Annotated in this window: 49 protein-coding genes and 1 tRNA gene; 16 read left to right on the top strand and 34 right to left on the bottom strand. The window is 64.5% G+C overall.

Features of this window, described 5'->3' with window-relative positions:
- Positions 1-60: 60 nt before the first annotated feature.
- The 4 genes from U5A65_RS37750 to U5A65_RS37735 form a co-directional block, all read right to left on the bottom strand.
- On the bottom strand, positions 61-3060 hold the full coding sequence (locus U5A65_RS37750) for a ribonucleoside-diphosphate reductase subunit alpha (RefSeq protein WP_321949418.1): 3000 nt from the start codon (positions 3058-3060) through the stop codon (positions 61-63).
- Positions 3061-3619: 559 nt separating this feature from the next.
- A complete protein-coding gene (gene ampD / locus U5A65_RS37745) occupies positions 3620-4258 on the bottom strand; it encodes a 1,6-anhydro-N-acetylmuramyl-L-alanine amidase AmpD (RefSeq protein ID WP_321949417.1) in 639 nt (212 codons plus the stop codon).
- Complete coding sequence (locus tag U5A65_RS37740; protein WP_321916750.1) at positions 4255-4581, bottom strand: PP0621 family protein; 327 nt, start codon at positions 4579-4581, stop codon at positions 4255-4257. The genes ampD and U5A65_RS37740 overlap by 4 nt, the downstream gene beginning before the upstream one ends.
- 22 nt (positions 4582-4603) lie before the next feature.
- Positions 4604-5545, bottom strand: coding sequence for an inner membrane protein YpjD (locus tag U5A65_RS37735; RefSeq protein WP_321916751.1), 942 nt, complete (start codon positions 5543-5545; stop codon positions 4604-4606).
- A gap of 116 nt (positions 5546-5661) precedes the next feature.
- Between U5A65_RS37735 and ffh the strand changes: the two genes are divergently transcribed.
- Positions 5662-7029: a signal recognition particle protein gene (gene ffh, locus U5A65_RS37730; RefSeq protein ID WP_321916752.1), complete on the top strand. Its 1368-nt coding sequence runs from the start codon at positions 5662-5664 to the stop codon at positions 7027-7029.
- A 146-nt stretch (positions 7030-7175) separates the two neighbouring features.
- Positions 7176-7727 carry a hypoxanthine-guanine phosphoribosyltransferase gene (locus U5A65_RS37725; protein WP_028207817.1) on the top strand — a complete coding sequence of 184 codons (552 nt, stop codon included), beginning with the start codon at positions 7176-7178 and terminating at the stop codon, positions 7725-7727.
- A gap of 88 nt (positions 7728-7815) precedes the next feature.
- Here U5A65_RS37725 and U5A65_RS37720 read toward each other — a convergent pair whose 3' ends face one another.
- Together U5A65_RS37720 and U5A65_RS37715 are read right to left on the bottom strand one after the other, a co-directional pair.
- A complete protein-coding gene (locus tag U5A65_RS37720; RefSeq protein WP_321916754.1) occupies positions 7816-8415 on the bottom strand; it encodes a MarC family protein in 600 nt (199 codons plus the stop codon).
- A 35-nt stretch (positions 8416-8450) separates the two neighbouring features.
- Positions 8451-10187, bottom strand: a complete 1737-nt coding sequence (locus tag U5A65_RS37715) for a proline--tRNA ligase (protein ID WP_321949416.1) — start codon at positions 10185-10187, stop codon at positions 8451-8453.
- A 251-nt stretch (positions 10188-10438) separates the two neighbouring features.
- On the opposite strand from U5A65_RS37715, the gene U5A65_RS37710 reads away from it, so the two are divergent.
- Together U5A65_RS37710 and U5A65_RS37705 are read left to right on the top strand one after the other, a co-directional pair.
- On the top strand, positions 10439-11119 hold the full coding sequence (locus U5A65_RS37710) for an RNA pyrophosphohydrolase (RefSeq protein WP_321939008.1): 681 nt from the start codon (positions 10439-10441) through the stop codon (positions 11117-11119).
- Positions 11120-11238: 119 nt separating this feature from the next.
- Entirely contained in the window at positions 11239-11808 is a 570-nt protein-coding gene (locus U5A65_RS37705; RefSeq protein WP_321916758.1) for a CNP1-like family protein, read from the top strand.
- A gap of 105 nt (positions 11809-11913) precedes the next feature.
- On the opposite strand, the gene proB is transcribed toward U5A65_RS37705, so the two are convergent.
- From proB to rplU, 4 genes are all read right to left on the bottom strand, one after another.
- Positions 11914-13032: a glutamate 5-kinase gene (proB, locus tag U5A65_RS37700; protein ID WP_321916760.1), complete on the bottom strand. Its 1119-nt coding sequence runs from the start codon at positions 13030-13032 to the stop codon at positions 11914-11916.
- 85 nt (positions 13033-13117) lie between these two features.
- Positions 13118-14221, bottom strand: a complete 1104-nt coding sequence (cgtA, locus tag U5A65_RS37695) for an Obg family GTPase CgtA (RefSeq protein ID WP_321916762.1) — start codon at positions 14219-14221, stop codon at positions 13118-13120.
- A gap of 201 nt (positions 14222-14422) precedes the next feature.
- Entirely contained in the window at positions 14423-14686 is a 264-nt protein-coding gene (gene rpmA / locus U5A65_RS37690; RefSeq protein WP_158758669.1) for a 50S ribosomal protein L27, read from the bottom strand.
- A 26-nt stretch (positions 14687-14712) separates the two neighbouring features.
- On the bottom strand, positions 14713-15024 hold the full coding sequence (gene rplU, locus U5A65_RS37685; protein WP_007180329.1) for a 50S ribosomal protein L21: 312 nt from the start codon (positions 15022-15024) through the stop codon (positions 14713-14715).
- A 291-nt stretch (positions 15025-15315) separates the two neighbouring features.
- Between rplU and U5A65_RS37680 the strand changes: the two genes are divergently transcribed.
- The 9 genes from U5A65_RS37680 to U5A65_RS37640 all read left to right on the top strand — a co-directional run bounded on the left by U5A65_RS37680 (position 15316) and on the right by U5A65_RS37640 (position 23306).
- On the top strand, positions 15316-16308 hold the full coding sequence (locus tag U5A65_RS37680; RefSeq protein ID WP_321916763.1) for a polyprenyl synthetase family protein: 993 nt from the start codon (positions 15316-15318) through the stop codon (positions 16306-16308).
- A 37-nt stretch (positions 16309-16345) separates the two neighbouring features.
- Positions 16346-16422, top strand: a tRNA-Pro gene (locus tag U5A65_RS37675).
- A gap of 175 nt (positions 16423-16597) precedes the next feature.
- Positions 16598-17917 carry an HlyC/CorC family transporter gene (locus U5A65_RS37670; RefSeq protein WP_321916765.1) on the top strand — a complete coding sequence of 440 codons (1320 nt, stop codon included), beginning with the start codon at positions 16598-16600 and terminating at the stop codon, positions 17915-17917.
- Between the two features lie 141 nt (positions 17918-18058).
- Positions 18059-19288 (top strand): GspE/PulE family protein, encoded by a 1230-nt coding sequence (locus tag U5A65_RS37665; protein ID WP_321939031.1) that lies wholly within the window; start codon positions 18059-18061, stop codon positions 19286-19288.
- Complete coding sequence (locus U5A65_RS37660; RefSeq protein WP_321949415.1) at positions 19285-20514, top strand: type II secretion system F family protein; 1230 nt, start codon at positions 19285-19287, stop codon at positions 20512-20514. Before U5A65_RS37665 ends, U5A65_RS37660 begins: the two co-directional genes overlap by 4 nt.
- 28 nt (positions 20515-20542) lie before the next feature.
- Entirely contained in the window at positions 20543-21460 is a 918-nt protein-coding gene (locus U5A65_RS37655) for an A24 family peptidase (RefSeq protein ID WP_321949414.1), read from the top strand.
- 4 nt (positions 21461-21464) lie between these two features.
- On the top strand, positions 21465-22085 hold the full coding sequence (gene coaE, locus U5A65_RS37650; RefSeq protein WP_321939014.1) for a dephospho-CoA kinase: 621 nt from the start codon (positions 21465-21467) through the stop codon (positions 22083-22085).
- Between the two features lie 185 nt (positions 22086-22270).
- Positions 22271-23026: a cell division protein ZapD gene (gene zapD / locus U5A65_RS37645; RefSeq protein ID WP_028207804.1), complete on the top strand. Its 756-nt coding sequence runs from the start codon at positions 22271-22273 to the stop codon at positions 23024-23026.
- 85 nt (positions 23027-23111) lie between these two features.
- Positions 23112-23306, top strand: a complete 195-nt coding sequence (locus U5A65_RS37640) for a DNA gyrase inhibitor YacG (RefSeq protein WP_028207803.1) — start codon at positions 23112-23114, stop codon at positions 23304-23306.
- Positions 23307-23389: 83 nt separating this feature from the next.
- Here the strand turns inward: U5A65_RS37640 and mutT are convergent, their stop codons facing one another.
- The 4 genes from mutT to secA all read right to left on the bottom strand — a co-directional run bounded on the left by mutT (position 23390) and on the right by secA (position 28909).
- Positions 23390-23821 carry an 8-oxo-dGTP diphosphatase MutT gene (gene mutT, locus U5A65_RS37635; RefSeq protein WP_158758674.1) on the bottom strand — a complete coding sequence of 144 codons (432 nt, stop codon included), beginning with the start codon at positions 23819-23821 and terminating at the stop codon, positions 23390-23392.
- A complete protein-coding gene (locus tag U5A65_RS37630) occupies positions 23818-24690 on the bottom strand; it encodes an ATP-binding protein (RefSeq protein WP_321916772.1) in 873 nt (290 codons plus the stop codon). Before U5A65_RS37630 ends, mutT begins: the two co-directional genes overlap by 4 nt.
- Before the next feature lie 55 nt (positions 24691-24745).
- Positions 24746-25987 (bottom strand): bifunctional glutamate N-acetyltransferase/amino-acid acetyltransferase ArgJ, encoded by a 1242-nt coding sequence (gene argJ / locus U5A65_RS37625; RefSeq protein WP_321916773.1) that lies wholly within the window; start codon positions 25985-25987, stop codon positions 24746-24748.
- Positions 25988-26104: 117 nt separating this feature from the next.
- Positions 26105-28909 carry a preprotein translocase subunit SecA gene (gene secA, locus U5A65_RS37620; RefSeq protein WP_321949413.1) on the bottom strand — a complete coding sequence of 935 codons (2805 nt, stop codon included), beginning with the start codon at positions 28907-28909 and terminating at the stop codon, positions 26105-26107.
- Between the two features lie 362 nt (positions 28910-29271).
- On the opposite strand from secA, the gene U5A65_RS37615 reads away from it, so the two are divergent.
- Entirely contained in the window at positions 29272-29745 is a 474-nt protein-coding gene (locus U5A65_RS37615; RefSeq protein WP_321916776.1) for a DciA family protein, read from the top strand.
- A gap of 114 nt (positions 29746-29859) precedes the next feature.
- Here U5A65_RS37615 and lpxC read toward each other — a convergent pair whose 3' ends face one another.
- The 18 genes from lpxC to coq7 all read right to left on the bottom strand — a co-directional run bounded on the left by lpxC (position 29860) and on the right by coq7 (position 50440).
- The gene (gene lpxC / locus U5A65_RS37610; RefSeq protein WP_028207797.1) at positions 29860-30777 is read right to left on the bottom strand and encodes a UDP-3-O-acyl-N-acetylglucosamine deacetylase; all 918 of its coding nucleotides are present in this window, start codon (positions 30775-30777) and stop codon (positions 29860-29862) included.
- A gap of 259 nt (positions 30778-31036) precedes the next feature.
- Positions 31037-31546, bottom strand: a complete 510-nt coding sequence (locus tag U5A65_RS37605) for a peroxiredoxin (RefSeq protein WP_321916778.1) — start codon at positions 31544-31546, stop codon at positions 31037-31039.
- 271 nt (positions 31547-31817) lie between these two features.
- Positions 31818-33020, bottom strand: a complete 1203-nt coding sequence (gene ftsZ / locus U5A65_RS37600; RefSeq protein WP_321916780.1) for a cell division protein FtsZ — start codon at positions 33018-33020, stop codon at positions 31818-31820.
- 139 nt (positions 33021-33159) lie between these two features.
- Positions 33160-34392 (bottom strand): cell division protein FtsA, encoded by a 1233-nt coding sequence (ftsA, locus tag U5A65_RS37595; RefSeq protein ID WP_042270315.1) that lies wholly within the window; start codon positions 34390-34392, stop codon positions 33160-33162.
- Positions 34393-34419: 27 nt separating this feature from the next.
- Positions 34420-35175 carry a cell division protein FtsQ/DivIB gene (locus tag U5A65_RS37590; RefSeq protein ID WP_321916781.1) on the bottom strand — a complete coding sequence of 252 codons (756 nt, stop codon included), beginning with the start codon at positions 35173-35175 and terminating at the stop codon, positions 34420-34422.
- Between the two features lie 60 nt (positions 35176-35235).
- Positions 35236-36189 carry a D-alanine--D-alanine ligase gene (locus U5A65_RS37585; protein ID WP_321916783.1) on the bottom strand — a complete coding sequence of 318 codons (954 nt, stop codon included), beginning with the start codon at positions 36187-36189 and terminating at the stop codon, positions 35236-35238.
- Positions 36190-36194: 5 nt separating this feature from the next.
- On the bottom strand, positions 36195-37589 hold the full coding sequence (gene murC, locus U5A65_RS37580) for a UDP-N-acetylmuramate--L-alanine ligase (protein WP_321916785.1): 1395 nt from the start codon (positions 37587-37589) through the stop codon (positions 36195-36197).
- Positions 37586-38689: an undecaprenyldiphospho-muramoylpentapeptide beta-N-acetylglucosaminyltransferase gene (gene murG / locus U5A65_RS37575; protein WP_321916786.1), complete on the bottom strand. Its 1104-nt coding sequence runs from the start codon at positions 38687-38689 to the stop codon at positions 37586-37588. Before murG ends, murC begins: the two co-directional genes overlap by 4 nt.
- Positions 38690-38783: 94 nt before the next feature.
- Positions 38784-40049, bottom strand: coding sequence for a putative lipid II flippase FtsW (gene ftsW, locus U5A65_RS37570; protein WP_233882959.1), 1266 nt, complete (start codon positions 40047-40049; stop codon positions 38784-38786).
- Positions 40046-41563: a UDP-N-acetylmuramoyl-L-alanine--D-glutamate ligase gene (gene murD / locus U5A65_RS37565; RefSeq protein WP_321916788.1), complete on the bottom strand. Its 1518-nt coding sequence runs from the start codon at positions 41561-41563 to the stop codon at positions 40046-40048. Before murD ends, ftsW begins: the two co-directional genes overlap by 4 nt.
- 28 nt (positions 41564-41591) lie before the next feature.
- Positions 41592-42761 (bottom strand): phospho-N-acetylmuramoyl-pentapeptide-transferase, encoded by a 1170-nt coding sequence (gene mraY / locus U5A65_RS37560; protein ID WP_028207787.1) that lies wholly within the window; start codon positions 42759-42761, stop codon positions 41592-41594.
- Positions 42762-42781: 20 nt separating this feature from the next.
- Positions 42782-44194: a UDP-N-acetylmuramoyl-tripeptide--D-alanyl-D-alanine ligase gene (locus U5A65_RS37555; RefSeq protein WP_321949412.1), complete on the bottom strand. Its 1413-nt coding sequence runs from the start codon at positions 44192-44194 to the stop codon at positions 42782-42784.
- On the bottom strand, positions 44191-45741 hold the full coding sequence (locus U5A65_RS37550; protein ID WP_321949411.1) for a UDP-N-acetylmuramoyl-L-alanyl-D-glutamate--2,6-diaminopimelate ligase: 1551 nt from the start codon (positions 45739-45741) through the stop codon (positions 44191-44193). Before U5A65_RS37550 ends, U5A65_RS37555 begins: the two co-directional genes overlap by 4 nt.
- Positions 45738-47630 (bottom strand): penicillin-binding protein 2, encoded by a 1893-nt coding sequence (locus U5A65_RS37545; protein ID WP_321916792.1) that lies wholly within the window; start codon positions 47628-47630, stop codon positions 45738-45740. Before U5A65_RS37545 ends, U5A65_RS37550 begins: the two co-directional genes overlap by 4 nt.
- Complete coding sequence (gene ftsL / locus U5A65_RS37540) at positions 47627-47983, bottom strand: cell division protein FtsL (RefSeq protein ID WP_158758689.1); 357 nt, start codon at positions 47981-47983, stop codon at positions 47627-47629. Before ftsL ends, U5A65_RS37545 begins: the two co-directional genes overlap by 4 nt.
- Complete coding sequence (gene rsmH / locus U5A65_RS37535) at positions 47980-48933, bottom strand: 16S rRNA (cytosine(1402)-N(4))-methyltransferase RsmH (protein WP_321916795.1); 954 nt, start codon at positions 48931-48933, stop codon at positions 47980-47982. The genes ftsL and rsmH overlap by 4 nt, the downstream gene beginning before the upstream one ends.
- Positions 48934-48949: 16 nt before the next feature.
- A complete protein-coding gene (mraZ, locus tag U5A65_RS37530) occupies positions 48950-49378 on the bottom strand; it encodes a division/cell wall cluster transcriptional repressor MraZ (RefSeq protein WP_028207782.1) in 429 nt (142 codons plus the stop codon).
- Positions 49379-49777: 399 nt separating this feature from the next.
- Positions 49778-50440: a 2-polyprenyl-3-methyl-6-methoxy-1,4-benzoquinone monooxygenase gene (coq7, locus tag U5A65_RS37525; RefSeq protein WP_321916796.1), complete on the bottom strand. Its 663-nt coding sequence runs from the start codon at positions 50438-50440 to the stop codon at positions 49778-49780.
- A 309-nt stretch (positions 50441-50749) separates the two neighbouring features.
- Between coq7 and U5A65_RS37520 the strand changes: the two genes are divergently transcribed.
- Entirely contained in the window at positions 50750-51934 is a 1185-nt protein-coding gene (locus tag U5A65_RS37520; RefSeq protein ID WP_321916797.1) for a porin, read from the top strand.
- Positions 51935-52097: 163 nt separating this feature from the next.
- On the opposite strand, the gene U5A65_RS37515 is transcribed toward U5A65_RS37520, so the two are convergent.
- Complete coding sequence (locus U5A65_RS37515; RefSeq protein ID WP_321939027.1) at positions 52098-53771, bottom strand: long-chain fatty acid--CoA ligase; 1674 nt, start codon at positions 53769-53771, stop codon at positions 52098-52100.
- A gap of 148 nt (positions 53772-53919) precedes the next feature.
- On the bottom strand, positions 53920-56010 hold the full coding sequence (locus U5A65_RS37510; RefSeq protein ID WP_321949410.1) for a molybdopterin oxidoreductase family protein: 2091 nt from the start codon (positions 56008-56010) through the stop codon (positions 53920-53922).
- 179 nt (positions 56011-56189) lie between these two features.
- On the opposite strand from U5A65_RS37510, the gene U5A65_RS37505 reads away from it, so the two are divergent.
- Complete coding sequence (locus tag U5A65_RS37505) at positions 56190-57383, top strand: M20 aminoacylase family protein (RefSeq protein WP_321949409.1); 1194 nt, start codon at positions 56190-56192, stop codon at positions 57381-57383.
- Positions 57384-57451: the final 68 nt, after the last annotated feature.

Below are 57451 nucleotides of genomic sequence, written 5' to 3'. Positions count from 1 at the left end.
CTCGCATGATGCGCGCGGCGTTGCACCGCACGCATCATGCGCAGCCAGCTCACCTCGTGGTTACTGGCAAGCCTCGCACTCTTCGAAGCCAGCATCGCCCGGACGCATCATGCACACCGGACCCTCTGCTTCCTGCGCGGCTTCGACAGCAGCTTCCGGTGCAGCCTGCATCGTGGTCGATCCTGCTGCACCGCCGAATGCGCCACCCGACGCACCGCCGAATGTGCCACCTGCGGCGCCGCCTGCATTGCCGCCGCCTTCGCCGCCCGTCGGCACGGCGTTGAGCGCGCCGTGCGCAACCGTCGACTTCTCGACGTGCGTGGCCGCCATCGTGCGCAGGTAGTACGTGGTCTTCAGGCCGCGCACCCAGGCGAGCTTGTAGATCTCGTCGAGCTTCTTGCCCGATGCGCCCGCCATGAAGATGTTCAGCGACTGCGCCTGGTCGATCCACTTCTGACGACGCGAAGCGGCTTCGACGAGCCACGTCGGATCGACTTCGAACGCCGTTGCATACACAGCGCGTAGATCGGCCGGCACGCGGTCGATGCGCGAGAGCATGCCGTCGAAGTACTTCAGGTCGGCGACCATGACTTCGTCCCACAGGCCGCGCGACTTCAGATCGCGAACGAGGTAGTCGTTCACCACCGTGAATTCGCCCGAGAGGTTCGACTTCACATAGAGGTTCTGGAACGTCGGCTCGATGCAAGGCGACACGCCGATGATGTTCGAGATGGTCGCGGTCGGTGCGATCGCGATGCAGTTCGAATTGCGCATGCCGTGCTGGGCGATGCGCTCGCGCAGCGACGTCCAGTCCATCGACTCGCTCGAGTCGACTTCCACATAGCCGCCGCGCGCTTCGGCGAGCAGCTTGAGCGTGTCTTGCGGGAGGATGCCGCGATCCCACAGCGAGCCGCGGTAGGTCGAGTAGCGGCCGCGCTCGGCTGCCAGCTCCGTCGACGCCCAGTACGCGTAGTAGCAGACGGCTTCCATCGAGCGGTCGGCGAACTCCACGGCTTCCTGCGAAGCAAACGGCGTGCGCAGAACGTGCAGGCAGTCCTGGAAGCCCATGATGCCCATGCCCACCGGACGGTGCTTCAGGTTCGAGTTGCGCGCCTTCGACACCGCGTAGTAGTTGATGTCGATGACGTTGTCGAGCATGCGCATCGCCACGCTGATGGTGCGCTTGAGCTTGTCGTGGTCGAGTGCGAACGTGCCGTCGGCCTGTTCGACCATGTGGGCAACCAGGTTCACCGAACCCAGGTTACACACGGCGATTTCGCTGTCGCTCGTGTTCAGCGTGATTTCCGTGCACAGGTTCGACGAGTGGACGACGCCCACGTGCTGCTGCGGCGAACGGATGTTGCACGGATCCTTGAACGTGATCCACGGGTGACCCGTTTCGAACAGCATGCCGAGCATCTTGCGCCACAGTTGCGCGGCCGGCAGCTTCTTGAACAGCTTGATCTCGCCGCGCGCGACCTTCTCTTCGTAAGCCGTGTAAGCCTGTTCGAATTCGGCGCCGAACTTGTCGTGCAGGTCCGGGCAGGTCGAGGGCGAGAAGAGCGTCCAGTCGCCGCCTTCCATCACGCGCTTCATGAACAGGTCGGGAATCCAGTTCGCCGTGTTCATGTCGTGGGTGCGGCGGCGGTCGTCGCCGGTGTTCTTGCGCAGCTCGAGGAATTCTTCGATGTCGAGGTGCCACGATTCCAGGTAGGCGCACACCGCGCCCTTGCGCTTGCCGCCCTGGTTCACGGCCACAGCCGTGTCGTTCACGACCTTCAGGAACGGCACCACGCCCTGCGACTTGCCGTTGGTGCCCTTGATGTGCGAACCGAGCGCGCGCACGCGCGTCCAGTCGTTACCCAGACCGCCTGCAAACTTCGACAGCAGTGCGTTGTCCTTCAGCGCTTCGTAGATGCCGTCGAGGTCGTCGGCAACCGTCGTGAGGTAGCACGACGAGAGCTGCGAGCGGTGCGTGCCCGAGTTGAACAGCGTGGGCGTGGACGACATGAAGTCGAACGACGAGAGCACGTTGTAGAACTCGATCGCGCGCGCTTCGCGGTCGATCTCGTTGAGCGAGAGGCCCATCGCGACACGCATGAAGAATGCCTGCGGCATTTCAATGCGCGTGCCATGCACGTGCAGGAAGTAGCGGTCGTACAGCGTCTGCAGGCCGAGGTAGCCGAACTGCAGGTCGCGGCTCGCGTCGAGCGCGTTGCCGAGGCGCTTCAGGTCGAACTGCTGGAGCTTGTCGTCGAGCAGGCCGGCTTCCACGCCGCGCTTGATGAACTGCGGGAAGTAGTCCGCGTAACGCACGGCCATTTCGGCTTGCGTCACTTCCTCTTCGAGAATTTCGCGACGGATCGTGTGCAGCAGGATGCGCGAGGTCACCTGGCTATACGCCGGGTCCTTTTCGATCATCGTGCGCGCAGCGAGGATGGCCGAGTCGTAGACCTGGGTCATCGGCACGCCGTCGTACAGATTCTTCACCGTTTCCGCGACGATCGGGTCAGCGTTGACCGCATCGCCGAGACCGCCGCACGACGACGCGATCAGCGCGCGCAGCGCTTGCATGTCGAGCGGGCGCGTCACGCCGTTGTCCGTGACGTTGATGCCAGGCGCTGCGGGCGCTGCCGTTTCCGGCGAATGCGCGCGTTCCTGGTTGCGCTTCTCGCGATACAGCACGTAGGCACGCGCGACGTTGTGCTCGCCGCCGCGCATCAGCGCGAGTTCGACCTGATCCTGGATGTCTTCGATATGGAACGTGCCGCCGTTCGGACGGCTGCGCACGAGTGCGCGCACGACGCTCTGCGTGAGCTGTTCGACCAGCTCGCGAATGCGCGCCGAAGCCGCGCCCTGGCCGCCGTTCACGGCGAGGAAAGCCTTCGTCATCGCGATCGCGACTTTCGAAGGTTCGAACGACACCACGCTACCGTTGCGGCGAATCACCTTGTGGTCGGCGAACTGCTGCGCGCTCGTCTGACCGTCCTGCGGCTGGCCACCCAGCGTGTGCGCGGGCGCGCCTTCATACCGGGTCGAGACGTTATCGGTCGTTTGCATGTGCAAAGCTCCTGGGTCCTGGAAAGGTGCGAAGAGAGTTCGCGGATTAGTACGGACGCCGACGCCGCGCCCCCGTGTGCGCGATCGATCGGGCAGAGAAAAAAGTCCAGCCTGGCGAGGCTGCCGGATGCGACAAGGCAGATGAATCACGGACTGCTTCGGTCTTCATCGTGGATGTCGCGATCATTGGCTGTACCTTCTCTCTCGATTACAGCCGGTGCGCCGGTTCTCTCGGCCGACGGCACCGTACAAAGTTTCTGTTTTTTCTATGCTGGTAACGCGCGCGGCGCCTTGCTCATGAAGCGGGGCGCCGCGGTACAACACAACATATGGTGTGAAGCCTTGTTTCGGGTACAAAGTATAGTGGAAGAAACAAGGCGATCAAATGGCTTTTTTTGCTGGTCCTATCTTGACAAGACCGCAAGCCAAGCAGCGCGGGCCTTACCGGCCAATGCGCTTTCGAGTGGTCTGCGAGGCGCGCGCCAAGACCCTGCGTTTGCGCGCGAGAGGTGCTTATTTCTTGTGCAGCCGAAGGGTGATTAGCCTGCGTTCGAACGTGTCATGACGCCGCGTTCTGCGCATCGTGCCCCTGGATATAGGGGAAGCTGGCATCGGCGAGCTGCGTATCGTGTTTGAGGCGTGCCCAGTCGAAGTGTGGGCCGGGATCGGTCTTGCGCCCAGGGGCGATGTCCGAATGGCCCGCCAGCGCCTCGATCGGATAGTGCGCAATGAGCGCCTTCACGAGCGCCGCGAGCGTGGCGTACTGCGCCGCCTCGAAGGCCGTCGTGTCGCTGCCTTCCAGTTCGATGCCGATCGCGAAATCGTTGCAGCGCTCGCGCCCGAAGAAGCTCGATGCGCCCGCGTGCCACGCGCGCTCGTCGCACGAGACGAACTGCTCGAGCGCGCCATCGCGATGAATGACGAAGTGCGCCGAGACGCGGACGCCGCGCAGGTTGGCGTCGAAGTACGGATGGGCGTCGCAGTCGAGGCGGTTGAGGAACAGTTCGGCGATCTCGGGGCCGCCGAACACGTTGGGCGGCAGGCTGATGTTGTGGACGACGATGAGCGTCGGCACGGCGCCTTGCGGGCGCGCCTCGAAGTTCGGCGAAGGCAGGTGGCGAGCGCCCGGCACCCAGCCTTGCGCATCGACTTCGTATGCGCGCGATCCCGGCAATTCCGGCGATGCAGCAGCGCTCATCGTGCGGGGCGATCCTGGGCGGTGGTGCGCGCATCGTAGGCGCGCGCATGCTCGGCGCTGCAGAACGAGCGCGCGCCGACATTCACCGATTCACTGCGCGGCGCATGCACGCCGCACTCGGCGCAGCGCACCATCGGCTCGGGCAGCGCGGCCTGGCCGCCCGCGCTCGTGCCGCCATTGGCATTGCGCGCGGCGCCTTGCCCCGGCTGCGCACCCTGCCCCGGCTGCGCACCGGGACGCGACTGTGTCTGCGCACGGCGCAGGGCCTTGACGAACCACTGTCCGATCACGAACAGCAGCACGAGGAGGAAAATCTGTCTCATCGGAACACGCGACTCAAACGACTCAAACCACAGGGCGGTGCAGCAGCACCTCGAAGACGAAACGGCTGCCCACATAAGCGAGCAGCAAGGCGATGAACGACGCGATCACCCAGCGCAGCGCGGCGCGTCCGCGCCAGCCGGAAATCTTGCGCGCGGTGAGCAGCGCACCGAACATCAGCCAGGACAAAATCGCGAAGACGGTCTTGTGATCGAGCGAGAGCGGCCGGTCGATCAACTGCTCGCTGAACACGATGCCGGAAACGAGCGTGGCCGTGAGCAGCACGAAGCCCGCGCCGATCAGGCGGAACAGCAGCTTCTCCATCGTGAGGAGCGGCGGCAACGTCTCGATCCAGTTCGACAGCCAGCCGCCGCCGCGATTGCTCGCGTTGCGCTGAAAGCCGGCGCCCTTGAGCGCATGCAGCCGGCGCTCGACAGCGAGCATCAGCACCGCGTGCAACGCGGCGATCGCGAAGAGCCCGTAGGCGACGTTCGCGATGACGAAGTGCAGCTTGAACATGGGCGCCGCCGCATAGGGCAGCACGCGCACACCGCCGAACACGAGCGGCAGGATCGACGCGACTGCGGCGAGCGGCAGCAACAACAGACGCAGACCGTCGAGCGCAAAGAAAAAGCTCTCGATCCAGTAGATGCCCGCGCCGAGCCAGAACATGGCCGACAACGCGAAGGCGAAGCCGAACACCATTTCGTTGGCGGGGAAGATCGTCGTGTGCAGCAGCAGGCCGTGCGCGGCGAGCGCGCCAAAGAGCAGCGTGCGCGAAAGCGGGCCGAAGGTCCGGGCGCGCAGGGCGTCGCCACCCAAGCCCGCGCCCGCGCCGACCGTCACCGGAACGGGCGGCACGCTGCCGAGCAGCGGCGCGGTGCCCGCGCGGCGCAGCGCGCGCCAGTCGGCGGCGCACAATCCGCCGTACAGGAGGACGGTGAGGGCATACAGTACAATATCCATGTTCGAAGTTTACTATAGGCCCCCTGGCCGCGCGGCAAACACACAGAAGCGCGACGAAACGCGGCGCTTTCCCGTTTAACGTGCGCGGGCCGGGCCGCACTGCTCACCGCCTCCCCATGCTCGACAATCTCACTCAACGGATGGCGCGCGTCGTCAAGACGCTGCGCGGCGAAGCCCGGCTGACCGAAGCCAACACGCAGGAAATGCTGCGCGAGGTGCGTCTCGCCCTGCTCGAAGCGGACGTGGCGCTGCCCGTCGTGCGCGAATTCATCGCCAAGGTGAAGGAGAAGGCGCTCGGCGAGGAAGTGATCGCCAGCCTCTCGCCTGGACAAGCGCTCGTCGGCGTGGTGCAGCGCGAGCTGACCGCCGTGATCGGCGGCGACTACGAAGGCAAGGCCGCCGAACTCGATCTCGCCGTCACACCGCCTGCCGTCATCCTCATGGCGGGTCTGCAGGGCGCGGGTAAAACCACCACCACCGGCAAGCTCGCCAAGCTCCTGCGCGAGAAGTACAAGAAGAAGGTCCTCACCGTTTCGTGCGACGTCTACCGCCCTGCCGCCATCGCGCAGCTGAAGACGGTGACGGAACAGGTCGGCGCCGACTTCTTCCCCTCGCAGCCGGACCAGAAGCCCGTCGAGATCGCCGCCGCCGCGGTCGACTGGGCCAAGCGCCATTATCACGACGTGCTGCTCGTCGACACGGCCGGCCGCCTCGGTATCGACGAGGCGATGATGAACGAGATCACGGCGCTGCACGCGTCGCTCAAGCCGGCTGAAACGCTGTTCGTCGTCGACGCGATGCTCGGTCAGGACGCGGTCAACACCGCGAAGGCGTTCAATGACGCCCTGCCGCTCACCGGCGTCGTGCTCACCAAGCTCGACGGCGACTCGCGCGGTGGCGCGGCGCTCTCCGTGCGCCACATCACGGGTAAGCCGATCAAGTTCGTCGGCGTCGCGGAAAAGCTCGACGGCCTCGAGGTGTTCCACCCGGACCGCATGGCCAACCGTATTCTCGGCATGGGCGACATTCTCGCGCTCGTCGAGGAAGCGCAACGCGGCGTGGACGTGCAGGCCGCGCAAAAGCTCGCCGACAAGGTCAAGAAAGGCGGCGACTTCGACCTCAACGACTTCCGCGCGCAGCTCTCGCAAATGAAGAATATGGGCGGCCTGTCGTCGCTCATGGACAAGCTGCCCGCCCAGTTCCAGCAGGCCGCCTCGGGTGCCGACATGGGCCAGGCCGAGAAGCAGATGCGCCGCATGGAAGGCATCATCAACTCGATGACGCCCGCCGAGCGCGCCAAGCCCGAACTCATCAAGGCCACGCGCAAGCGCCGCATCGCGGCGGGCGCGGGCGTGCAGGTCCAGGAAGTGAACCGCATGCTCAACCAGTACGAGCAGATGCGCACCATGATGAAGAAGCTGAAAGGCGGCAATCTGCAAAAGATGATGCGCGGCATGAAGGGCATGATGCCCGGCATGCGCTGATCCTGCGGGCCGCACGGCGCACATCGCGCGCACGGCGGCCCGACTCGACGCGGCGCGCGACGGAACAAATGCGCGGGTTTATGCTGTAGCGCGCGCCGCCGTTATTTTCCACACTTCATAGCTACAGCTACCTTCCCGCCAGAGTCATGAATCGCGAAGAAGCCCTGCACATTTTCCGCCACTCCGAAGAGATCGTTTCCGAGGGCGACGTCAATGCGTCGATCGGCCGGATGGCCGAAGCCATCCGCGCCGAGATCAGCGAGGACTTCCCGCTCGTGCTGTCGGTGATGGGCGGCGCCGCCGTGTTCACCGGCATGCTGCTGCCGCACCTCGACTTCCCGCTCGAGTTCGACTACATCCACCTCACGCGCTACCGCAACGCGATCAAGGGCAGCGCCGAGATGCAATGGCGCGTGGCGCCGCGCGAGTCGGTGAAAGACCGCGTGGTGCTCGTGCTCGACGACATCCTCGACGAAGGCGAGACCATGGCCGCGATTCGCGACCGCATCATGGATATGGGCGCGAAGCGCTTCCTCTCGGCCGTGCTGTGCGAGAAGACGCTCACGAAGGCCAAGCCGCTGCATCCCGACTACTGCGGCTTTTCGGTGCCGGACCGCTACGTGTTCGGCTGCGGCATGGACGCCAAAGGTTACTGGCGCAATCTGCCGACCATCCGTGCGCTGACCGAAGGCGCGTGAAGCGCGCGTCGACGAATCTGAAGCGCCATGAAAAAAAGCAGCCCGCGGGCTGCTTTTTTATTGCCTGCGACGCCCGCTGCATGCGGCGTCAGAGATGATGCACGAAGTTGGCGATACCCGCGAGGATCATCTCCACCGAAATCGCCACGAGCACGAGGCCCATCAGCCGCTCGAATGCCGTCACGACACGCTCGCCCAGCCACTGCTGGATGCGCTCCGCCAGCACCAGCACGATCGCGCAGATCACCATCGTCACGACGAGCGCCGCGACCCATTCATAGAGCTTGCCGGGCGCCTGCGAGGTGAGCAGCATGACCGTGGCGAGCGCCGAAGGCCCCGCGAGCGCGGGAATGGCGAGCGGCACGATGAGCGGCTCGCCGCCCTTGTCGCCGCCGCCGAACGGCCCGCCCGGATGCGGGAAGATCATGCGCAGCGCGATGAGGAACAGCACGATGCCGCCACCGATACGCAGCGACGTGTCCGTGAGCCCCATCATGCGCAGGAAGGCGTTGCCCGCCACCATGAAGATGAGCAGGATCACGAACGCAATCGCGACCTCGCGCAGGATCACGATCGCGCGGCGCTGCTGGGCAACGCCGCGCAGGCAGGTGATAAAGAGCGGAATGTTACCGAGCGGGTCGGTGATAAGGAGCAGCAGGACCGTAGCGGACAGAAAACTGTACTCCACGCTCAGAGCGCTCCTTTAACCGTGATGGATCGTCGTTAAACCGCAAGCGCCGCGCGGATCTTCTGCGCCACCGTCTGCGCAGCCTCATCGGCGGCGAGCAGCGTCGCTTCGGTGTCGCGGCGGCCCTGGTACTCGATCTTGCCGTCCTTCAGACCGCGCTCGCCGATGACGAGACGATGCGGCACGCCAATCAGCTCCCAGTCAGCGAACATCACGCCCGGGCGCTCGCCGCGGTCGTCGAGGATCACGTCCACGCCCGCTTCGACGAGTTCGCTGTACACGCGCTCGGCGTGCTCGCGCACGAGCTCGCTGCGGTCCATGCCCATCGGGCACACGACGACCTGGAACGGCGCAATCGACTCAGGCCAGATGATGCCCTTCTCGTCGAAGTTCTGCTCGATGGCTGCACCGAGAATACGCGTGATGCCGACGCCGTAGCAGCCCATCTGCATCGGCGCGGGCTTGCCGTTCTCGGCGAGGAACGTGGCGTTCATCGCTTCCGAGTACTTCGTCCCGAGCTGGAACACGTGGCCCACTTCGATGCCGCGGCAGATGTCGATCACGCCCTTGCCGTCCGGCGACGGATCGCCCTTCTTCACGTTGCGGATATCGGCGACGACCGGCTCCGGCAGGTCACGGCCCCAGTTCACACCCGTGGTGTGGAAGTCGACTTCGTTCGTGCCCACCACGAAGTCGCTCATGTTCGCGACCGTGCGGTCGGCGATCACCTTGACCGGCTTCTTCGTGTTGAGCGGGCCGAGGTAACCCGGCGGCGTGCCGAACCACTCGACGATTTCCGCTTCGGTAGCGAAGCGGAAGCCGCTCAGGCCTTCGAGCTTGCCGACCTTGATCTCGTTCAGATCGTGGTCGCCGCGCAGCATCAGCAGCCAGATGGTCGGCTCGGCGCCTTCGTTGTCCGTCGCGAGAATAATCGACTTGATCGTGCTTTCGAGCGGAATGCCGAGCAGCTCAGCCACTGCCTCGCACTTGGCCGCGCCCGGCGTGGGCGTTTTCGTGAGTGCTTGCGTCGCGGCGCCGCGCTGCGCGATGAGCGGCAGCGCTTCGGCGGCTTCGACGTTGGCTGCGAATTCCGAGGTCGGGCAGTAGGCGATATCGTCCTCGCCCGTTTCCGCGATCACGTGGAACTCGTGCGAACCGCTGCCACCGATCGAACCGTTGTCGGCCGCGACCGCGCGGAACTGCAGGCCGAGGCGCGTGAAAATGCGCACGTAGGCGTCATACATCTTCTGGTACGAAACCTTGAGACCTTCGACGTCCTTATCGAACGAATACGCGTCCTTCATGATGAATTCGCGCCCGCGCATCACGCCGAAACGGGGACGGATTTCGTCGCGGAACTTCGTCTGCACCTGATAGAAGTTCACCGGCAACTGGCGATAGCTCTTGATCTGGCCACGCGCGATGTCGGTAACGACCTCTTCGTGCGTCGGCCCCATCACGAAGTCGCTCTGCTTGCGGTCCTTGAAGCGCAGCAGTTCCGGCCCGTATTGTTCCCAGCGCCCCGATTCCTGCCACAGTTCGGCCGGCTGCACGGCCGGCATGAGCAGCTCGATTGCGCCGGCGCGGTTCATTTCCTCGCGCACGATCTGCTCGACCTTGCGGATCGAACGCAGGCCGATCGGCAAGTAGTTGTAGATGCCGCCAGCGATGCGACGGATCATGCCCGCGCGAACCATCAGCTTGTGGCTGACGATTTCCGCGTCAGCGGGCGCTTCCTTCAGGGTGCCGATAAAGAAACGGGAGGCTTTCATTCAAATTATCCAAAAGCGGCGGCCCGGTGCAGACCGCCCGAAGAAGTGACCAACGGAGGAGTTCACGAACCCGCCATTATGACAACGCGCCACGTGCCGCGCCGATGACGCCAGCCAGATTCGAAGCCGATTGCGCCCCGAGACCGTTTTGCGCGGTCGCGGCCATTCGCTCAACTTTCCGGACGGCGGGTGCGTGAGGACCGTTATCTGTTTATAATCAAAGCAATTTTAAAGGATTCGAAGGTGGTTGTATGCTGGATCGTGAGGGGTTTCGCCCGAACGTCGGCATCATCCTCTTGAACGCGCGAAACGAGGTGTTTTGGGGCAAGCGGGTTCGCGAACATTCCTGGCAGTTTCCGCAGGGGGGCATCAAGTATGGTGAAACCCCCATGCAGGCAATGTTTCGGGAGTTGCACGAAGAAACCGGTTTGCATCCGGAGCACGTCAAGATCGTCGGTCGCACACGCGACTGGTTGCGTTATGAGGTGCCGGACAAGTTCATCAAGCGCGAAGTGCGCGGCCATTATCGCGGCCAGAAACAGATCTGGTTTCTGCTGCGTATGGTCGGGCGCGACTGCGATATCTGCCTGCGGGCAACGGAGCATCCCGAGTTCGATGCGTGGCGCTGGAACGAATACTGGGTGCCGCTCGAAGCGGTCATCGAGTTCAAGCGTGACGTCTACCAGCTCGCGCTGACCGAGCTCTCGCGCTTCTTGCGCCGGCCTGCGCCGCGCCAGGAGCGGCTGGGCGTGCAAGCTCACGAGGTGCGTTACCCGCGCATCGTGACGTCGGCGCACGCAGACGCGGTGCATGCCGAGCCGTACGAGGCCGTAACAGAAAGCGTGCCCGAACGAACGCCGATCGAAAGCGATTGCGCGTCGGCGCAGAGTATCATCGAGCCTGCGCAGGACGAGCAGGATCAAGGGGCTTGAGCCAACGCAAAGAACGCCCGAACCGGCGGGGTCCGGCGCATCACGCGCCAGGCCCCGCCGGTTCGCATTCGCGGCGCAGTTCGGTTGTAACGTGCGCCCGTGCTTCGAGGAAAACCAATTTGAAACGATTTGCTCTTGCTGCGGCATGCGCCGCAGGCGGTGTGCTGCTTGTGTCGGGACTGGCCGCGTGCTCCAGTTCCGGTCCCACGAACAAGGACGACAGCGCGTTCGTCTACCTTCTGGACCGCAAGGGCGAATGGCAGGAAAACAAGCTCGAAGGCCTGCCGCCGCTGCCGCAGGCCGGCGCGAAGCTGCTGCCGTTCGACGTATCGAACAATTCGCCGCTCCAGTTCGCGATCGACCCGGCTTCGCTCACGGTCGGCACGGATGGCGTTGTGCGCTACACGATCGTCATCACGAGCCCGACGGGCGCGCGTAACGTGAACTATGAAGGCATTCGCTGCGACACCTACGAGTGGCGCCTCTACGCGAGCCTCGACGCCGATCACAACGGCTGGGACCAGACCGTCGCGAACAACTGGTCGCGCATCGAGAACGGCACGCTCAACGCGTACCAGTCGAGGCTTTATCAGGACTACTTCTGCGCCAACAAGATGCCGATCGCGAAGGCACCGACCCTCATCGAGAACCTGCGCTACGGCCGCACGCAGTCGACGCTGGTGCGCTAATAGCTGCACCGCCGTAAGCGGCGATGGGCATGAAAAAAAGCCGCTGCGGCCATTGGCCACAGCGGCTTTTCAATTTTTGGCGATGCGCGGCTGGCCGGGACAGCGTCAGACCAGCACGAGATTGTCGCGGTGAATCAGCTCCGGCTCAAGCATATAGCCGAGGATGCCCTCGATCTCGCCGCTCGGATGGCGCTGGATCAGCTTCGTTTCCGCGCTGCTGTAGTTGGTGATCCCGCGCGCGACTTCCGCGCCTGCGCCGTTCAGGCAAGCAATCACCTCACCGCGTGCAAACGCGCCCTGCACGCCGGTCACGCCGATCGGCAGCAGGCTCTTGCCGTCTGCCGTGAGCTTCTGCACCGCGCCGTCATCGATCACGACGTGGCCGCGCACCTGAAGGTGGTCGGCCATCCACTGCTTGCGCGCCGCCATGCGCGCCGTGCGTGCGATGAGTTGCGTGCCGATCGCCTCGCCCGCAGCCAGCCGCACGAGCACCTGCGCTTCGCGCCCGCTCGCGATCACCGTGTTCGCGCCGCTATGCGCAGCGCGCTTGGCTGCGAGGATCTTGGTGAGCATGCCGCCGCGGCCGATGCTCGACCCCGCGCCGCCCGCCATGGCCTCGAGTTCCGGCTTGCCTGCGTCGGCTTCCTGCACGAGCGTTGCGTTCGGGTCCTTGCGCGGATCGGCCGTATACAAGCCGCTCTGGTCGGTGAGGATGATGAGCGCGTCGCCTTCGATCAGGTTCGCGACGAGCGCGCCGAGCGTGTCGTTGTCGCCGAACTTGATTTCGTCGGTGACCACGGTGTCGTTCTCGTTGATGATCGGCACGACGCCCAGACGCAGCAGCGTGAGCAACGTGGAGCGCGCATTGAGATAGCGTTCGCGGTCAGCGAGGTCGGCGTGCGTAAGCAGGATCTGCGCAGTGCGGATGTCGTGCTCGGCAAAGCGGCTCTCATAAACCTGCGCGAGCCCCATCTGGCCGACCGCCGCAGCGGCCTGAAGCTCGTCGATCTCGCGCGGTCGCTTCGTCCAGCCGAGCCGCTGCATGCCTTCGGCGATCGCGCCCGAACTCACGAGCACGACTTCCTTGCCCTGTGCGCGCAGCGCCGCGATCTGCGCGGCCCAGCGGCCGATTGCCGCATGATCGAGCCCGCGGCCGTCGTTGGTGACGAGGCTCGAGCCGACTTTCACTACCAGACGCCGCGAATCGGCGATGACGGAACGCATGCTGCGCGGTCTCCCAAATGACTGATGACGCGTGAAGTTTCCTGAGAGCGGCCGGCGCGGCTCGCGCGCCGGCCGATGCGGCGAATTACTCCTGCGGCTGCTCCGCGTTTCCGCCTTGCCCCTCGCGGAAGCGCACGTCGGATGCGAGGTCTTCGGCTTCTTCAGCACGGCGTGCGTCGGAGTGCGCGGAGACGTAGTCGTATATCGCGTAACACAGGTTTTCGCAGCCCTGCCCCGTGAGAGCGGAGATCTCGAACACAGGCCCTTCCCACTCGAAGCGCTTCACGAAGTCGGCGATACGCGCTGCACGCTCATCTTCCGGCACCATGTCGAGCTTGTTCAGCACGAGCCAGCGCGGCTTGTCATAGAGCGTCTCGTCGTACTTGCGCAGTTCGCCGACGATCGCCTTCGCCTCCGCAACCGGATCGACGCTTTCGTCGAACGGCGCGAGATCGACCAGATGCAGCAGCAGGTTCGTACGCTGCAGGTGGCGCAGGAACTGGTGACCGAGGCCCGCACCTTCGGCGGCGCCTTCGATCAGGCCCGGAATATCGGCGATCACGAAGCTCTTGCTCGGCCCCACGCGCACCACGCCCAGATTCGGCGCGAGCGTCGTGAACGGGTAGTCGGCAATCTTGGGCTTCGCGTTCGACACCGAGGCGATGAACGTGGATTTGCCCGCGTTCGGCATGCCGAGCAGGCCGACGTCGGCCAGCACCTTCAGTTCCAGCTTGAGCATGCGGCGCTCGCCGGGCTTGCCGTCGGTCTTCTGACGCGGCGCGCGGTTCGTGGACGACTTGAAATGCAGGTTGCCGAGGCCACCCGCGCCGCCCTTCGCGACCATCACCTGCTGCTCGTGCTCGGTCAGGTCGGCGATCAGCTCGCCCGTGTCCTGGTCGGTGATGACCGTGCCCACCGGCATGCGCAGCGTGATGTCGTCGCCGCCCTTGCCGTAGCAGTCCGAGCCGCGGCCGTTCTCGCCGTTGCGCGCCTGGTGCTTTTTCGTGTAGCGGTAGTCGATGAGGGTGTTGATGTTGCGGTCGCCGACCGCGTAGACGCTGCCGCCGCGCCCGCCGTCACCGCCGTCCGGCCCGCCGAACGGGACGAACTTCTCGCGTCGCATCGACGCGCTGCCATCGCCCCCATCGCCGGCGATGACTTCGATCTTCGCTTCGTCAATGAACTTCATGAGTTACTCCGTCCCGTGAATGTCGATATTTTGCCCGCCATGGCCAAAACTGGCCAACCTGGCCGAACGGCCAACGACGCTCGCAAAGCCAGACGGAAGCCCACTACGACCCCGAAAGACTGCAGATAAACAAAAAGGCCCCGCAAACTTCGCGGGGCCTTCTTAGCGTCGCGTGTAGCCCGCTCGCGAGCGGTCTAAAGCTTAGGCCGCTGCCGGGACGACGTTGACCTGTTGCTTGTTGGCTGCGCCCTTGATCGAGAACGAGACGTGGCCGTCGACCAGCGCGTAGAGCGTGTGGTCCTTGCCGATGCCGACGTTCAGGCCCGGGTGCATACGCGTACCGCGCTGGCGAACGATGATGCCGCCTGCGAGGATAGCCTGGCCGCCGAACACCTTCACGCCAAGTCGTTTCGACTCTGAGTCGCGGCCGTTACGTGACGACCCGCCTGCCTTTTTGTGTGCCATTTGTTTGCTCCTTTACCTGCGTGCGCTTACGCGTTGATCGCGTCGATGCGCAGTTCGGTGTAGTTCTGGCGGTGGCCGCCATGCTTCTGGTAGTGCTTCCGGCGACGCATCTTGAAGATGGTCACTTTGGCGTGTCGGCCTTGCGACACAACGGTGGCCTTGACGGAAGCCCCACTGACCAGCGGCGTACCGAACTTAATCGATTCGCCTTCGCCCACTGCGAGAACCTGGTCGAGCGTGATTTCTGCGTCAATGTCAGCCGGTATCTGTTCTACTTTAAGTTTTTCGCCAACGGCAACTTTGTATTGCTTGCCGCCGGTTTTTATGACCGCGTACATTGAGAACCTCACTCTGAGTAATCTTTTCAGGCACACTGCGCGCCCGAAACCTTAGATTATACATAGAGTTAGCTACGCGGTCAAAAGACATGCAAGTCCGTTGTGCTGATGCGCGAGGGCGCCTGGGGATCGCCAGACAGGTCCGCGGCTGTCCGATCGGCATAGCGCCAACATCCATGCGCCCGCCCGGGCCGCGTAAAAATAGAGGGAGCCATCAGCCGGACGGCAGCGGAGCGTCCGGCATGCCGTCGATTCGCCTTATAATCCGCGGCACTACCCATATTTGCCATCATGTCGTCCACCGCCACCCCATCCCCCAGCGCAGCCACCCTGCTCGCCCCCATCGCCAGTGACATGGAGCAGGTGAATCGTGTCATCCGGCAAAGCCTGGCGTCCGAGGTGATGCTGATCAACCAGATCTCCGAGTACATCATCGGCGCGGGCGGCAAGCGGCTGCGTCCGGCGCTCCTGCTGATGGTGGCCGGCGCGCTCGGCGACGTCGGCACGCAGCGTCACGTGCTCGCGGCGGTCGTCGAGTTCATTCACACGGCTACGCTCCTGCACGACGACGTCGTCGACGAATCGGATCTGCGGCGCGGCCGCCAGACGGCCAATGCTCTCTTCGGCAACGCCGCCAGTGTGCTGGTGGGCGACTACCTGTACTCGCGCTCGTTCGAGATGATGGTGGGCGTCGGCAAGATGCGCGTGATGGAAATTCTTTCGGCGGCCACGACGATCATCTCCGAGGGTGAAGTCCTGCAGCTCCTGAACATGCACGACGCCGACGTGGACACCGACCGCTACATGCAGGTGATCCGCTACAAGACCGCCAAGCTTTTCGAAGCCGCGGCGCAGCTTGGCGCGGTGCTTTCGGGGGCGGATGCGCGCACCGAGGAGGCCGCGGCCGAATACGGGCGGCGCATCGGCACGGCATTCCAGATCATGGACGACTGGCTCGACTACACGGGCACGCCTGAATCGATGGGCAAGAACGCCGGCGACGACCTGCGCGAAGGCAAGCCCACGCTGCCGCTCATCTGGCTGATCGAACACGGCACGGCGGCGGAAGCCGCACTTGCACGCGAAGCGATCGAGCAAGGCGGCACGACGCGCTTCGACGAAATCTTCGCGGCAATTACCCGCTCGGGCGCGCTCGAACACACGCTGCAATGCGCGCGCGCCGAGGCGCAGGCTGCCGCCGATGCGATTTCAGCGTTCCCCCCTTCCATTTACAAAGATAGCCTGCTAGAATTATGTTCTTACTCGACGACGCGCCAGTCTTGAAACAGACGAAGCGGGTTGTGGAGTCCAGCAGTAAATTCGGGGTGTAGCTTAGCCTGGTAGAGCGCTACGTTCGGGACGTAGAGGCCGGAGGTTCGAATCCTCTCACCCCGACCAGAATTCAAAAAAAACCGCGCATGCAATGCGCGGTTTTTTTTCGTCTGTACCTCCTGTGCGCCGGGCCACGCGGGGGCGCGGCGGCCACGGCCTTGTCCGATCGGCCAGTGGCCCTGGAAGTGCGGAACCCCTCTGTTATAGTTTCCCCATCCGCCCCCCCTCATTTTCTCGACGCGTGGACCACCTTCCCTTATGGGCGCAGATTTGCGCCGTCTTCGTCCTGCTCATCTGCTCCAGCTTTTTCTCCATCTCCGAAACGGCGATGATGGCGCTCAATCGCCATCGGCTCAAATACCTCGCCAATCACGGCACGCTCGGCGCGAAGACCACCCAGAAGCTGCTCGCGCGCACCGACCTGCTGCTTTCGGTCATCCTGATCGGCAACAATCTGTTCAACACCATCATCCCGGTGCTGACGACTTCGATCGCACTGCACACGTTCGGTCACGACAATCTCGTGCTCTCGGTCGCAACGGGCATCGTCGCGTTTCTCATCATCGTGTTCGCGGAAATCACGCCGAAGATTGTGGGCGCAACGTTCCCCGAGAAAATCGCGCTGCCCGCAAGCCTGTTGATCGCGCCGCTCATGCGTGTGACGAAGCCGCTCATCTGGTTCGTCAACATGTTCGCAAACGGCATTTTGCGCGTCCTGCACATCAATACGCACAAGGCACACGACCAGCGGCTCTCCACCGAGGAGTTGCGCACCATCGTGCTCGAGTCGGGCAGCTTCATGCCGACCAAGCACCGCAGCATCTTGCTGAACCTGTTCGATCTGGAGAACATCACCGTCGACGACGTGATGATTCCGCGCCGGCGCATCGAGGCGCTCGACTACGACGCTCCTCTCGAAGATATCCTGCATCAGCTCGAGACCTGCTATCACAACAAGCTGATCGTCTATCAAGGCGACATCGACCGTGTACTCGGCGTGCTGCATGTGCGCAAGACGCTGGCCGCGCTGCATAACCAGGAGTTCGAGCGCGAGACCTTGCGCGAACTGCTCGCCGAGCCGTATTTCGTGCCTACGGGCACACCAGGGTTCCAGCAACTTCAGTACTTCCAGGAAAGCCGTCATCGCATCGCCCTCGTCGTGAACGAGTACGGCGAGATGGAAGGGCTCGTGACGCCCGAGGACATCATCGAGGAGTTGATCGGCGAATTCACCACGTCGATGCCGCGCAGCGGCACCGGGCGCGGCGGCTGGAACGAAGAAGGCGAATGCATCGTGCCGGGCAGCATGCCTTTGCGCGAGCTCAATCGCTGGCTTCACATCAAGCTGCCCACCGACGGTCCCAAGACGCTCAACGGCCTGATTCTCGAAGTGCTCGAAGAGATTCCCGAGGGCGACGTGTGCCTGCAGATCGGCGACGTGAAGCTCGAAGTGCTGCGCAGCGACGACCAGGCTGTGCGCACGGTCAAGCTCTTCAAGCCAGGCGCCAAAGCACGCCCAAGCACGCTGCAAAAGGCGAAGAAGCTGCTTCCGGGACGTTAGCCGTTCGGCCAGGTGGCGGCGCAGTGCGCCGCACGCCATGATGAAGGCGTCATTTGTTCGAGGCGGCTTCGCGCTGGCATGTCGATGCTTTCTACTCCTTATTGTGCGCGCCTTTTCGCCGCCATGCCTGCCGAAGGCGGTATGGGCGGCGGGGCAACGGCACGCGCACCCGCGCCTATTTCTGCACCGCAGCTCGACGACGCCCCGGCCGTTCGCCTGCTCTCCGAGACGCTGCGCGAAGCCACACGGCGCAACGCCTCGGATCTGCACATCGAGCCAATGGAACACGGCTGGCGCGTGCGTCTGCGCATCGACGGCGTGCTGCATGAATTGGCGAGGCCGCCCGCGCATCTGCGCGATGCATTCGTCACACGCATCAAGGTGCTCGCACGCATGGACATCGCCGAGCGGCGCGTTCCACAGGACGGCAGGCTGCGGCTCGCGGCCTCCACGACGTCGCAAGCCGCCGAGGACTATCGCGTGAATTCGCTGCCGACGCTTCACGGCGAAAAGCTCGTGTTGCGCAGGCTCGAAGCGCTACCCGCAGACCTATCCCTTGCCGAACTCGGGCTCGACGAAGCGCAACAGCGCACGCTTGCCGATGCGATCAGCGCGCCGCATGGTCTCGTGCTCGTCACGGGCCCCACGGGCAGCGGCAAGACGCTCTCGCTCTACTGTTTCCTGCAGAGACTCAACGGCACGGCGCGCAATCTCTGCTCGGTGGAAGACCCCGCCGAAATCCAGCTCGCGGGCATCAATCAGGTCAACGTGCGCGAGAAGGCCGGGCTCACTTTTGCGGTGGCACTACGCGCGCTGCTGCGCCAGGACCCGGACGTCATCATGATCGGCGAAATTCGCGACGAAGAAACCGCCAGCGTCGCCGTGAAGGCCGCGCAAACCGGCCATCTCGTACTCTCGACCGTGCACACGAACGACGCGAGCGCGGCCTGCGCACGGCTCGTCGACATCGGTGTCGAGCCGTACAACCTGGCGGGCTCGCTGCGGCTCGTCACGGCGCAACGTCTCGTGCGGCGGTTGTGTCCGCAATGCCGCGTGCGCGGCGATGCTTCGCAGGCGGTGCTCGTCGCGGCGGGACTGAGCACGCAAGAGTGTGACATCGCGCAACCTTATGTTGCGCGCGGCTGCGAAGCTTGCCACGGCATTGGCTATCGCGGCCGCGTGGGCATACACGAAGTCTTGCCGATATCAGAGGCCATACGCGACCTGATCGTCGCCGGGCGCGGTGCACACGAAATCGCTCGCGAAGCACGCAGAAACGGTGTGGCGACCTTGCGCGAAGCGGCGCTCGCCCGCGTGCGCGACGGCACCACGAGCCTGGCCGAAGCGCTCGCCGCAACGGACGCGTCATGAGCACTCTGGGCACCACGCGCGCCCATCGCGGTCCATCCGAGTGGCGCTTCGCGTGGCGCGGTCTCGATGCATCGGGCGCCGCGAAACGCGGCACGATGATCGCACTCGACGCCGCCGCTGTGCGCGTCGCACTCAAGCGCGAGCGCATCACCGTACTCGCCATCGAGCGCAAGTCGAGCGCAGGCGCGCCCAAGGCAAGCCACGCGGACGTCACCCGCTTTACGCGCCAACTCGCGAGCCTCCTGCGCGCCGGCCTGCCGCTTGCGAATGCGCTCGACTTGCTTGCACTGTCACCGGGGCCGCACGGCATGCCACGCATTGCTGCCGCACTCGCACGTGATATCGCCGGCGGCCTGCGCTTTGCCGACTCGCTCGCCCTGCACCCCGCGCGCTTCAACGCGCTCTATTGCCAGCTCGTCGCCGTTGGCGAAGCCTCAGGAGCGCTCGCAACCGTACTCGGGCGTCTCGCCGACGACCGCGAGCGCGCCGCCGCGCAGCGCGCCAAAGTACGCGCGGCGCTCACCTACCCCGTCGCGGTGTTGCTGCTCGCGTTCGTCATTACCGCGGCGCTGCTGGTTTGGGTCGTGCCCACGTTCAAGCAGATCTTCGACGGCTTCGGCGCCGCACTGCCAGCGCCAACGCAATTCGTGCTGAGGCTCTCGGCGGGTGCCGCACGTTGGAGCGTGCCGGCCGCTGTCGGTGCCGCGACCGGCGCGCTCGCCCTACAAGCGTGCTTGCGCCGCTCGGAAGCCGCGCGCATCGCGTTCGGACGAACGATGCTGAAACTCCCGCTTTGCGGCGCGCTGCTCACCACGTTGTGCGCCGCCCGCTGGAGCCGTGCGCTCGGTACGCTGCTCGCCGCCGGCACACCGCTCGCCGACGCCTTCGATTCGCTCGCGCACGCGAGCGGCAACGCATTCTTCGATCGCGCGAGCGCGGGCATCAGCGAGCGTCTGCGGCACGGCGAGCGGCTCGCCGCCGCCATGCGCGCGGCGGGATGCTTTCCGGTCGACGTGGTTCAGCCCGTTGCGGTCGCGGAAGAGTCAGGCGCGCTCGACGCCATGCTGCTCGATGTGGCCTCGCTCGCCGACCGTCAGGTCGACGAAAAGATCGCGCTCGTATCGAGCCTGTGCGAGCCGCTCGTGATCGTCGTGCTGGGTGCGCTCGTCGGCGGCCTCGTCGTGGCGATGTATCTTCCCATCATTCAACTGGGCAACGTGGTGTAGCATCGCTGCCAGACTCCGGTTCCGTCCCATGCCCGTCCAACTTCTTTCCGCGCCCGACACCGCAACGCCGCTCGCCGCCGCTCTCGCCGGCCTGCCCTTCGGCGTGCTCATGGGCTTCACCATCGCATTCGGGCTCGTCATCGGCAGCTTTCTCAACGTAGTCGTTCACCGGCTGCCGATCATGCTGGAGCGCGCGTGGCGCGCCGATGTGGCGGAAGCCACCGGCACACCCGGCCCGCTCTTCGAAGAAGACGGGCTGCCCGCGCGCTACAACCTCTGGCTCCCGCGCAGCGCGTGCCCGCACTGCGGCCACGTCTTGCGCGCCTGGGAAAACATTCCCGTGATCAGCTGGGTCGCGCTGCGCGGGCGCTGCTCGCACTGTCATGCGCGCGTGAGCTTGCGCTATCCGGTCATCGAAATCGCGAGCGCGGCTTGCGCTGCCGGCGCGTTGCTCGCCTTCGGGCCCACGGGCAAGGCGCTCGCCGCCTTCGTGCTGTGCGCCGCGCTCATCGCGGCGAGCGCCATCGACCTCGAACACCAGATGCTGCACGACGAGATCACGCAGCCGCTGTTGTGGGCCGGGCTGCTGGTCAACTTTGCGGGCACCTTCGTCACACTGCGCGAAGCTGTGATTGGCGCGGTCGCGGGCTATCTGGCGCTCTGGTGCGTCTATTGGGTCTTCAAGCTGTTGCGTGGCGTAGAAGGCATGGGCCACGGTGACTTCAAACTGCTCGCCGCGCTCGGCGCCTGGCTCGGCTGGAGCGCGCTGCCGCAAATCGTCGTGATCGCAGCCGTAGCCGGCGCGCTCATCGGCATCATCGCTACGTTGACGGGACGCATGCGCTACGAGGAGCCGCTGCCGTTCGGCCCGTATCTGGCCGCAGGCGCGCTCATCACATTGTTTGCAGGCACACCGCTGTATGGCGTATTTGCGTGGGGGAACTGATCAAATGTTCGCGGTCGGATTGACAGGTGGCATCGGCAGCGGCAAGTCCACCGTTGCGGATTGCTTTGCCGCGCGCGGCGTGACGATCGTCGACACCGATCTCATCGCGCATCGCATTACCGCGCCGCATGGCGTCGCGATGGCGCAGATCGCCGCTGAATTCGGGGCTGAATTCGTCGCGCCGGACGGCTCGATGGACCGCGCGCGCATGCGCACACTCGTATTCGGCGACGAAGCCGCGCGCAAGCGGCTCGAGGCCATCACGCACCCGCTGATCCGCTCCGAGACAGAACGCGAAACGCGAGAGGCGAGCGGCCCTTACGTGATCGTGGTCGTGCCTTTGCTCGTGGAGTCGGGCACCTGGAAGACACGTGTCGATCGCGTGCTTACCGTCGACTGCAGCGTGGAAACCCAAGTCTCCCGTGTCATGCGCCGCAATGGCTTTACGCGCGAGCAGGTGCTCGCGATCATCGCGCGGCAAGCCACGCGCGAGGCACGCCTCGCGGCCGCCGACAACGTGGTGGTGAACGACAACGGGGCCACGCTCGAAACACTCGCCCAGGACGTCGACGCATTGCATCAGACGTATCTCAAGCTCGCTGCCGCAAAGGCCAGTCAAACTTAAAGCGCGCCACCTGCGCGCAGGAAACTCACGCTCGCCACGCCAGTCGAAACGCATCGCGGGACAATGCTCAGCGCAAATTAGCGGGACATATCGGCAAAGGGCCGAGCCGGCGCGATTGCGACCGTAGTCCCACGGCATTAGAATGTCCTGCAATCCGTCACCTACCACGCCCGAGGCGAGCGCGCTTGATTCTTTACGAGTATCCCTTCAACGAGCGAATCCGAACGCTGCTGCGCCTCGAAGACCTGTTCGAGCGCTTCACGTTTTTCCTGACCCAGGAGGATCCGAGGGAACATCACGTCGCGCTCACGACGCTCTTCGAAATCGCCGAAGTCGCAGGCCGTGCCGACCTGAAGTCGGATCTCATGAAGGAACTCGAGCGGCAGCGCCAAACGCTCGCGCCGTTCCGCGGCAATCCCGGCATCGAGCAGAATGCGCTCGAAACCGTGCTGGGCGAAATCGAGCAAACGCTGGCCGGCCTCACGCAGATGCAAGGCAAAACGGGCCAGCATTTGATGGACAACGAGTGGCTCACGAGCATCCGCAGCCGCGCGATCATTCCCGGCGGCACCTGCAAGTTCGATTTGCCGTCGTATTACGCGTGGCAGCAGCTGCATCCCGATCAACGCCGCCAGGACATCGCGAAGTGGGTCACGCCGCTGCTGCCGCTGCGCGACGCCGCCGCCATCGTGCTGCGCCTTGCGCGCGAGTCGGGCCAGGCGTCGAAAGTGATGGCCATGCAGGGCAGCTATCAGCAAATGCTGTCGGGCCGTGCGTATCAGCTCATGCAAGTGCGCGTGGCGCCGGAGCTGCGCATGATTCCCGAAGCGAGCGCCAACAAGTACATGCTGTGGGTGCGCTTCACCGTGCAGGATGGCGATCTGCGTCCGCGCGCCGTCGATCAGGACGTGCCGTTCCAGCTCACGCTCTGCAGCCTGTGAATCAGCCTGTGAATCAGCCTGTGAATCAGCCTGTGAAGCCGAACGCCTCGCCACGCCAGACACAACGCAACCCAAGTTCTATCGCATGACCACTGTCGTCAAATGTCCGACCTGCGGCAAGGAAGTCCGCTGGGTACCGGAAAACCGCTTCCGGCCTTTCTGCTCCGAGCGCTGCAAGCAGATGGATCTCGGCGCATGGGCGGCCGAAAAGTACCGCATCGGCGGCGCCGACGACGAAACGCCGCCTGAAGACGCGCCGCCCACGGATACGCGTCAATAAGCGAAGCGACGCGCGCACCAAACGAAAAAGGCCGCTGTGCATCTCGCACAGCGGCCTTTGGCATCGTAGCGGCCCGGAACGTGTTACTCGGCAGCCAGCCACTCCAGCACGGGAATCGTCGCAGGCAAGAGCGGCTCGACGCTCGCCGGCAACGACTGCCAGACAAACGCCTGACCTTCGCGGCCATGCGGCTCGCCAGTCCACTCCGTCACCTTGCAGAAGAAGAGCCGCACATAGGCGTGCGGGTAATCGTGCTCGAGCGTGTGCCACAGGTGGCACGCCTTCACGTCGATGCCCAGTTCCTCGTGCAGTTCGCGCGCAAGCGCGGCTTCGACCGTCTCGCCGGCTTCCAGCTTGCCGCCCGGGAACTCCCAGTAGCCTGCGTACGGCTTGCCTTCGGGGCGCTGCGCGAGCAGATAGCGGCCATCGGGCTGCACCAGCACGCCCACCGCGACTTCCGTCACGGGGCGTGCATTTGCGGACGCGTCCTTTGCGGCGTTGCCTTCGGCGCTCATGCCTCTTGCGCCTTCTTGCCCGACCAGTCGCGTGCGAACTGCCATGCCACGCGGCCCGAACGCGAGCCGCGCTCCAGCGCCCAGACGAGCGCGTCGCCGCGCGCCGATTCGACTTCGGCGTCGCCGCAGCCGAAATGGCGCAGCCAGTGGCCGACGATCGTCAGGTAGTCGTCCTGCTTGAACGGATAGAAGCTCACCCAGAGGCCAAAGCGCTCGGAAAGCGAAATCTTCTCTTCCACCACTTCGCCCGGATGAATCTCGCCGTCGGGCATGTGCTTGTACGTCTCGTTGTCGCTCATGTACTCGGGCAGCAGATGGCGGCGGTTCGAGGTCGCGTATATGAGCACGTTGTCCGACTGGGCGGCCACCGAGCCGTCCAGCGCCACCTTCAGCGCCTTGTAGCCCGATTCGCCTTCCTCGAACGAGAGGTCGTCGCAGAACACGATGAAGCGCTCGGGGCGCGTCGAGATCAGATCGACGATATCGCCGAGGTCATGCAGATCGTCCTTATCGACTTCGATCAGGCGCAGGCCGTCCTTCGCGTACGCGTTCAGGCAGGCCTTGATCAGCGACGACTTGCCGGTGCCGCGCGCACCGGTCAGCAGCACGTTGTTCGCAGGCTTCTTCTGCACGAACTGGCGCGTGTTGCGGTCGATCAGATCTTTCTGTCGGTCGATGTTCTGCAGGTCGTCGAGCGAGATCAGCGAGATCGCGGGCACCGGCTGCAGGAAGCCGCGGCCCTGGCGCTTGCGCCAGCGAAACGCAACAGCCGCGTTCCAGTCGACATCGGGTGCCGACGGCGGCAGCACGGCTTCGAGGCGGCCGAGCAGCGCTTCGGCGCGGGTCAGAAACTGTTCGAGCTTGTCCATGTGATAGAGGCGTGAATCAGGAGCAGCAGTTAGGAACCGCAGTTAGGAACCGCAGTTATGAACGATAGTCGGCGTTGATGCTCACGTAGTCGTGCGAGAGGTCGCAGGTCCAGATCGTGGCCTGCGCGTCGCCGCGGCCGAGCAGCACGCGAATCAGGATCTCGCTCTTCTTCATGACGCGCTGGCCGTCCTCTTCGCGGTACGCCGGGTTGCGGCCGCCCGCCTTGGCGACGAGCACGTCGTCGAGATAGAGGTCGATCTTGTCGACGTCGAGGTCCGTCACGCCCGCGTAGCCGATCGCGGCGAGGATACGGCCGAGGTTCGGGTCCGAGGCGTAAAACGCCGTCTTCACGAGCGGCGAGTGGCCGATTGCGTAGGCGATCTGACGGCACTCGGCCACGTCCTTGCCGCCTTCCACCTGCACGGTCATGAACTTGGTCGCGCCTTCGCCGTCGCGCACGATCAGTTGCGAGAGTTCCTGGGCGACGGCCGTCACGGCGTCGCGCAGCGCGGCGTAGGCGGGCGCGTCCGTCGACGTGATCGCGGGCAGGCTCGACTTGCCCGAGGCGATCATGATGAACGAGTCGTTGGTCGAGGTATCGCCGTCGATCGTGACGCAGTTGAACGAGCGGTCGGCCACGTACTTCACGAGCTCGTCGAGCACGGGCTGCGCGACGTTCGCGTCGAAGGCGAGGAAGCCGAGCATGGTCGCCATGTTCGGCTTGATCATGCCTGCGCCCTTGCTGATGCCCGTGAACGTGATCGTGTGGCCGTCGATCACGACCTGGCGCGACACGGCCTTCGGCAGCGTGTCGGTCGTCATGATCGCCTGTGCGGCGTCGTACCAGTTTGCGGCCTTGCGGTTCTCCAGCGCGGTGGGCAGGCCCGCCTTCAGACGGTCGATGGGCAGGGGCTCGAGAATCACGCCCGTCGAGAACGGCAGCACCTGCGAGGACTCGAGGCCCGCGAGGCGCGCGAGTTCATCGCAGGTCTCGCGCGCATGCTTCATGCCCGGCTCGCCAGTGCCGGCGTTCGCGTTGCCGGTGTTCACCACCAGCGCGCGGATACCCTTGCCGCCTGCGCGCACCTTCGCGAGATGCTCGCGGCACACCGTCACCGGCGCGGCGCAGAAGCGGTTCAGCGTGAACACGCCGGCCACGCTCGCGCCTTCGTCGACGGAAATCACCAGCACGTCCTTGCGATTGGGCTTGCGGATGTTGGCTTCCGCCCAGCCGAGCGTCACGCCGGCGACCGGATGAAGTTGAGCGGGATCAATCGAGGGGAAATTGACAGCCATGGTGGCGACCTGTCGAAAAGGCGATGCCGGCCAAGGCGCTGGAGCCTGGCCGGCATCGGGATTCAAAACGCAAGGCCCGCCAGAAGGAGCGGGCCACCGGAATCTATTAAGCCTGCGTCACGCGATCTTGCCGTGACACTGCTTGTACTTCTTGCCGCTGCCGCACGGGCACGGATCGTTGCGGCCCACCTTGGGCAGCTCGCCGCCCACCGGCGGCGTATGGCTCATGGCCGCGCCCACCATGGCGGCGGCGGCGTCCGCGGCCACCGGTGCGGCACCCGCGGGAGCCGATGCTGTGTCGGCTTCGGCGAATTCGGCATGGCGGAACTCGACGTTCTCGACGTGATGGCCCTGCTCTTCGATCTGCTCGGCCGCCTGTTCGAGCTGCTCCGGCGACTGGATCTGCACGTTCATCACGATACGCGTGACTTCGAGCTTCACGGCTTCGAGCATCGCGGCGAACAATTCGAACGCCTCGCGCTTGTACTCCTGCTTCGGGTTCTTCTGCGCATAGCCGCGCAGATGGATGCCCTGGCGCAGGTGGTCGAGCGCCGCGAGGTGTTCGCGCCAGCTGCGGTCGAGCGTTTGCAGCATGACCGAGCGCTCGAACGCGCTGAACGATTCGCGGCCCACGAGCCCGACCTTCTGCTCGTACGCTTCGTCCCCGGCGGCCTGCACCGCTTCGAGAATTTCATCGGCGTCGATCGACGACGACTCGTTGATCATCTCCTGGATCGCGAGGTCGAGCTGCCATTCGTTGCGCAGCACTTCTTCGAGCTCGGGCACGTCCCACTGCTCTTCGATACTGCCGTGCGGCACGAACTGGCGCACGATGTCGGAGATCACGCCATGACGCATCGCGCCGATCGTTTCGGTGATGTCATGCGCTTCGAGCAGTTCGTTGCGCTGCTGGTAGATCACCTTGCGCTGGTCGTTCGACACGTCGTCGTATTCGAGCAGCTGCTTGCGGATGTCGAAGTTGCGCGCTTCGACCTTGCGCTGAGCCGACTCGATCGAGCGCGTGACGATGCCCGCCTCGATCGCCTCGCCTTCCGGCATCTTCAGGCGGTCCATGATCGCGCGCACGCGGTCGCCCGCGAAAATGCGCAGCAGCGGGTCTTCGAGCGAGAGATAGAAGCGCGACGAACCCGGGTCGCCCTGACGGCCCGCACGGCCTCGCAGCTGGTTGTCGATCCGGCGCGACTCGTGACGCTCGGTGCCGATGATGTGCAGGCCGCCAGCGGCCTTCACCTGATCGTGCAGCGTCTGCCACTCGTCGTTCAGTTGCTGGATGCGGCGCGCCTTTTCGTCGGCGGGAATGGCATCGTCGGCTTCGATGAACGCCGACTGCTTCTCGACGTTGCCGCCGAGCACGATGTCGGTACCGCGGCCCGCCATGTTGGTGGCGATGGTCACGCGCTGCGGACGGCCGGCTTCAGCAACGATCGCGGCTTCACGCGCGTGCTGCTTCGCGTTGAGCACTTCGTGCGGCAGAGCGGCCTTGGTCAGCAGGTTCGAAAGCAGTTCGGAGTTTTCGATCGACGTCGTGCCGACCAGCACCGGCTGGCCACGCTCGTAGCAGTCGCGGATGTCGCGAATCACGGCGTCGTAGCGCTCCTTCGCCGTCTTGTAGATCTGGTCCTGCTTGTCGATCCGCTTGGGCGTGCGGTTCGTCGGGATCACGACCGTTTCGAGGCCGTAGATCTCGTTGAATTCGTACGCTTCGGTATCGGCCGTACCCGTCATGCCCGAAAGCTTCGCGTACATGCGGAAGTAGTTCTGGAACGTGATCGAGGCGAGCGTCTGGTTCTCGCTCTGGATCTTCACGTGCTCCTTCGCTTCCACGGCCTGGTGCAAACCGTCCGACCAGCGGCGGCCGGCCATGAGACGGCCGGTGAATTCGTCGACGATGATGACTTCGCCGTTCTGCACCACGTAGTGCTGGTCCTTGTGGAACAGCGTGTGGGCGCGCAGCGCGGCGTACACGTGGTGCATCAGCGTGATGTTCTGCGGCGCGTAGAGGCTTTCGCCCTGGCCGATCAGGCCCCACTCGGCGAGCATGCGCTCGGCCTTCTCGTGGCCCGATTCGGTCAGGAAGACCTGACGCGCCTTTTCGTCGAGCGTGTAGTCGCCCGGCTTTTCCACGCCCGTGCCGTCGGCCTTCTCTTCGCCGATCTGCTGCTCGAGCAGCGGCGGCAGCGCGTTCATGCGCACGTAGAGTTCGGTGTGGTCTTCGGCCTGGCCCGAGATGATGAGCGGCGTACGCGCTTCGTCGATCAGGATCGAGTCCACCTCGTCGACCACGGCGAAGTTCAGCGCGCGCTGCACGCGCGCCTCGGTCTCGTAGACCATGTTGTCGCGCAGGTAGTCGAAGCCGAACTCGTTGTTCGTGCCGTAGGTGATGTCCGCCGCGTAAGCTTCCTGCTTCGTCGCGTGGTCCATCTGCGACAGGTTGATGCCGACCGAGAGACCGAGGAAGTTATAGAGGCGCGCCATCCATTCGGCGTCGCGCTGGGCGAGGTAGTCGTTCACCGTCACCACGTGGACGCCGCGGCCCGACAGCGCATTCAGATACACGGGCAGCGTGGCGACGAGCGTCTTGCCTTCGCCGGTGCGCATTTCAGCGATCTTGCCGTAATGCAGCACCATGCCGCCGATCAGCTGCACGTCGAAGTGGCGCATCTTCAGCACGCGCTTGCTCGCCTCGCGGCAAACGGCGAACGCCTCGGGCAGCAGTTCGTCGAGCGAGGTGCCTTTGGCCACGCGTTCGCGGAACTCGACCGTCTTCGCGCGCAGTTGCTCGTCGGTGTACTGCTCGATCTTCGGTTCGAGCGCGTTGATCGCCACGACCGTCTTCTGATATTGCTTGATCAGGCGCTGATTGCGGCTGCCAAAGATTTTCTGTAAGAAACCGGTGGTCATCGGATCGGTGTCTGCGTCGCGGCTTCGGCCGGGATTCCTGAGGGTGGGTTCAGCGGGTCGTGCAACGTCTACCGACGTCGGCACTACGCATCCGGACCGGAGGGACCTCGGCGGCTTTAGCCCAAAATTGGTGGATTCGAATCGGGCATTTTAGCACGCGCCCTCTCACCCGCCTGTGTCAGCGCGAAGACGGCTCTGGCGCGTGCGATGCCCGCACGGACGGCCTTCCCGCCGTGCGGCGAAGGGCCGCGATGCGGCCCTGGCCGAATGGCCTGAAGGCGCTTGAATGAGCGATGCGCAGGCTACAATGACAGCATCGCAGGCAACGAGACGCCGCTTGCGCTCTCCCATCCTTACGCCACATGAGCCGTTTCTCGCCGTTTTCAAGGTCCAGGGCACCACGCGCCCCGCAGCCGCTCGCCGAAGTGCTGAGCCGCACGGACGCGTTCGCGCCGCTGCGCGCCGGCGTCGAGCAGATCGCGGCGATCCAGCGCGACCTGAACGCCTTGCTGCCCGACTATCTCGCGGCGAGCGTGGAACCCGGCTTCATCAAGGACGGCACGCTGGCCCTTTTCACTGCGCACAATGCGCTCGCGGCGCGGCTGCGGCATCTGGAGCCGCGGCTCGTGGCCGACCTGCAGGCGCGCGGCTGGGCGTTGAACACCGTGCGCATCCGTGTGCGCCCGCAAGCCGTGAAAGATCCCGCTCCGCCCAAGCAGGCGCGCATGTCACCGGCTGGCGCAGCAGCGCTCCAGGCGCTCAGCGAAACGCTCGAAGCGTCGCCGCTGCAAGCGGCCCTCGCGAAGATGGCGGCGCGCCACACGAAAAAGCGCTAATCCGGCGGGCGCAAATCTTACGAAACTGCGCTCACGGCACTGCACCGCAAAGCGCACAAAAAGAAAAAGGGCAGCTTGAAGCTGCCCTTTTTACTGGCAAAACGCGCCTGAAACTCAGGCGAATGCCGTCTGCGCCTCGTAACCGAAGCCGCGCGGCGCCTTTTGCGGATCGTCGAACGTGACGATCTCGTAGGCGTCCTCATTCGCGAGCAGCTCGCGCAGCAACGCGTTGTTCAGGCCGTGGCCCGACTTGTACGCGTCGTATGCCGCCAGCAGCGGATGGCCGACCACGTAAAGGTCGCCGATCGCGTCGAGCATCTTGTGCTTCACGAACTCGTCGTCGTAGCGCAGGCCGTCGTTGTTCAGGATGCGGTACTCGTCCAGCACGATCGCGTTGTCCATGCTGCCGCCGCGCGCGAGGCCCAGCTCGCGCATCATCTCGACTTCATGCGCGAAGCCGAACGTGCGGGCGCGCGCGATTTCGCGCACGTACGAGGTATTCGCGAAGTCCACTTCGAGCGCCTGCCCCGTCTTGTCGACGGCCGGGTGGCGGAAGTCAATCGTGAACTTGAGCTTGAAGCCGAAGTAAGGCTCGAGGCGTGCGAACTTGTCGCCGTCGCGGATCTCCACCGGCTTCTTGACCTTGATGAACTTCTTCGGAGCGTTCTGCTCCTCAATACCCGCCGACTGGATCAGGAACACGAACGAAGCCGCGCTGCCGTCCATGATCGGAATTTCTTCGGCGGTCACATCCACATAGAGGTTGTCGATGCCAAGGCCTGCGCAGGCGGACATCAGGTGCTCGATCGTCGAGACACGTGCGCCGTCTTTCTGCAGCACCGAGGCGAGGCGAGTGTCGCCGATCGCCATCGCCGATGCGGGGATGTCGACCGGCGTCGGCAAATCCACGCGCGAAAACACGATGCCCGTGTTCGGCGCCGCCGGACGGAGCGTCAGGTCGACCTTGCGGCCCGAGTGCAGGCCGATGCCGACTGTCTTCACGATTGATTTGATGGTTCGCTGCTTCAACATGGTCTTCTTGCTCATTGAAAATCCCAATCGGGATTTTTTAACTCATAGCACGAATTATACTCCAGTTGCACCGAGTCCGTTGTTTTCACCGGCGTGACAAACTGTTTCCCTGTATTACCCACCAGGGATGGACCGCGGGCCGATGCCCGGAACGGAGGCGTTCCCGGGGTGATCGGCCCGCTGGGCTCACGTAACCGCCTGTCACATTTGCGCCGCAGGTGCGCGTTGCATCAGGGCAACGCAGCGCCCGCAAACGCGCTCATGGGCGGGTCAACGTGACAAGTATGCTCGCAGCATCGCTCACTTCGAACTTGCCGGGTGCTTCGAGGTGCAGCGTCTTGACCACGCCGTCGTCGACCACCATCGCATAGCGCTGGGAGCGGATTCCCATGCCACGCGCCGACAAATCCTGCTCCAGTCCGAGTGCACGAGTCAACGCTGCGCTGCCGTCGGCCATCATGCGTACCTTGCCCGAGGTACGCTGATCGCGTCCCCACGCGCCCATGACGAACGCGTCGTTGACGGACACGCACCAGATCTCGTCGACACCGGCCGCGCGCAGCGCGTCAAAGTGTTCGACGTAACCCGGCACGTGCTTCGCAGAGCACGTAGGCGTGAATGCGCCAGGCAATCCGAAGATCACCACGCGCTTGCCCGCCGCTTCCTTTCGCACGTCGAAGCTGTTAGGCCCCAGCGTGCAACCCTCGCGTGCGTCTTCGACGAACTCGAAGAGGGTCGCTTCGGGCAGCGTTTCACCCTGTTTGATCATGACTCGTCCTTCGCAACGATGTTCAAGCTTGTTCAAGCCTCATGCGCTTACAGATTGCAATGTTGGGCAACGATGTACTCCAAGGTTACACAGGTTCGCCCGGCGACACCGCGCCTGTCCCCCACGCTCAACGCGTGGCGGGCAACCGTCCCTGCCGCGCATCCTCGCGGATGCGGCCTTGCTGGTCTTGCTCGCCTTCATTGCACCGCCGCGCACTATCTGTCTGCGGGCGAGGGCAACGCGTGCCCTGCCGCAGTCAGATTGGCTCGCGTCAGTCCGCCTGCTTGCGCAGGAACGCCGGGATATCGTACGTGTCGACGCCCTTTTCCTGCAGCGCCTGCACGTGCGAAGCCGCGGTGTCGCGCGACGTGCGCCACACAGCCGGCGTGTCGAGCGCGCCGTAGTCGGCCGTGTTGCCGTGGCCGCTGTGCTGCGGTGCGTACGCACCTGCCGCAGCCGGGATCGGCTGATTGTCCGTGCCCGTGCGCAGCAGTTGCATCGGCGCGGCTTGCTGCTTCTTCGCAGCGCGGCCAAGGCCCGTTGCCACCACCGTCACGCGCAGCGCGTCGCCCATCGCGTCGTCGTACACCGCACCGAAGATCACCGTTGCGTCTTCTGCCGCGTAGCTCTTGATGGTGTTCATCACTTCGCGAGTTTCCGACAGACGCAGCGAACGGCTCGACGTGATGTTGACCAGCACGCCGCGCGCGCCCGACAGATCGACGCCTTCGAGCAGCGGGCTCGCCACGGCCTGTTCCGCCGCGAGGCGTGCGCGATCGACGCCGGCCACCGTCGCCGTGCCCATCATCGCCTTGCCTTGCTCGCCCATCACCGTCTTCACGTCTTCAAAGTCGACGTTCACGAGACCGTCGACGTTGATGATTTCGGCGATACCGGCAACTGCGTTGTTCAGAACGTCGTCCGCGCACTGGAAGCACTTGTCCATCTCGGCGTCATCGCCCATCACGTCGAACAGCTTGTCGTTCAGGACGACGATCAGCGAGTCGACGTGATCCTCCAGTTGCTGCGAGCCGGCTTCCGCCACGCGCATACGCTTGCCGCCTTCGAACTCGAACGGCTTGCTCACCACGCCAACGGTGAGAATGCCCATTTCCTTGGCGATTTGAGCGACGACCGGGGCTGCGCCCGTGCCGGTGCCACCGCCCATGCCGGCAGTGATGAAGACCATGTGTGCGCCGCGCAGTGCGTCGGCGATGCGCTCACGGGCTTCTTCAGCGGCCGCGCGACCCATCTCCGGCTTCGCACCGGCGCCGAGGCCCGTGTTGCCGAGCTGAATCACGGCCGATGCACGCGAGCGCGAGAGCGCCTGTGCGTCCGTGTTCATCACGATGAAATCGACGCCTTGCACGCCGCGGTTGATCATGTGCTGCACGGCATTGCCGCCAGCACCACCAACGCCTACCACCTTGATGATGGTGCCGTTGGTTTCCGTTTCCAGCATCTGGAATTCCATGTTGCCTCCGTCAAGAAAAAGATTCCGCTCCTCGGCCGTTATCCAGTGGAAGATCGGGCAACCTTCCACTGCGCGCTAGCCGCCGTCACCAGCGCGATTTTTCGAAGCTTGTACTTCGCCTTCTGACCTGCGCCTGCTTTTAGAAGTTGCCGAGGAACCAGTCCTTCATGCGTGAGAAGACCTGGCCCATCGACCCCGACTGCACTGCAACCTTGCGCCCGCGCATGCGCTGCGAGCGGCCTTCGACGAGCAAGCCCATTGCCGTCGAGTAGCGCGGATTGCGCACTACGTCGGCCAGACCGCCCGCGTATTCCGGCACGCCAATGCGCACCGGCTTCAGGAAAATGTCTTCGCCAAGCTCCACCATGCCCGGCATCATCGCGGCGCCGCCCGTGAGCACGACGCCCGAGCTCAGCAGTTCTTCGTAGCCCGACTCGCGCACCACCTGCTGCACGAGCGAAAACAGCTCTTCCACGCGCGGCTCGATCACGGCGGCGAGCGCCTGGCGCGACAGCGTGCGCGGACCGCGCTCGCCAAGACCCGGCACTTCGATCATCTCGTCCGGATCGGCGAGCGCCTGCTTCGCGATGCCGTAGCTCACCTTGATGTCTTCCGCGTCGGGCGTGGGCGTGCGCAGCGCCATGGCGATGTCGCTCGTCACCTGGTCGCCCGCGATCGGGATCACCGCGGTGTGGCGAATCGCACCTTCGCTGAAGATCGCGATGTCGGTCGTGCCGCCGCCGACATCGACGAGCACCACGCCCAGTTCCTTCTCGTCCTCGGTCAGCACCGCCAGCGACGACGCGAGCGGCTGCAGAATGAGGTCGTTCACTTCAAGCCCGCAGCGACGCACGCACTTCACGATGTTCTGCGCCGCGCTCACCGCGCCCGTCACGATATGCACCTTCACTTCCAGACGGATGCCGCTCATGCCGATCGGCTCGCGCACATCTTCCTGGCCGTCGATGATGAATTCCTGCGTGAGGATATGCAGCACCTGCTGATCGGTCGGGATGTTGATCGCCTTCGCCGTTTCGATCACGCGCGCGACATCGGCCTGCGTGACTTCCTTCTCCTTGATGGCGACCATGCCGCTCGAGTTGAAGCTGCGAATGTGGCTGCCCGCAATGCCGGTGAATACGTTAGTGATCTTGCAGTCGGCCATGAGTTCCGCTTCTTCGAGCGCTCGCTGGATAGACTGCACAGTGGCCTCGATGTTCACCACCACGCCCTTCTTGAGACCTTTCGATTCGCTCTGGCCGAGACCGATCACTTCGTAGTGGCCTTCGCCCTTTAGTTCGGCGACGACGGCCACCACCTTCGACGTCCCGATGTCGAGGCTGACCAGCAGATCCTTATAGTCTTTACTCATATCGTGCTCGTTGCGTGTGATGTCTTGTTACTTCTTGCCCGGAGCGGGCGTGTCACTGATGAAGCGCATGCCGGCCGCTCTTATCGCAAACCCATTCGGATAACGCAAGTCCGCGTATTCGATCTCTTTGCCCCAACGTTGCGTGACTGCCGTCCATGCCGCGATGAGGCGGTGCGAACGCTCGCTCAATGTGTCGGCGTTGCGCTCGCGGCCCAGCTCCAGCTGCATGCCGTTCGAGAGCTTCACCGTCCACGCGTAGCGCGCCGAGAGCGTCACCTCATCGGGCGTGAGCCCGATTGGCGCGAACCACTTCTCGAGATCCCGGTAGCGCGCGACCACTTCGGGCGCGGTACCGTCGGGGCCATCGAACGCGGGCAGTTCTTCGTCGAGCTCGCCCTGGTTCGCCGTGAACAGCTCACCGTCTGTGCTCACGAGCTGATCGCTGCCCCACGTGCCCAGCGGTTTGTACTCCTCGAGCGTGACAGCCAGCGCGTTGGGCCACACGCGGCGCACGCTCGCGTGGCGCACCCACGGCATCTGTTCGAACGCGGCGCGCGCCGCATCGAGATCGACTGTGAAAAAGTTGCCCTTCAGCCGGCCAACGACGCTTGCGCGCACGGTGGGCGAATTGATGTGCTCGGTGTCGCCCTCGATGCGGATCTCTCGCAGCGCGAAGTTCGGTCGCTGCACGAGCCAGTAGCAGCCAGCCGCCAGAAGCGCGAGCGCAAGCAGCGCGTGCAACGCGTTGGCGGCAAGGTTGAGCTGGCGTACGTTATTCCACATTTCGAGATTGTCGGGTTAATACGGGTTCGGCAATTCGTCGGTCAGCGATTATTTAGGGGTTCAATCTTTCAGCGTCAGCGCAAGCACGCGCACCACGAGGTCGCGATATTCGATGCCCACCGAGCGCGCGGCCTTCGGCGGCAGCGAGTGATCGGTCATGCCGGGCGCCGTGTTCACTTCGAGGAAATACGCGTTGCCTGCGCCGTCCATCATGAAATCGGCGCGGCCCCAGTCGGTGCAGCCGAGCACGTCGAACGCGCGGCGCGCGAGCTTCTTCAGTTCCGCTTCCTTCTCGGGCGCAACGCCACAGGGAATCAGATACTGCGTCGTGTCGAGGATGTACTTCGCGTCGTAGTCGTAGAACTCGCCCGCCGGCACGATCTTGATGATCGGCAGATCGAGGTCGCCCGCGATGCACGCGGTGTACTCGCCACCGCCTTCGATGCTCTTTTCCACCAGCACGATCTTGTCGAACTTCGCGGCTTCTTCGAGCGCCGGCACGAGTTCGGCTTCGGCCTTCACCTTGATCACGGCCACGCTCGAGCCTTCGCTCGCGGGCTTCACGAAGAGCGGCAGGCCGAGCTTCGCGACGATCTGCGGCGCGCGCGCTGCGTAGTCGTCGCCGCGCAGCACCGCTTCGAAAGGCGGCGTGGGAATGCCGAGCTGCTGCCACACGAGCTTGCTGCGGAACTTGTCGAGCCCGAGCGCCGAGCCGAGCACGCCCGTGCCCGTATAGCGGATGCCGTAGAAGTCGAGCGCGCCCTGGATCTGCCCGTTCTCGCCATAGCCGCCATGCAGCGCGTTGAACGCGCGCACGAAGCCTTCTTCTTTCAACGCCGAAAGCGGACGCACGGACGGATCGAACGGATGCGCGTCGATGCCGGCGCTCTGCAGCGCCTGCAGCACCAGCGTGCCCGACTTGAGCGACACCTCGCGCTCGGCGGACACGCCGCCGAACAGCACGGCTACCTTGCCAAATTGCTTCGGATCGAAATTGGGATCGATACTGCTCATGTCACTCACGCCTTCTGTTCCTGAGCTGCGATCCGGCCCGGCACACCGCCGATCGAACCCGCGCCCATCGTAATCACCACGTCGCCGTCGCGCACGACTGCCGCGAGCGCCTCCGGCACTTCATCCACGGTCTCGACGAATACCGGCTCGACCTTGCCCGCCACACGAATCGCGCGTGCGAGCGCGCGGCCATCCGCTGCGACGATCGGCGCTTCGCCGGCCGCATAGACATCGGTCAGCACGAGCGCGTCGACGGTCGAGAGCACGCGCACGAAGTCTTCGAAACAGTCGCGCGTGCGCGTATAGCGGTGCGGCTGGAACGCCAGCACGAGACGCCGGTCGGGAAACGCGCCGCGCGCCGCTGCTATGGTCGCCGCCATTTCCACCGGGTGATGGCCATAGTCGTCGATCAACGTCCAGGCGCCGCCGCCGTTGACGGGGATCTCGCCATAGCGCTGAAAACGACGGCCCACGCCGTTGAATTCCGCGAGCGCGCGTTGAATGTCGGCGTCCTTCACTTCGAGCTCGGTCGCGATCGCAATCGCGGCCAGCGCGTTCTGCACGTTATGCGTGCCCGGCAGGTTCAGCACGATGTCGAGCGACGGCGCGTCTTCGCGCATCACCGTGAAGTACATCTTGCCGTCGCGCGCGACAACGTTCACCGCGCGTACCTGCGCGTCGGACGCGAAGCCGTAACGGATGATCGGCTTCGAGACGAACGGCAGAATCTCCTTCACGTTCGGATCGTCCACGCACAGCACGGCAATGCCATAGAACGGCAGGCGGTGCGTGAATTCGATGAACGCCTGCTTCAGGCGCGCGAAGTCGTGCCCGTAGGTGTCCATGTGATCGGCGTCGATGTTCGTAATGACTTCGATCACCGGGAAGAGGTTCAGGAACGACGCATCGGATTCATCGGCTTCCGCCACGATGAAGTCGCCCGTGCCGAGACGCGCGTTCGCGCCCGCGCTGATGAGCCGCCCGCCGATCACGAAGGTCGGGTCGAGCCCGCCCGCCGCCAGCACGCTCGCCACGAGCGAAGTCGTGGTGGTCTTGCCGTGGGTGCCCGCAATCGCGATGCCCTGCTTCAGGCGCATCAGTTCCGCAAGCATCACGGCGCGCGGCACGATGGGAATGCGGCGATGGCGCGCCGCGAGCACTTCGGGGTTGTCGCTGCGCACCGCGGTCGAAACGACCACGGCATTGGCGCCTTCGATGTTCTCTTCGGCATGGCCGATCGCGATGCGCGCGCCGAGCGCGGCGAGTCGATCGGTGACCGCGTTCTTCGCGAGGTCCGAGCCGCTTACCTGATAGCCGAGATTGACGAGCACTTCGGCGATGCCGCTCATGCCCGCGCCGCCGATGCCGACGAAATGGATATGTTTGACGATGTGTTTCATTGCTTTCCTCCCGCACTTACGCCCGCCACGGCCGCGCAGATGCGCGCGACCTGATCGGCGGCGTCGGGTTTCGCGAGCGCGCGGGCGCGCCCGGCCATTTCCGCCAGCGATATTCTGGTCTGATGCCGCAACCAGTCGGCGAGTCCTTCCGCCGTCAGGTCGCGCTGTTGCACCACGAGCGCTGCGTCCTTGTCGGCAAGGAACGCGGCGTTGGTGGTCTGGTGGTCGTCCACGGCGTAGGGGAACGGCACGAAGCATGCCGCCACGCCCACGGCCGCGATCTCGGCCACCGTCATTGCGCCCGAACGGCAGACCACGAGGTCCGCGTTCCGGTACGCGCTCGCCATGTCGTCGATGAACGGCACGAGCTGCACCGTGTCATTCAGTTCGAGTCCGGCGTCGAGATAGTTTTGACGCAAGGCGTCGATGTGCTTCGCGCCCGCCTGATGCACGATGTGCGGGCGCTCTTCAGGCGCGAGCAGCGACAGTGCGCGCGGCACCACTTCGTTGAGCGCCGTGGCGCCGAGACTGCCGCCCACCACGAGCACGCGCAGCGGACCGCTGCGCGCCGCATAGCGCGCCGCCGGGGCGTCGACGTGTTCAAGTGCCTCGCGAATCGGGTTGCCCGTCCACTCGGCGTTCGGGAGCGCGCCCGGAAACGCCACGAGCACACGCTTGGCCAGCTTCGCGAGCACCTTGTTCGCGAGACCGGCAATCGAATTCTGTTCATGCAGCACGAGCGGACGGCCCGAAAGCGCGCTCATCACGCCGGCCGGGAACGTGATGTAGCCGCCCATGCCGAGCACGACATCGGGCTTCACGCGGCGCAACGCCGCGAGGCTTTGCATGCACGCGCGCAGCAGGTTCAGCGGCAACATCAGCTTGGTCTTGATGCCCTTGCCGCGCACGCCGCCAAAGCGCACATATTCCATCGTAATACCGTGCTTGGGCACGAGCGTCGCTTCCATGCCTGCGGGATTGCCGAGCCACACCACGCGCCAGCCCCACTGCTCCATGCGATGCGCGACGGCGAGCCCCGGGAACACGTGTCCCCCGGTGCCGCCGGCCATCACCATGAGCGTGCGCGTTGCTGCGGTCATACTTTTCCTCCACGCATCAACATGAATGACGAAAAATACGTTTTGGCTGCGGCGCTGCGCGCCTTCGCCGAAATCGTGCGCTGTTGCATGGGGGTCATACCTTCCCCCCACGCATCAGCACACGATTTTCATAATCGACACGCAGCAGCAGCGCCACTGCGACACAGTTCAGCAAGATGCCCGAGCCACCGTAGCTCACGAGCGGCAGCGTCAGCCCCTTGGTCGGCAACAGTCCCAGATTCACGCCCATATTGATGAAGGCTTGCGCGCCGAACCACACGCCAAGACCTTTGGCGACGAGGCCCGCGAACGTGCGGTCGAGCGCGAGCGCCTGGCGGCCGATCTCGAACGCGCGGCGCACGATCCAGTAGAACAGCAGGATCACGACGAGCACGCCGACAAAGCCGAGTTCCTCGCCGATCACGGCGAGAATGAAGTCGGTGTGCGCTTCCGGCAGATAGTTGAGCTTCTCGACGCTGCCGCCGAGACCCACGCCGAACCATTCGCCGCGGCCGAACGCGATCAGCGAGTGCGTGAGCTGGTACGCCTTGCCCTGCGCGTAGCGGTCGTCCCACGGATCGAGGTACGCGAAGATCCGCTCGCGGCGCCACGGCGACGCCCACACGAGCAGCGTGAAGGTGCCCACCGCCGTGGCCACAAGGCCGCCGAACAGCTTGCCGTTCACGCCGCCGAGGAACAGCACGCCCATGGCAATCGCAGCGATCACCATGAACGCACCCATGTCGGGCTCGAGCAGCAGCAGCGCGCCGACCACGCCCACGGCAAATGCCATAGGCAAGAAGCCCTTCGCGAAGCTATGCATGTACTCCTGCTTGCGCACCGTGTAGTTCGCCGCGTAGATCGTCACGGCGAGCTTCATGATTTCCGACGGCTGCATATTCGTGACGCCGAGCGGAATCCAGCGCCGCGCGCCATTGACGCCCTTGCCGATGTGCGGAATCAGCACGACCACCAGCATGGCGAGCGCGATGAGAAAGAGCTTCGGCGCGTAGCGGTCCCATGTGGAAACGGGAATGCGGAACGCGATGAGCGCCGCGACCGTGGCGATCGCGAGCGAAACGATGTGGCGCACGAGAAACGCCCAGTCGCGGTACGAGGCGTACTTGGGCGAATCGGGCATGGCGATCGAGGCCGAGTAGACCATCACGACGCCAAGGCCGAGCAGCGCGATCACGGCCCAAAGCAGCGAGTGATCGTAGTCGAGCATGCGCGAGCGGCCGGGACGCACGCCGTTGACGACGCTCGCAAGGCCGCCCGAACGCGCGCCGCCGCCCGACGAACCGCCGGCCTGGCCGCCTTCGCGCGAGAGGCGCGCACCGAATCGCTCGGACCAGCTCATATCATCGTCCCCCGTTCTGCGGCGATTTCTTCCACCGTGTCATGGAACACAGCCGCGCGATGGGCGTAGCCCTTGAACATGTCGAAGCTTGCGCACGCTGGCGAGAGCAACACGACGTCGCCGGGTTGCGCAAGCGCCGTGGCCGCGCGCGTGGCTTCTTCGAGTGTCGCGTGGTCGCTCATCGCGATGCCCGTTTCTTCGAGCGCCGCGCGGATCTTCGGCGCGTCGCGGCCGATCAGCATCACGGCGCGGCACCAGCGCGCAACCGGCGCCGCGAGCGGACCGAAATCCTGGCCCTTGCCGTCGCCGCCGGCGATCAGCACCGCGCGCTGCGCGAGGCCGTCGAGCGCCGCAACCGTCGCGCCCACGTTCGTGCCCTTGCTGTCGTCCACGTAGTCGATGCCGTCGATCGACGCGATCAGCTCCACGCGGTGCGGCTCGCCGCGATACTCGCGCAAGCCATGGAGCAGCGGCGCGGGCGCCAGGTCGATCGCGCGCGTGAGCGCAAACGCCGCGAGCGCGTTCGCCGCGTTGTGCAGGCCGCGAATGCGCAGAGCGTCGGCGGGCATGAGACGCTTCATGCCGAGATTCACCGGCGCCGCTTCCTGCTGCTTGCGGCGACGCGGGGACAGAGGCACGTCAGCCGGGTCGAGATCGTGAGCCTGCACGAGCCACTGCATGCCGTTCTCGCGCAGCAGACCCAGGTCGCCGTCGCTCTCGGGCTCGTTCAGGCCGAAGGTCACGACCTTCGCGTCGCCACTCGCCTTCACGCTCGCGAGCGACATGACGCGCGCGTCGTCGCGGTTCAGCACACGCGTCGTACGCGGCCCGAAGATGCGGCCCTTCGCGGCTGCGTAGGCGTCGAGCCCGCCGTGCCAGTCGAGGTGGTCCTGCGTGATGTTGAGGACCGCTGCGGCGTCCGGCTCGAACGTATGCGCCGTCTCCAGCTGGAAGCTCGACAGCTCGAGCACCCAGACGTCGGGCAGCGCGGTGTTGTCGATGGCTTCGGCGAGCTTGTCGAGCATGGCCGGGCTGATGTTGCCTGCCACCGCCACGCGCTTGCCCGCACGCTCGCAGAGCATGCCGGTGAGGCTCGTCGTGGTGGTCTTGCCGTTCGTACCTGTGATCGCCAGCACCTTCGGTGCGTAGCCGCTCTCGCCGAGATGACGCAGCGCCTGCGCGAAGAGTTCGAGTTCGCCCCACACTTCGATGCCGCGCTCGCGCGCCGCCGCGATCAGCGGCACGAGATCTTCGGCGAGCGGCGAGAGACCCGGGCTGATCGCCACGAGTTCTACGCCGTCGAGCAGCGTGGGCGTGAACGGACCGCCCGTGAAATCGGCGTCGATGCCGCGCGCGGCGAGTTCCGGCAAGTTCGGCGGCGCTTCGCGCGTGTCGGCAATGCGCAGGCGGCAACCATGCCGCGCGCACCAGCGCGCCATCGCGAGACCCGATTCCCCGAGTCCCAGCACGAGCACCATCGGCTTTTGCCGATCCCGAAACTTCTCGCCAAACATCGCTTGCTTCCCTTGCTTGTTTAAAGGCTCAACGCAGCTTGAGCGTGGACAGACCGATCAGACAGAGCATCAGCGTGATGACCCAGAAACGCACGACAACCTGCGTCTCTTTCCAGCCAGACAGCTCGAAATGGTGATGCAGCGGCGCCATCTTGAAGATGCGGCGCCCTTCGCCGTAACGCTTTTTCGTGTACTTGAACCAGGTGACCTGGAGCATCACGGAGAGCGTCTCCGCGACGAAGATGCCGCCCATGATGAAGAGCACGATCTCCTGACGCACGATCACCGCAATGGTTCCGAGCGCGCCGCCGAGCGCGAGCGCGCCCACGTCGCCCATGAACACCTGCGCCGGATATGTGTTGAACCAGAGGAACGCGAGCCCTGCCCCGCCCATCGCCGAACAGAAGATGAGCAGTTCGCCCGCGCCGGCAATGTGCGGAAACAGCAGATACTTCGAATAGACCGAGCTGCCCATCACATACGCGAACACGCCGAGCGACGCACCGACCAGGACGACGGGCATGATGACGAGACCGTCGAGGCCGTCGGTGAGGTTCACGGCGTTGCTCGCGCCGACGATCACGAAATACGTGAGCGCGATGAAGCCCCACACGCCGAGCGGATAGCTGATCGACTTGAGGAACGGCAGCAGCAGGTCGGCGCGCGCGGGAAGCCCCATCGACAGGCCGCTGCGCACCCACGCCATGAAGAGATCGAACACGCGCACGTTGCTCGCTTCGGACACGCTGAACGCGAGGTACACCGCGGCGAACAAACCGATCACCGACTGCCAGAAGTACTTTTCGCGCGAAGACATGCCGCGCGGGTCCTTGTAGACGACCTTGCGATAGTCGTCGACCCAACCGATCGCGCCGAAGCCGAACGTGACGAGCATCACGATCCAGATGAAACGGTTCGTGAGGTCGCCCCACAGCAAGGTCGAAACCGCGATGCCCAGCAGAATGAGCACGCCGCCCATGGTGGGCGTGCCGGACTTCACGAGGTGAGTTTGCGGGCCGTCCGTACGCACGGCCTGGCCGACCTTCATTGCGGTGAGCTTGCGGATCACCCAGGGGCCGAGGAAAAGCCCGATCGCCATCGCGGTGATGGTGGCCATCACCGCACGGAACGTCAGATAACTGAACACGCGCAAGAAGCTTGCGTCATTCTGCAGCCATTGCGCCAGCGCCAGTAGCATGCCTTGTATTCCTTAGTATTTCAGTGCGCACCGGACTTGGCGTCCGGCGCAGGGTTTTGCGGATTCGTCAAAGCCGCCACCACGCGCTCCATCTGCATGAAGCGCGAGCCTTTCACGAGAATCGTTGCGCCAGCGCCGTAACCACCGCCCGCCAGCGAGCGCACGAGTTCGCCCACGTCCGCCGAATGCAGCGCCTGCGCGCCGAACGCCGCAGCGCTGTCACGCGCTGCGGCGCCGAGCGTGTAGAGCGCGTCGATGCCGCGCTCCTTCGCGTAAGCGCCCACCTCGCGGTGAAACGCGGGACCGTCGTCGCCGACTTCGCCCATGTCGCCCAGCACGAGCACGCGCGGCGACACGCTCGAAGCGAGCACGTCGATCGCCGCACGCACCGAATCGGGATTCGCGTTGTAGGTGTCGTCGATCACCGTCGCACCTGCCAACTCGCCGAGCGCCGCACGCTTCACCTGCAGGCGGCCCTTCACCGGCTCGAACGCTTCCAGCCCGCGGCCAATCGCTTCGAGCGATACGCCCGACGCAATCGCCGCCGCCGTGGCCGCGAGCGCGTTGTGCGCGTTGTGCGCGCCCAGCACCTTCAACGCCACGTCGAGATGACCTTCCGGCGTCGAGATCGCGAGACGGTTGCCACCCAGCTTGCCGGTGACGGCCGCTTCGACCGCGCTCGTCTGCGTATGCAGCGCGAAGTCGAGAATGCGCGACCCCGTTGCCGCCACGCGCCAGATGCTCGCGTAAGCATCGTCAGCGGGAAACACTGCGACGCCCGTGGGCTTGAGCGCATGGATCACGCTCGCATGCTCGAGTGCGACGGCTTCCACCGTTGCCATGAATTCCTGATGCTCGCGCTGCGCGTTGTTCACCACCGCGACCGTCGGCTCGGCGAACTTCGCGAGCAACTCAGTCTCGCCCGGGTGATTCATGCCGAGTTCGACGACGGCCAGCCGATGAGCGCCGCTCAAACGCAGCAACGTTAACGGCACGCCGATGTCGTTATTGAGGTTTCCGGTAGTCGCAAGTCGCAAATTTTCACCAACGGCGGCCGCGAAGATCGACGCGATCATTTCCTTGACCGTCGTCTTGCCGTTGCTGCCCGTCACGGCGACGAGCGGCATCGAGAAGCGGCGGCGCCAGCCGAGCGCGAGCGCGCCGAGCGCCTTGCGCGTGTCGTCCACGCGCAGCGCGGGAATACGCCAGTCGCCGGGGCTGCGTGAAACGAGCGCAGCGCTCACGTGACGGTTCGCCACTTCGCCGAGAAAGTCGTGCGCGTCGAAGCGGTCGCCCTTGAGCGCGACGAAGAGATCGCCGGGGCCCGTGGTGCGGCTGTCGGTCGAAATGCGCTCGAACGTCGCGTTCTCGTCGCCGAGCACGCTCGCGCCGGGAATCAACGCCGCGGCTTCGCGCAGGGAAAGCATCGTCATTCACCACCTCCGCGCCCGTGCGTGGCACGGGCGGCGAGTGCAAGCCGCGCGTGGTCCTGATCGGAGAACGCGCGCTTCTTGCCCATGATTTCCTGGGTCGCCTCGTGGCCCTTGCCGGCCAGCAAGACGACGTCTTCTCGTGCCGCGCCACGCACCGCTTGCAGGATCGCGCTGGCGCGGTCCTCGATGCGGCGCGCCTTCGCGCTCTCGCGCATGCCTTGCGCGATCTGGTCGATGATCGCGGCGGGCGATTCGCTGCGCGGGTTATCGCTCGTCACGACGACCTGTTCGGCGAGGCGCTCCGCAATCGCGCCCATGAGCGGGCGCTTGGTCGCGTCGCGATCGCCGCCGCAGCCGAACATGCAGATGAGCTGGCCGCCGCGCGCGGCAGCCATCGGGCGCAGCGCTTCGAGCGTTTTTTCGAGCGCGTCCGGCGTATGCGCGTAGTCGATCACGACGAGCGGCTCGTCGTGGTCGGCGCGGCCGCCAAGGCGCTCCATGCGGCCGTTCACCGGTTGCAGCTTCGCGATCTCGTTGAGCGCCGCGACGAGCGGCACATTCGCCGCAAGCAGCGCCCCGAGCACGCCGAGCAGATTGCTCACGTTGAAGAGGCCGAGAACATGCACCTCGACTTGCGCCTCACCCCAGTCCGACGTCTCCAGATGGAACGCGGTGCCCGTGGCGGTCGCCCGCACATCGTTCGCGCGCAGCCAGGCATCGGCAACGGGTGCGTCGGCGGCGGGCGTCGCCACGCCATAGGCGATCGTGCGCGCCTTGCCGCGCGTCGCGGCGATCAGGCGGCGGCCCGCTGCATCGTCGGCGTTGATGATCGCCGCACGCAGGCCCGGCCACGCGAACAGGCGTGCCTTCGCGGCTTCATAGGCCTCGAACGTGTGGTGATAATCGAGATGGTCTTGCGTGAGATTCGTGAAAACGGCGATGTCGAACGAGGTGCCGTTGACGCGGCCCTGATGCAGCGCGTGCGAGGATACTTCCATCGCAATAACCTGTGCACCTTCGCCACGCAATTGCGCGAGACTGCGCTGCAGTTGCGGCGCATCGGGCGTGGTGAAGCCCGTGTGCACGAGCTGGCCCGGAAAACCCGTGCCGAGCGTGCCGACGATCGCGCACTTCTGGCCGATGGCCGTGAACGCCGAGGCGATCCACTGGCTGCACGACGTCTTGCCGTTCGTGCCCGTCACGCCGACCACGACCATCGCATCGCTCGGGTCGCCGTACCAGCCGCTGGCGATTTCCCCTGCGAGCGCGTCGAGTTGCGGCACCGCGAGCGCGATCGACGCGTCAAGCTTGTCGCCCGTATAGCCTTCCGGCTGATACAGCACGGCTGAGGCGCCACGCTCGATGGCGCCTTCGATGTGCGGGCGATTGTCCGCGCCCTCGACGGCGTAAGCGAGAAACACGTCGCCCGGCTTGAGCGAGCGCGTGTCGGCGTGCAGGCCGGCTGCGGGCGCGACGTGCGCGCGCAGCCATGCGAGCGCGTCCGCGATCTGCCGTTGCGCGGGATGCTGGTTGCGCGTGGCGCTCATCGGACGACTCCGGGTCGATTTTTCGCGTTGTCCGCGACGGTCATGTGATGCGCAGCTGCGGTGCTTTTGTTTGCAGGTGCGTTCGCCACGCGCTTCACTGGCGCAGCCGGCGCGTTCGCAACGGCCGGGGCCGAAGCGGCGGCGCTATTGTCTTCGACGACGAGCTGCTTCACCGGCATATCCGGCGGCACGTTGAGCGAGCGCAGCGTATCGCCGACGATGCCCGAGAACACCGGGCCCGACACCGCGCCGCCGAAGTGGCTGCCAGCAGTCGGTTCGTCGACCGTGACGGCCACGACGATGCGCGGATTCGGCATCGGCGCCATGCCGACGAACGACGCGCGGTACTTCGAATGATCGTAGCCGTGCGGACCATGCTTGTACGCCGTACCGGACTTGCCGCCCACGCGGTAGCCGGGCACGGCGGCGTCGGGCGAGGTGCCGTCTTTCGACACCACGCTCTCCAGCATCGTGCGCACTTCACGCGCCGTGGTCGGCGCAAAGACCTGGGTGCCCTGCACGGGTTGCGTGTCGCCAGCGTGGCGGAAGATCGTGACCGGCAGAATCTGGCCGTCATGCGCGATCGCCGTGTACGCGCGCGCGAGCTGGAACAGCGAAACGGAGAGGCCGTAGCCGTAGGACATCGTCGCCTGCTCGATGCGGCGCCAGCTTTTCCACGGACGCAGACGGCCCGCCGCCGCGCCGGGGAACCCGACCTTCGGCGCCTGACCGAGACCGATGCTGGTGTACATGTCCCACATTTCTTCGGGCTTGAGCGTCATCGCGATCTTCGTCGCGCCGATATTGCTCGACTTCTGGATCACGCCACCGACCGTGAGGACGCCGAACGCCGCGTCGTCGGTGATGGTCGCGCCGTCTAGCGTGAAGTGGCCCGGGCCCGTATCCACCAGTGTACTCGGCGAGACGCGGTGCAGATCGAGCGCGAGCGACACCGTAAACGGCTTCATGATCGAGCCCGGCTCGAACACGTCGGTGAGAATGCGGTTGCGCAACTGCTCGCCCGTAAGGTGCGAGCGGTCGTTCGGGTTGTAGGTCGGATAATTCACGAGCGCGAGCACTTCGCCCGTGCGCACGTCCACCACCACCGCCGCGCCGGCCTTGGCCTTGAACTTCTCGACGGCGGCCTTCAGGTTCGAATAGGCGATGTACTGGATCTTGCTGTCGATCGACAGTTCGACGTCCTTGCCATCGTGGGGCACGACCGTTTCGTCGACGTCCTCGATGATGTGACCCATGCGGTCCTTAATGACGTGGCGAATGCCCGGCACGCCCGCGAGCACCTTCTGGTCGGACAGCTCGACGCCTTCCTGGCCTTCGTCCTCGACGTTGGTGAAGCCGATCAAGTGCGCGGTGACGTCGCCTTCCGGATAGAAGCGCTTGTACTCGTTGCGCTGATACACGCCGGGAATGTCGAGCGCCGTCACTTGCTGCGCGACATCGAGCGGCACCTGACGCTTTACATAGACGAACGTCTTGTCTTCGGAGAGCTTCGCGCGCAGCTCTTTCGTGTTCATGCCGAGCAGCGTGCCGAGCTGGTTGAGCTTGTCGGCACCGAGATCGTCGGGCACGGCTTCGGGAATCGCCCAGATTGCGCGCACGGGCAAGCTCGTAGCGAGCACGAGCCCGTTGCGGTCGAGAATCTTGCCGCGCGTGGCCGGCAGCTCGATCGTGCGCTGGTAGCGGCTTTCGCCCTGCTTCTGATAAAACGCGTTGCCCGGGCCCTGAATCCAGAACGCGCGCGCGGCAAGCGCGACGAACGCCATGAACAGCAGGAACACGACGAGCTTCGAGCGCCACATCGGCAGGCGCACGGAGAGAATGGGGTTGGCGCTGAAGGCGACGCTCTTGCGGCGATTATCCTTTTTCATCGCGTGCCTCCGCGGCGGGCAGGCGTGGGCGCGGCGCCCTGCGCGGGCGCCGAGGTCGGCACGGGCGCGTCGACGGCACTGGCGCTGCCGGGCGCGAGCGTCAGATATTGCGTGCGTCCGGTCGTGACAGGCTGCATCTTGAGCGAGTCAGTGGCGATCTGTTCGATGCGCGACGTTCTCGACAGCGCGCTTTGCTGATATTGAAGCTGTGCGTAGTCCTGCTGAAGCTGATGCTCCTGCGACTGCGCGCGTTGCAACTGGATGAAGATCTGGCGCTGCTGATTGGTGGCGTTCACGACGGAAAGCGCGCACCCCATGACGACGATCAGCAGGAAGATGTTCAGACGATTCATGGCGTGACGCGCTCCGCGGTGCGCATCACGGCCGAGCGGGCGCGCGGGTTCGCGGCGACTTCCTCGTCGCTCGCGAACACGCGGCCGAGCAGCTTGAGCGGCGGGCTCGGCAGGTCGACGGCGCGGATCGGCAAGCGGCGGTCCACCGCCGGCGCAGTCGAATGCGCCTGCATGAACCGCTTGACGATCCGGTCTTCGAGCGAATGAAAGCTGATGACCACCAGCCGCCCCCCCTGTTCCAGCAACGACAGTGCTGCTTCTAGAACGACCTGCAGCTCCGCAAGCTCTTGATTGACGTGAATCCGTATAGCTTGAAAGGTGCGGGTTGCCGGGTCCTTACCCTTCTCACGGGTTTTGACGACGTTAGCCACGATTTGGGCAAGCTCGCCCGTGCTGTCGAGAGGCCCGAGACGGTCGGACTCTGCCCGGCGAGCAACAAGCGCCTTTGCAATCTGAAAAGCAAACCGTTCTTCCCCATAATCCCGAATTACCTCCGTCAGTTCCTGCACCGTGGCCCGAGCGAGCCAGTCAGCGGCGGACTCGCCGCGCGTCGGGTCCATCCGCATGTCGAGCGGGCCATCTGCGCGGAAACTGAAACCGCGCTGCGGATCGTCGAACTGCGGCGACGACACGCCAAGGTCCAGCAACACTCCCGACACACGCCCTACCCCGCGCGACGCGAGCTCGTCGCGCAGCGAAGCAAAACTCTCATGCACGATCGAAAACCGCGCGTCGCCAACGGTTTGCGCCGTGGCAATTGCCAGCGGGTCCTTGTCGAACGCGATCAACCGTCCCGCCTCTCCGAGGCGAGCGAGGATCGCGCGACTGTGCCCGCCGCGGCCGAATGTGCCGTCCACATAAACGCCGTCCGCGCGCGTGATCAGCGCGTTGACCGCTTCGTCTAGCAGCACCGTGCGATGCTGCAGTCCCTGTCCCATCGCAGATGCCATAGCTTTTTAACCGCGATCAGAACGTGAAATTTTTCAGGGCGTCGGGCATGCCCTGAGCCATCGCCGCCTGTTCCTTGGCGGCGTAGGTCTGCGCATCCCACAACTCAAAATGACTACCCATGCCGAGCAGCATGACTTCCTTTTCCATTCCTGCCGCCAGACGCAATTCAGGTGAGACGAGTACGCGGCCCGCACTGTCGACATCGACGTCGGACGCATTGCCGAGAAAAATGCGGCGCCACCAGTGCGCGTCCATCGGCAAGGCGGCGACTTTCGAGCGAAACACTTCCCATTCGGGGCGCGGAAATAGCAACAGGCAGCCGTCCGGGTGCTTGGTGATCGTCACCCGTCCTTCTGCCTGTTGTTGCAGCGCTTCCCGATAGCGGGACGGAATAGACATCCGTCCTTTCGCATCGAGTGTCAGCGCCGACGCCCCCTGGAACAATTTGCTCCCCCTAATGCGGCGCTTTTCGCCGCCCGCCTAAATCTCGGAAAATCTACCTGAATACGCGCCTGAAATCACACAAAAATACACTTTCTCACACTGTCTCCCACTTTAGAGGAACGCCCAACGAGGGTCAAGGGAGACCGGACGTTTTTTGACGAAATTTATCCGCTAGAACAAGGACTTAGCGGCACTTGTTGAAGTCGCGACAAAAGCCAAAAACCGTTATGAATGAATGAGCTAACGCAGGTTCTGAAGGTGATACGTGAAAAGCGCGGCGATAAACGGCCTATGGCGGGATCGAGCGGGGGCTTGCGGGGATTAAAACCGGGGGGCTGAAAGCTCTGAAAGATTAATACGGGTTTGGGCCGACAGCGATTGCCGGCCCAAGTCGTCTAATCAGATGTAATAGGCCGTGCGCGTCATGACTTTCGATGCTACACGCATGAGCGAACGCACTGGCAACGGCAATTCGACTCCGCCCAGATCGGCGGCCGATTTCGCGTGCGCGATTTCGTCGGCACGCATCTGCTCGACGACCGCACGCGACTCGAGATCGGCCGGCGGGAGGCTGTCGAGATGGCTGTCGAGATGATGCTCGACCTGGCGCTCGGTTTCGGCCATGAAGCCGAGGCTCACCTTGTCGCCGAGGCGGCCGGCGGCAAAGCCGATCGCGAGCGCGCCAGCGTACCAAAGCGGATTGAGCAGGCTCGGACGCGAGTCGAGCGCCTGCAGACGGCGAGAGGTCCACGCAAGATGATCCTCTTCTTCGCGCGCGGCCTGCTCGAAGGCAGCCTTGAGCGAGGGCGAGCGCGCCGAGATTTTTTGCGCCTGATACAGCGCCTGGGCACACACTTCACCCACGTGATTCACGCGCATGAGGCCGGCGGCATGCGTGCGCTCGGCGGCCGTGAGTTCGCTGCCGGCCGGCGCGGCTTCGCCCTCGGGCGTCACTTCGATGGTAACGGGGGAAGGCTGCGGCATCGGACGCGTCATGCGCGACACGCCGGTGAGGGAGCGCAGGCCCCGGTCGAATTCGGTAATCAAGTCGTCTAGCAGCATCCAGCCTCCCATTTGTTTCTTCGGCGAGCCGGAATTTCCCGCGCGCCCGGACTGCCCTCCCACCACTACACAAACTCACGGAGATCCGTCAATCCGGGGCAGCGCCGATAGATAGCCGCGTATTCTAGACCATGTTGTGTAAACGAAACAGGTACTTAGCGGTGGCCTGGCTTTTCCTTTGTGACTATTAACCCTTTTGTTACATTACGTGGCAACTTCTCGCGAAGTTAGAAGGACGGGACCCACGCACGATAAAAAACCGGTTCCGTTACAAGACGCAAAAGATTCGCAAACACTGGAGATCATTCAATGAAGAAGTCGCTTCTCGCGCTGGCTGCGCTGGGCGCGTTCGCGGGCGTTGCTCACGCTCAGAGCAGCGTCACGCTGTACGGTATCATCGACGAAGGTTTCAACATCAACACGAACTCGGGTGGCAAGCACCTGTACAACCTGTCGAGCGGCGTGATGCAAGGCAGCCGTTTCGGCCTGCGCGGCGCTGAAGACCTCGGCGGCGGCCTGAAGGCAGTCTTCGTGCTCGAAAACGGTTTCGACGTGAACACCGGCAAGCTCGGTCAGGGCGGCCTGATGTTCGGTCGTCAAGCGTATGTCGGCCTGTCGAGCTCGCAGTTCGGCACGGTCACGCTGGGTCGCCAGTACGACTCCGTCGTCGACTACGTCGGTCCGCTGGAAGCCGGCGACCAGTGGGGCGGCTACATCGCTGCTCACCCGCAGGATCTGGACAACTTCAACAACGCTTACCGTACGAACAACACGGTCAAGTTCACGAGCGTGAACTACGCTGGCCTGACGTTCGGCGGCACGTACAGCTTCGGTGGCCAGGCAGGCAACTTCACGGCGAACCAGATCTGGTCGTTGGGCGCTGGCTATAACAACGGTCCCCTCGTCCTCGGCGTTGGTTACCTGAACGCACGCACGCCGAACGCGACGGGCGGCCTGTTCAACAACGGCGGCTCGGCTGGCGCTTCGGCAGCGCTGACGGCTACGGGCAACCCGGTCTACGGCGGCTTCGCTTCGGCCAACACGTACCAGGTTATCGGTGCAGGCGGTGCGTACACGTTCGGCGCAGCAACGTTCGGCGTCACGTACTCGAACGTCAGCTTCCGCAACCTCGGCGCGACGTCCACGTCGCTCTTCGAGCGCGGCACGAATGCCAACTTCAACAACGTCGAAGCGAACATCAAGTACCAGTTCACGCCGGCCCTGCTGGCAGGCTTCGCGTTCGACTACACGGACGGCAGCAGCGTCACGCGTGCGAACGGCTCGAGCGACGGCGGTGCGAAGTACTTCCAGTACGCACTGGGTACGGACTACTTCCTGTCGAAGCGTACGGACGTCTACCTGATCGGCGTGTACCAGCATGCTACGGGCACCGACTCGACGGGCAACTCGGCTGTTGCCTCGATCAACGGTCTGACGCCGTCGAGCACGAACAACGTGTTCACGGCTCGCGTCGGTATCCGTCACAAGTTCTAATAAGAACATTCGTTGTAGTCTCGAAGGCGCCTCCGGGCGCCTTTTTTCTTTTGCGCACGCCTTGCTTCGCGACGGTGCGCAGGGCAAAAAAAACCGGCCTGCCCTCGATGGGCAGGCCGGTTTCGCTTGTAGCTCGCTAGCCTTTCGCTTCGTTCTTTCGCGTTCAGGCGCGACCGTCGCGCAACTCGCGGCGCAGGATCTTGCCGACGTTGCTCTTGGGCAGATCGTTGCGGAACTCGATGATCTTCGGCCGCTTGTAGCCGGTGAGCTGAGTCTTGCAGTAGTCGAACACGTCCTTGTCGGTGAGTGCGGGGTCCTTCTTGACGATATAGAGCTTCACCGCTTCGCCCGAGTTCTGGTCGGGTACACCCACCGCCGCCACTTCGAACACGCCCGGCAGCTTCGCCACGACATCCTCGACTTCGTTCGGGTAGACATTGAAGCCCGAGACCAGAATCATGTCCTTCTTGCGGTCGACGAGCTTGATGTAGCCCCGCGCGTTAATGAGGCCGACGTCGCCCGACTTGAAGTAGCCGTCGGGCGTCATGACTTTCGCCGTTTCTTCCGGACGCTGCCAGTAGCCCGCCATCACCTGCGGCCCGCGGATGCAGATCTCACCGGCTTCGCCAATCGGCAGTTCATTGCCGGCGTCGTCACGAATCGAGATTTCAGTGGAAGGCAAAGGCAAGCCGATCGTGCCGGTGTATTCCGTTGCCGTGACCGGATTGCAGGTCACGCTGGGCGAGGTTTCCGAGAGCCCATAGCCTTCGACGATCGGCGTATGCGTGCGCTCGTACCAGCGCTTGGCCACGGCTTCCTGCACGGCCATGCCGCCACCGTTTGCAACGAGCAGGTGCGTGAAGTCCAGATTGGCGAAATCCGGATGGTTGAGCATCGCGTTGTAGAGCGTGTTGACCGCAGGAAAACACGTGATCGAGTAGCCGTGCAGTTCCTTGATCATGCCGCCAATGTCACGCGGATTCGGAATCAGGATCGCGAGACCGCCGGTGCGCAGCGTCAGCAGCCCGCAAACGGTCAGCGCGAACACGTGATAAAGCGGCAGCGCCGCGACCGTCACCGGCTGCGTACCGGATGGCAGTTTCGCAAGCGCGGGCTCGGTCCATGCCGCCGACTGCAGCACGTTGGCAATCAGGTTGCTATGCAGCAGCGTCGCGCCCTTGGCCACACCGGTCGTGCCGCCCGTGTACTGAAGGAAGGCGACGTCCTCGGGCGTCTGCTCGACGCGCTTGAAGCCTTTGCGTGCACCTTCGGCGAGCGCGTCGTTAAAGCGCACGTGGCCGGGCAGACTCCAGGCGGGCACCATCTTCTTCACGCGCCGCACGACGAAGTTGACGACAAAGCCCTTCGCGCCAAGCAGATCGCCCATCGCCGCGACCAGTACGTGCTTCACGCGCGTATTGGCGATGACCGCGCTCACGGTGCCGGCGAAGTTCTCGAGGACGACGATCGCTTCTGCGCCGCTGTCCTTCAACTGGTGTTCGAGCTCGCGCGGCGTGTAGAGCGGGTTCACGTTGACGACGACATAGCCCGCGCGTAGTACCGCAGCCAGCGCGACCGGATACTGCAGCACGTTGGGCATCATGAGCGCGATGCGCGCGCCACGTGCAATACCGCGCGACTGAAACCATGCGGCCAGACGCTGGGAGAGTTGGTCCAGCTCACCGTAGGTGATCGTCTTGCCCATGCATGCGAAGGCGGGCTTTGCACGGAATTCGCTGAAGCTCTCTTCGAGCAGCGCCGTGATGGACGCGTAACGGCTCGCGTCGATTTCAGCGGGAACGCCGGGCGGGTACGATTTCAGCCAGACTTTTTCCATGCAGCGTCTCCTCCTTGATTTTTCGAATGGTCGTGCTAAAAAATTGGATCGTAGCATGGCGACCCAGCTTTTATGTCAGCAAATCAGCGAGTTAGAAAGGCCCCTCGAACGGGCATTGTGGGGCCGTTAGCTATGCCATGAGGCGCTTTCAGATGCGCTCGACCTCGACGAGGCAATCGTAGAAAGTCGCCGAGCCGCCAAGGTCGGTGAGCGCCTGGCTCGTCACTTCGTTGGCGTTGCGGCCGTCCGGCGCCAGCTTCTTCCACCAGATCGACAGGCCCACCACGAGGCCGCTGCGCGCCCGGTCGGTCACACGCGCCCGCGCGCGCATCGAGCCGCGGTCGTTGAACACGCGAACCTCGTCACCGTCGGCAATCTCGCGGCGGGCGGCGTCGGCCGGATGGAGGTCCACGTGCGGCTCGCCTTCGGTCGCGCGCAGGCTCTCCACGTTCACGAAGGTGCTGTTCAGAAAGTTGCGCGCGGGCGGCGAGATCATCGCGAGCGGATAGCGCGCGGCAAGCTCGGGCGCGCCGTCTGCCGACTCGTGCGGCGGCAGGTAGTCAGGCAGCGGATCGAGCCCGGCCTTCGCAAGCGCCTCGCTATGGAACTCGCATTTGCCCGTGGGCGTGCGAAAACCGCCGTTCGCAAACGGCGCTTCAGGAATGTTCAGCTCGAGCCAGCCTTCGCGCTTGAGCGCGGCCCAGTCGGCTCCGCCTAGCGCGGGATCGCTCCAGTCGAACGCGCGGGTCGCCACGTCTTCGTCGCTTTCGAACAGCGCCGGCTCGGTCAGGCCCATCGTGCGCGCGATGGAACGGAAAATCTCGGTATTCGGCCGCGCCTCGCCAACGGGCGCGATGGCAGGCAGGTTCGCCATGATGTGCGTGTGGCCGTAGGACTTGTGAACGTCGAGATGTTCAAGCTGGGTCGTGGCAGGCAGCAGCAGGTCGGCGTAATCGGCGGTGTCGGTCTGGAACTGTTCGAGCACGATGGTAAAGAGGTCCTCGCGCGCAAAGCCGGCGGCGACCTTCGCCGACTCGGGCGCAACCGCAACCGGATTCGAGTTGTAGACGACGATCGCTTCGACCTTCGGCCCGAATGCGGCGTCGCCTGCGTGCGTGAGCGCGTCGCCGATCTGGTTCATGTTGATGATACGCGGCTGATGCTGCGGCCAGCCCGGAATCAGATCGGGACGCTGGAGGGCGTTCGTATCGACGGGGGCCCAGCCCGACGACGAAAGCAGCACGCCGCCCGCGCGCTCGCGCCACGCGCCGGTCAGCGCGGGCAGACAGGCGATGGCACGCACGGCGTTACCACCGCCGCGCACGCGTTGCAGGCCGTAGTTCATGCGGATTGCCGCCTTGCGCGTCGACGCATAGAGGCGCGCAAGATCGACGACGACCTGCTCCTCGATGCCGCAGATCCCGGCGACGCGCGCCGGCGTGTAGGTGAGCGCACGCGCCTTCAACGCGTCGAAGCCGTGGGTATGGGCCGCAATGTAATCGTGGTCGAGCCGGTCCTCGGTGATCAGCACGTGCATCATGCCGAGCGCGAGCGCGCCGTCTGTACCGGGCTTGAGCGCAATGTGCTGGTGGCATTTCTCGGCCGTCAGCGAGCGATACGGGTCGATCGCGATCAGCTTCGCGCCGTTGCGTTTCGCTTCTTGCGCGCGAGTCCAGAAGTGCAGGTTCGATGCGATCGGGTTAGCGCCCCAGATCAGGATCACCTCGCTTTCTGCGAAATACTCCGTGAGCATGCCGAGGCTCGAGCCAAACGTATAGCGCAGGCCGGCGGCGCCCGCCGCCGCGCAGATCGCGCGATCGAGACGCGACGCGCCAAGCCTGTGAAAGAAGCGCTGTGCGATGCTATCGCCCTGAACGAGCCCCATCGTACCGGCATAGCTGTACGGCAGGATGGCTTCGGGTGCGCGCTGCGCGAGTTCGCCCAGGCGTTCAGCGGCGATCCGTGTGGCCTCGTCCCAGCTGATTGGTTCGAAACGCCCTTCCCCCTTGCGTCCAACCCGCTTCATCGGCTGAGTCAAACGCTTCGGGTGATGGACTCGCTCGGCATAGCGGGTCACTTTCGTGCACAGCACGCCCTGGGTGGGCGGATGATCCGGGTCGCCGCTCACTTTGATTGCCCGGCCATTTTCAACGGTCACGCGCATTGCGCAGGTATCGGGACAATCGTGCGGGCAAACTGCACGGGCAAATTCGCGGGCAAATTCGGCTGGGGCGTTCATCGGAAATCCGTGGGTGAGGCGTTCTGTCGTAGGTGCAATTTTATTATGTCCAGGGCGCGCACCCTGTCCGCACCCAGGGGGTTGGCGCGAAAAAAAAGGTTCGGCGTAGAATGGTTTGTCTAGACCCGGCCTGATTTGGAGACAAAGGCCGGGCGCCCACTTTTCGAGCACCGTCCGCCATGAAACTGATTCCGGAAATCCAGGCCGCCCAAGGCGAAATCCAGGGCCTCCGACGAACGATCCACGCGCACCCCGAACTGCGCTACGAAGAAACTCAAACCTCCGACCTCGTCGCGGCAAAACTCACAGAATGGGGCATTGAAGTGCATCGTGGCATGGGCAAGACCGGCGTTGTCGGTGTGCTCAAGCGCGGCACTGGCAAGCGCATGGTCGGTTTGCGCGCCGATATGGACGCCTTGCCGATCCAGGAACTCAACACGTTCGATCATCGCTCGCGCAACGAAGGCAAGATGCACGCGTGCGGCCACGACGGCCACACGGCGATGCTGCTTGGCGCAGCACAACATCTCGCGCGGCACGGACAGTTCGACGGCACGATCGTCTTCATTTTCCAGCCCGCTGAAGAAGGCGGTGCTGGCGCGAAAGCCATGATCGACGATGGCCTCTTCGAGCAATTTCCCGTGGACGCCGTTTTCGGTATTCACAACTGGCCCGGCATGCCGGCTGGCTACTTCGGTGTGACCGAAGGGCCGATTATGGCTTCTAGCAACGAATTTCGCATTGAAATCAATGGCGTAGGCTCGCACGCCGCGTTGCCGCACAATGGTCGGGATCCGGTTTTCACCGCGGTGCAGATCGCGAACGGGTTGCAGAGCATCATCACGCGCAACAAGAAGCCGCTCGATACGGCCGTGCTCTCGATCACGCAGATTCATGCCGGCGATGCGGTCAACGTGGTGCCGAACACGGCATGGATCGCGGGAACGGTGCGTACCTTCACGACGGAAACGCTGGATCTGATCGAGTCGCGGCTGCGCAAGATCGCCGAGAGCACGGCTGAGGCGTATGACTGCTCGGTCGACGTCGCTTTTCATCGCAATTATCCGCCGACGGTGAACAGCAGCGCGGAGGCGCAGTTTGCCGCGGAGGTGATGCGGGAGGTGGTCGGCGCGGACCACGTTGACGCAAACGTCGAACCAACCATGGGCGCCGAGGACTTCTCGTTCATGCTGCTTGAGAAGCCCGGGTGCTATGCGTTTCTCGGTAACGGCGAAGGTGGTCACCGGGATGCGGGCCATGGTGCAGGCCCTTGCATGCTGCACAACGCGAGCTATGACTTTAACGATCAGTTGCTGCCGGTGGGATCGTCGTTTTGGGTGCACCTGGCGACGAAGTTTTTGGCTCAGCAGTGAGTCGGGCGCCAATGCAAAAAAGCCGTCCAATGGACGGCTTTTTTCCTGCCTGGCGCCTGGCGTGTCGC

The sequence above is a fragment of the Paraburkholderia sp. J10-1 genome (assembly GCF_905220165.1).
Taxonomy (GTDB): Bacteria; Pseudomonadota; Gammaproteobacteria; order Burkholderiales; family Burkholderiaceae; genus Paraburkholderia.
The sequence above is the reverse complement of the archived record's forward strand: the minus strand, read 5'-3'. Positions and strand labels throughout refer to the sequence as shown.

What these genes read in the sequence shown, in the direction of transcription:
- U5A65_RS37590 (WP_321916781.1), bottom strand. Translation starts at nt 35,175, where the DNA reads ATGTGGAATAACGTACGCCAGCTCAACCTTGCCGCCAACGCGTTGCAC.
- lpxC (WP_028207797.1), bottom strand. Translation starts at nt 30,777, where the DNA reads ATGTTGAAGCAGCGAACCATCAAATCAATCGTGAAGACAGTCGGCATC.
- murG (WP_321916786.1), bottom strand. Translation starts at nt 38,689, where the DNA reads ATGACCGCAGCAACGCGCACGCTCATGGTGATGGCCGGCGGCACCGGG.
- mraY (WP_028207787.1), bottom strand. Translation starts at nt 42,761, where the DNA reads ATGCTACTGGCGCTGGCGCAATGGCTGCAGAATGACGCAAGCTTCTTG.
- U5A65_RS37735 (WP_321916751.1), bottom strand. Translation starts at nt 5,545, where the DNA reads ATGGATATTGTACTGTATGCCCTCACCGTCCTCCTGTACGGCGGATTG.
- U5A65_RS37550 (WP_321949411.1), bottom strand. Translation starts at nt 45,741, where the DNA reads ATGAGCGCCACGCGCAACCAGCATCCCGCGCAACGGCAGATCGCGGAC.
- secA (WP_321949413.1), bottom strand. Translation starts at nt 28,909, where the DNA reads ATGACCACCGGTTTCTTACAGAAAATCTTTGGCAGCCGCAATCAGCGC.
- U5A65_RS37630 (WP_321916772.1), bottom strand. Translation starts at nt 24,690, where the DNA reads ATGGACAAGCTCGAACAGTTTCTGACCCGCGCCGAAGCGCTGCTCGGC.
- U5A65_RS37725 (WP_028207817.1), top strand. Translation starts at nt 7,176, where the DNA reads ATGAATCGCGAAGAAGCCCTGCACATTTTCCGCCACTCCGAAGAGATC.
- U5A65_RS37585 (WP_321916783.1), bottom strand. Translation starts at nt 36,189, where the DNA reads ATGAGCAGTATCGATCCCAATTTCGATCCGAAGCAATTTGGCAAGGTA.
- U5A65_RS37680 (WP_321916763.1), top strand. Translation starts at nt 15,316, where the DNA reads ATGTCGTCCACCGCCACCCCATCCCCCAGCGCAGCCACCCTGCTCGCC.
- U5A65_RS37555 (WP_321949412.1), bottom strand. Translation starts at nt 44,194, where the DNA reads ATGACGATGCTTTCCCTGCGCGAAGCCGCGGCGTTGATTCCCGGCGCG.
- rsmH (WP_321916795.1), bottom strand. Translation starts at nt 48,933, where the DNA reads ATGGCATCTGCGATGGGACAGGGACTGCAGCATCGCACGGTGCTGCTA.
- rpmA (WP_158758669.1), bottom strand. Translation starts at nt 14,686, where the DNA reads ATGGCACACAAAAAGGCAGGCGGGTCGTCACGTAACGGCCGCGACTCA.
- U5A65_RS37520 (WP_321916797.1), top strand. Translation starts at nt 50,750, where the DNA reads ATGAAGAAGTCGCTTCTCGCGCTGGCTGCGCTGGGCGCGTTCGCGGGC.
- U5A65_RS37715 (WP_321949416.1), bottom strand. Translation starts at nt 10,187, where the DNA reads ATGAAAGCCTCCCGTTTCTTTATCGGCACCCTGAAGGAAGCGCCCGCT.
- U5A65_RS37515 (WP_321939027.1), bottom strand. Translation starts at nt 53,771, where the DNA reads ATGGAAAAAGTCTGGCTGAAATCGTACCCGCCCGGCGTTCCCGCTGAA.
- U5A65_RS37740 (WP_321916750.1), bottom strand. Translation starts at nt 4,581, where the DNA reads ATGAGACAGATTTTCCTCCTCGTGCTGCTGTTCGTGATCGGACAGTGG.
- ftsA (WP_042270315.1), bottom strand. Translation starts at nt 34,392, where the DNA reads ATGAGTAAAGACTATAAGGATCTGCTGGTCAGCCTCGACATCGGGACG.
- argJ (WP_321916773.1), bottom strand. Translation starts at nt 25,987, where the DNA reads ATGGCTGTCAATTTCCCCTCGATTGATCCCGCTCAACTTCATCCGGTC.
- murD (WP_321916788.1), bottom strand. Translation starts at nt 41,563, where the DNA reads ATGTTTGGCGAGAAGTTTCGGGATCGGCAAAAGCCGATGGTGCTCGTG.
- U5A65_RS37615 (WP_321916776.1), top strand. Translation starts at nt 29,272, where the DNA reads ATGAGCCGTTTCTCGCCGTTTTCAAGGTCCAGGGCACCACGCGCCCCG.
- mutT (WP_158758674.1), bottom strand. Translation starts at nt 23,821, where the DNA reads ATGAGCGCCGAAGGCAACGCCGCAAAGGACGCGTCCGCAAATGCACGC.
- ftsZ (WP_321916780.1), bottom strand. Translation starts at nt 33,020, where the DNA reads ATGGAATTCCAGATGCTGGAAACGGAAACCAACGGCACCATCATCAAG.
- U5A65_RS37655 (WP_321949414.1), top strand. Translation starts at nt 20,543, where the DNA reads ATGCCCGTCCAACTTCTTTCCGCGCCCGACACCGCAACGCCGCTCGCC.
- coaE (WP_321939014.1), top strand. Translation starts at nt 21,465, where the DNA reads ATGTTCGCGGTCGGATTGACAGGTGGCATCGGCAGCGGCAAGTCCACC.
- murC (WP_321916785.1), bottom strand. Translation starts at nt 37,589, where the DNA reads ATGAAACACATCGTCAAACATATCCATTTCGTCGGCATCGGCGGCGCG.
- ffh (WP_321916752.1), top strand. Translation starts at nt 5,662, where the DNA reads ATGCTCGACAATCTCACTCAACGGATGGCGCGCGTCGTCAAGACGCTG.
- ampD (WP_321949417.1), bottom strand. Translation starts at nt 4,258, where the DNA reads ATGAGCGCTGCTGCATCGCCGGAATTGCCGGGATCGCGCGCATACGAA.
- U5A65_RS37665 (WP_321939031.1), top strand. Translation starts at nt 18,059, where the DNA reads ATGGGCGGCGGGGCAACGGCACGCGCACCCGCGCCTATTTCTGCACCG.
- proB (WP_321916760.1), bottom strand. Translation starts at nt 13,032, where the DNA reads ATGCGTTCCGTCATCGCCGATTCGCGGCGTCTGGTAGTGAAAGTCGGC.
- U5A65_RS37605 (WP_321916778.1), bottom strand. Translation starts at nt 31,546, where the DNA reads ATGATCAAACAGGGTGAAACGCTGCCCGAAGCGACCCTCTTCGAGTTC.
- coq7 (WP_321916796.1), bottom strand. Translation starts at nt 50,440, where the DNA reads ATGCTGCTAGACGACTTGATTACCGAATTCGACCGGGGCCTGCGCTCC.
- U5A65_RS37660 (WP_321949415.1), top strand. Translation starts at nt 19,285, where the DNA reads ATGAGCACTCTGGGCACCACGCGCGCCCATCGCGGTCCATCCGAGTGG.
- cgtA (WP_321916762.1), bottom strand. Translation starts at nt 14,221, where the DNA reads ATGAAGTTCATTGACGAAGCGAAGATCGAAGTCATCGCCGGCGATGGG.
- U5A65_RS37505 (WP_321949409.1), top strand. Translation starts at nt 56,190, where the DNA reads ATGAAACTGATTCCGGAAATCCAGGCCGCCCAAGGCGAAATCCAGGGC.
- U5A65_RS37545 (WP_321916792.1), bottom strand. Translation starts at nt 47,630, where the DNA reads ATGAAAAAGGATAATCGCCGCAAGAGCGTCGCCTTCAGCGCCAACCCC.
- U5A65_RS37710 (WP_321939008.1), top strand. Translation starts at nt 10,439, where the DNA reads ATGCTGGATCGTGAGGGGTTTCGCCCGAACGTCGGCATCATCCTCTTG.
- ftsL (WP_158758689.1), bottom strand. Translation starts at nt 47,983, where the DNA reads ATGAATCGTCTGAACATCTTCCTGCTGATCGTCGTCATGGGGTGCGCG.
- U5A65_RS37750 (WP_321949418.1), bottom strand. Translation starts at nt 3,060, where the DNA reads ATGCAAACGACCGATAACGTCTCGACCCGGTATGAAGGCGCGCCCGCG.
- rplU (WP_007180329.1), bottom strand. Translation starts at nt 15,024, where the DNA reads ATGTACGCGGTCATAAAAACCGGCGGCAAGCAATACAAAGTTGCCGTT.
- U5A65_RS37640 (WP_028207803.1), top strand. Translation starts at nt 23,112, where the DNA reads ATGACCACTGTCGTCAAATGTCCGACCTGCGGCAAGGAAGTCCGCTGG.
- U5A65_RS37510 (WP_321949410.1), bottom strand. Translation starts at nt 56,010, where the DNA reads ATGAACGCCCCAGCCGAATTTGCCCGCGAATTTGCCCGTGCAGTTTGC.
- ftsW (WP_233882959.1), bottom strand. Translation starts at nt 40,049, where the DNA reads ATGAGCTGGTCCGAGCGATTCGGTGCGCGCCTCTCGCGCGAAGGCGGC.